The organism is Sorangium sp. So ce124 (assembly GCF_051525235.1).
Lineage (GTDB): Bacteria > Myxococcota_A > Polyangia > Polyangiales > Polyangiaceae > Sorangium > Sorangium atrum.
The window spans coordinates 8,162,234-8,219,904 of the sequence record NZ_CP150312.1 but is presented as its reverse complement, the minus strand read 5'-3'; the positions used below and the strand labels follow the sequence as shown (position 1 = coordinate 8,219,904).

Annotated in this window: 40 protein-coding genes (2 of these 40 running past the window's edge); 21 read left to right on the top strand and 19 right to left on the bottom strand. The window is 70.7% G+C overall.

Going from position 1 to position 57,671, the window contains the following annotated elements:
- Nucleotides 1-939, bottom strand: the 5' portion of a protein-coding gene (locus tag WMF19_RS30700) for a xylulokinase (RefSeq protein ID WP_437893630.1). It extends 579 nt beyond the left edge of the window; 939 of the gene's 1,518 nt are visible here — the first part of the coding sequence; it begins with the start codon at nt 937-939; its stop codon lies off the left edge, out of view.
- A 136-nt stretch (nt 940-1,075) separates the two neighbouring features.
- Here WMF19_RS30700 and WMF19_RS30695 point away from each other — a divergent pair, with 136 nt between their 5' ends.
- Both WMF19_RS30695 and WMF19_RS30690 read left to right on the top strand, forming a co-directional pair.
- Complete coding sequence (locus tag WMF19_RS30695; protein ID WP_437893629.1) at nt 1,076-2,110, top strand: zinc-dependent alcohol dehydrogenase; 1,035 nt, start codon at nt 1,076-1,078, stop codon at nt 2,108-2,110.
- 159 nt (nt 2,111-2,269) lie between these two features.
- Nucleotides 2,270-3,028 carry an SDR family oxidoreductase gene (locus WMF19_RS30690; protein ID WP_437893628.1) on the top strand — a complete coding sequence of 253 codons (759 nt, stop codon included), beginning with the start codon at nt 2,270-2,272 and terminating at the stop codon, nt 3,026-3,028.
- A gap of 23 nt (nt 3,029-3,051) precedes the next feature.
- On the opposite strand, the gene WMF19_RS30685 is transcribed toward WMF19_RS30690, so the two are convergent.
- Complete coding sequence (locus WMF19_RS30685) at nt 3,052-3,213, bottom strand: hypothetical protein (RefSeq protein WP_437893627.1); 162 nt, start codon at nt 3,211-3,213, stop codon at nt 3,052-3,054.
- A 613-nt stretch (nt 3,214-3,826) separates the two neighbouring features.
- Between WMF19_RS30685 and WMF19_RS30680 the strand changes: the two genes are divergently transcribed.
- Nucleotides 3,827-4,381, top strand: coding sequence for an RBBP9/YdeN family alpha/beta hydrolase (locus tag WMF19_RS30680; protein WP_437893626.1), 555 nt, complete (start codon nt 3,827-3,829; stop codon nt 4,379-4,381).
- 16 nt (nt 4,382-4,397) lie between these two features.
- On the opposite strand, the gene WMF19_RS30675 is transcribed toward WMF19_RS30680, so the two are convergent.
- The 3 genes from WMF19_RS30675 to WMF19_RS30665 form a co-directional block, all read right to left on the bottom strand.
- The gene (locus tag WMF19_RS30675; RefSeq protein WP_437893625.1) at nt 4,398-5,255 is read right to left on the bottom strand and encodes a hypothetical protein; all 858 of its coding nucleotides are present in this window, start codon (nt 5,253-5,255) and stop codon (nt 4,398-4,400) included.
- A 58-nt stretch (nt 5,256-5,313) separates the two neighbouring features.
- On the bottom strand, nt 5,314-5,685 hold the full coding sequence (locus tag WMF19_RS30670) for a hypothetical protein (RefSeq protein ID WP_437893624.1): 372 nt from the start codon (nt 5,683-5,685) through the stop codon (nt 5,314-5,316).
- A 111-nt stretch (nt 5,686-5,796) separates the two neighbouring features.
- Entirely contained in the window at nt 5,797-10,098 is a 4,302-nt protein-coding gene (locus WMF19_RS30665) for a CARDB domain-containing protein (RefSeq protein WP_437893623.1), read from the bottom strand.
- 256 nt (nt 10,099-10,354) lie between these two features.
- On the opposite strand from WMF19_RS30665, the gene WMF19_RS30660 reads away from it, so the two are divergent.
- Nucleotides 10,355-11,182, top strand: a complete 828-nt coding sequence (locus WMF19_RS30660) for an SDR family oxidoreductase (RefSeq protein WP_437893622.1) — start codon at nt 10,355-10,357, stop codon at nt 11,180-11,182.
- 56 nt (nt 11,183-11,238) lie between these two features.
- Nucleotides 11,239-12,459 (top strand): lanthionine synthetase C family protein, encoded by a 1,221-nt coding sequence (locus tag WMF19_RS30655; RefSeq protein ID WP_437893621.1) that lies wholly within the window; start codon nt 11,239-11,241, stop codon nt 12,457-12,459.
- Nucleotides 12,460-12,503: 44 nt separating this feature from the next.
- On the opposite strand, the gene WMF19_RS30650 is transcribed toward WMF19_RS30655, so the two are convergent.
- Entirely contained in the window at nt 12,504-13,466 is a 963-nt protein-coding gene (locus tag WMF19_RS30650; protein WP_437893620.1) for a hypothetical protein, read from the bottom strand.
- A gap of 350 nt (nt 13,467-13,816) precedes the next feature.
- On the opposite strand from WMF19_RS30650, the gene WMF19_RS30645 reads away from it, so the two are divergent.
- Nucleotides 13,817-16,822 carry a PEP/pyruvate-binding domain-containing protein gene (locus tag WMF19_RS30645; RefSeq protein WP_437893619.1) on the top strand — a complete coding sequence of 1,002 codons (3,006 nt, stop codon included), beginning with the start codon at nt 13,817-13,819 and terminating at the stop codon, nt 16,820-16,822.
- 16 nt (nt 16,823-16,838) lie between these two features.
- Here WMF19_RS30645 and WMF19_RS30640 read toward each other — a convergent pair whose 3' ends face one another.
- The gene (locus WMF19_RS30640; protein WP_437893618.1) at nt 16,839-17,915 is read right to left on the bottom strand and encodes a hypothetical protein; all 1,077 of its coding nucleotides are present in this window, start codon (nt 17,913-17,915) and stop codon (nt 16,839-16,841) included.
- 85 nt (nt 17,916-18,000) lie between these two features.
- Complete coding sequence (locus WMF19_RS30635; RefSeq protein ID WP_437893617.1) at nt 18,001-18,189, bottom strand: hypothetical protein; 189 nt, start codon at nt 18,187-18,189, stop codon at nt 18,001-18,003.
- On the opposite strand from WMF19_RS30635, the gene WMF19_RS30630 reads away from it, so the two are divergent.
- Nucleotides 18,188-19,228, top strand: a complete 1,041-nt coding sequence (locus tag WMF19_RS30630; RefSeq protein WP_437893616.1) for a Gfo/Idh/MocA family protein — start codon at nt 18,188-18,190, stop codon at nt 19,226-19,228. The genes WMF19_RS30635 and WMF19_RS30630 overlap by 2 nt on opposite strands.
- A 666-nt stretch (nt 19,229-19,894) precedes the next feature.
- Nucleotides 19,895-22,345, top strand: a complete 2,451-nt coding sequence (locus WMF19_RS30625; protein ID WP_437893615.1) for a right-handed parallel beta-helix repeat-containing protein — start codon at nt 19,895-19,897, stop codon at nt 22,343-22,345.
- Between the two features lie 145 nt (nt 22,346-22,490).
- On the opposite strand, the gene WMF19_RS30620 is transcribed toward WMF19_RS30625, so the two are convergent.
- The 3 genes from WMF19_RS30620 to WMF19_RS30610 all read right to left on the bottom strand — a co-directional run bounded on the left by WMF19_RS30620 (nt 22,491) and on the right by WMF19_RS30610 (nt 28,463).
- Complete coding sequence (locus tag WMF19_RS30620; RefSeq protein WP_437893614.1) at nt 22,491-26,015, bottom strand: AgmX/PglI C-terminal domain-containing protein; 3,525 nt, start codon at nt 26,013-26,015, stop codon at nt 22,491-22,493.
- 110 nt (nt 26,016-26,125) lie between these two features.
- Complete coding sequence (locus tag WMF19_RS30615) at nt 26,126-27,709, bottom strand: carboxypeptidase regulatory-like domain-containing protein (RefSeq protein ID WP_437893613.1); 1,584 nt, start codon at nt 27,707-27,709, stop codon at nt 26,126-26,128.
- A 226-nt stretch (nt 27,710-27,935) separates the two neighbouring features.
- Nucleotides 27,936-28,463, bottom strand: coding sequence for a hypothetical protein (locus WMF19_RS30610; RefSeq protein WP_437893612.1), 528 nt, complete (start codon nt 28,461-28,463; stop codon nt 27,936-27,938).
- Nucleotides 28,464-29,720: 1,257 nt separating this feature from the next.
- Between WMF19_RS30610 and WMF19_RS30605 the strand changes: the two genes are divergently transcribed.
- The 3 genes from WMF19_RS30605 (at nt 29,721) to WMF19_RS30595 (ending at nt 31,965) form a co-directional block, all read left to right on the top strand.
- Nucleotides 29,721-30,008 carry a hypothetical protein gene (locus tag WMF19_RS30605; RefSeq protein WP_437893611.1) on the top strand — a complete coding sequence of 96 codons (288 nt, stop codon included), beginning with the start codon at nt 29,721-29,723 and terminating at the stop codon, nt 30,006-30,008.
- Between the two features lie 145 nt (nt 30,009-30,153).
- Complete coding sequence (locus WMF19_RS30600) at nt 30,154-30,831, top strand: hypothetical protein (protein WP_437893610.1); 678 nt, start codon at nt 30,154-30,156, stop codon at nt 30,829-30,831.
- Nucleotides 30,832-30,876: 45 nt separating this feature from the next.
- Nucleotides 30,877-31,965 (top strand): Kelch repeat-containing protein, encoded by a 1,089-nt coding sequence (locus WMF19_RS30595; RefSeq protein ID WP_437893609.1) that lies wholly within the window; start codon nt 30,877-30,879, stop codon nt 31,963-31,965.
- Nucleotides 31,966-32,061: 96 nt separating this feature from the next.
- Here WMF19_RS30595 and WMF19_RS30590 read toward each other — a convergent pair whose 3' ends face one another.
- Nucleotides 32,062-34,104, bottom strand: coding sequence for an ATP-binding protein (locus WMF19_RS30590; RefSeq protein WP_437893608.1), 2,043 nt, complete (start codon nt 34,102-34,104; stop codon nt 32,062-32,064).
- Nucleotides 34,105-34,267: 163 nt separating this feature from the next.
- Here WMF19_RS30590 and WMF19_RS30585 point away from each other — a divergent pair, with 163 nt between their 5' ends.
- Complete coding sequence (locus WMF19_RS30585) at nt 34,268-35,494, top strand: GAF domain-containing protein (RefSeq protein WP_437893607.1); 1,227 nt, start codon at nt 34,268-34,270, stop codon at nt 35,492-35,494.
- A 9-nt stretch (nt 35,495-35,503) separates the two neighbouring features.
- On the opposite strand, the gene WMF19_RS30580 is transcribed toward WMF19_RS30585, so the two are convergent.
- Nucleotides 35,504-37,414 carry a DUF4215 domain-containing protein gene (locus WMF19_RS30580; RefSeq protein ID WP_437893606.1) on the bottom strand — a complete coding sequence of 637 codons (1,911 nt, stop codon included), beginning with the start codon at nt 37,412-37,414 and terminating at the stop codon, nt 35,504-35,506.
- A 268-nt stretch (nt 37,415-37,682) separates the two neighbouring features.
- On the opposite strand from WMF19_RS30580, the gene WMF19_RS30575 reads away from it, so the two are divergent.
- The 4 genes from WMF19_RS30575 (at nt 37,683) to WMF19_RS30560 (ending at nt 44,410) form a co-directional block, all read left to right on the top strand.
- Nucleotides 37,683-38,429 carry a TVP38/TMEM64 family protein gene (locus WMF19_RS30575; protein WP_437893605.1) on the top strand — a complete coding sequence of 249 codons (747 nt, stop codon included), beginning with the start codon at nt 37,683-37,685 and terminating at the stop codon, nt 38,427-38,429.
- 653 nt (nt 38,430-39,082) lie between these two features.
- A complete protein-coding gene (locus tag WMF19_RS30570) occupies nt 39,083-40,813 on the top strand; it encodes a glycoside hydrolase family 5 protein (RefSeq protein WP_437893604.1) in 1,731 nt (576 codons plus the stop codon).
- 777 nt (nt 40,814-41,590) lie between these two features.
- A complete protein-coding gene (locus WMF19_RS30565) occupies nt 41,591-43,234 on the top strand; it encodes a cache domain-containing protein (protein ID WP_437893603.1) in 1,644 nt (547 codons plus the stop codon).
- Between the two features lie 168 nt (nt 43,235-43,402).
- The gene (locus WMF19_RS30560) at nt 43,403-44,410 is read left to right on the top strand and encodes a hypothetical protein (protein WP_437893602.1); all 1,008 of its coding nucleotides are present in this window, start codon (nt 43,403-43,405) and stop codon (nt 44,408-44,410) included.
- A gap of 62 nt (nt 44,411-44,472) precedes the next feature.
- Here the strand turns inward: WMF19_RS30560 and WMF19_RS30555 are convergent, their stop codons facing one another.
- The 5 genes from WMF19_RS30555 to WMF19_RS30535 all read right to left on the bottom strand — a co-directional run bounded on the left by WMF19_RS30555 (nt 44,473) and on the right by WMF19_RS30535 (nt 50,125).
- The gene (locus tag WMF19_RS30555) at nt 44,473-44,847 is read right to left on the bottom strand and encodes a DUF4406 domain-containing protein (RefSeq protein WP_437323371.1); all 375 of its coding nucleotides are present in this window, start codon (nt 44,845-44,847) and stop codon (nt 44,473-44,475) included.
- A 9-nt stretch (nt 44,848-44,856) separates the two neighbouring features.
- Nucleotides 44,857-45,891: an aspartate-semialdehyde dehydrogenase gene (locus tag WMF19_RS30550; protein ID WP_437893601.1), complete on the bottom strand. Its 1,035-nt coding sequence runs from the start codon at nt 45,889-45,891 to the stop codon at nt 44,857-44,859.
- Nucleotides 45,892-46,073: 182 nt separating this feature from the next.
- Complete coding sequence (locus WMF19_RS30545) at nt 46,074-47,336, bottom strand: glucose-1-phosphate adenylyltransferase (RefSeq protein WP_272094280.1); 1,263 nt, start codon at nt 47,334-47,336, stop codon at nt 46,074-46,076.
- A 96-nt stretch (nt 47,337-47,432) separates the two neighbouring features.
- Nucleotides 47,433-49,094 (bottom strand): serine hydrolase domain-containing protein, encoded by a 1,662-nt coding sequence (locus WMF19_RS30540; protein ID WP_437893600.1) that lies wholly within the window; start codon nt 49,092-49,094, stop codon nt 47,433-47,435.
- Between the two features lie 203 nt (nt 49,095-49,297).
- Nucleotides 49,298-50,125 (bottom strand): TIGR02452 family protein, encoded by an 828-nt coding sequence (locus WMF19_RS30535; protein ID WP_437893599.1) that lies wholly within the window; start codon nt 50,123-50,125, stop codon nt 49,298-49,300.
- Between the two features lie 482 nt (nt 50,126-50,607).
- Here WMF19_RS30535 and WMF19_RS30530 point away from each other — a divergent pair, with 482 nt between their 5' ends.
- The 3 genes from WMF19_RS30530 (at nt 50,608) to yddG (ending at nt 53,513) form a co-directional block, all read left to right on the top strand.
- Nucleotides 50,608-51,459: a matrixin family metalloprotease gene (locus tag WMF19_RS30530; RefSeq protein ID WP_437893598.1), complete on the top strand. Its 852-nt coding sequence runs from the start codon at nt 50,608-50,610 to the stop codon at nt 51,457-51,459.
- A gap of 127 nt (nt 51,460-51,586) precedes the next feature.
- Nucleotides 51,587-52,378, top strand: coding sequence for an AraC family transcriptional regulator (locus WMF19_RS30525; protein WP_437893597.1), 792 nt, complete (start codon nt 51,587-51,589; stop codon nt 52,376-52,378).
- Between the two features lie 139 nt (nt 52,379-52,517).
- Nucleotides 52,518-53,513, top strand: coding sequence for an aromatic amino acid exporter YddG (yddG, locus tag WMF19_RS30520; RefSeq protein ID WP_437893596.1), 996 nt, complete (start codon nt 52,518-52,520; stop codon nt 53,511-53,513).
- A 43-nt stretch (nt 53,514-53,556) separates the two neighbouring features.
- Here yddG and WMF19_RS30515 read toward each other — a convergent pair whose 3' ends face one another.
- Entirely contained in the window at nt 53,557-54,963 is a 1,407-nt protein-coding gene (locus tag WMF19_RS30515) for a serine/threonine protein kinase (protein WP_437893595.1), read from the bottom strand.
- A 176-nt stretch (nt 54,964-55,139) separates the two neighbouring features.
- On the opposite strand from WMF19_RS30515, the gene WMF19_RS30510 reads away from it, so the two are divergent.
- Both WMF19_RS30510 and WMF19_RS30505 read left to right on the top strand, forming a co-directional pair.
- Entirely contained in the window at nt 55,140-56,060 is a 921-nt protein-coding gene (locus WMF19_RS30510; protein ID WP_437893594.1) for a hypothetical protein, read from the top strand.
- A gap of 8 nt (nt 56,061-56,068) precedes the next feature.
- Nucleotides 56,069-57,671, top strand: partial view of a serine/threonine-protein kinase gene (locus WMF19_RS30505; protein ID WP_437893593.1) — the start only. 2,429 nt of this gene lie beyond the right edge of the window; 1,603 of the gene's 4,032 nt are visible here — the first part of the coding sequence; the start codon lies at nt 56,069-56,071; its stop codon lies off the right edge, out of view.

Sequence of the window (57,671 nt, the reverse complement as noted above, 5' to 3'; positions counted from 1 at the left end):
GACGCCCAGCTGGCGGCGCAGGTACCAGTCCGAGAGCAGCGCCCCGCTGCGCAGGCTGCTCTCCAGCACGTAGCCGCGGCCGGAGGCGCTGGTCATGGTCCGCCACGCCGGGTCCTGCCGCGGCTCCTGGGAAAAGACGCCGAAGACCACCGCCGTGCCGAGGTTCAGGTAGGCGCGCCGCGGGTCCAGGGCGTCGACGCCGAGCCCGGCCATCTGGCCATCGCCGCCGCCGGCCAGCACCGGCGTGCCCTCGCGCAGGCCGGTGGCCGCCGCTGCGGCCGCGGACACCGCGCCGAGCGGCGCGCCGGGAGGGAGCGCCTCCGGCAGCCGGTCGGGCGTGATGCCGGCGGCGGCGCAGAGCTCCTCGGACCAGCGGTGCGCGCCGATGTCGAAGAGCGCGAGCGGGTCGGCGCTCGCCCAGCTGGTGCGGGCGCGCCCGGTCAGCGCCTGCGCGAGGTAGGCCTGCACGTCGCAGAAGAGGGCGGTGCGGCGGTGGGTCTCCAGCTCCTCGCTGGCCAGCCAGGCGATCTTGGGCAGCGCCGGGCCGAAGTCCGCGGCCTTGCCGGACAGCGCCCTCAAGCGGTCTTGCCCGATGCGGTCGATCACGGCGCCGAGGTGCCCGCGCGCGCGGCCGTCCAGCCAGAGCATGGCGGGGCGGAGCGGCTCGCCGTCGGGACCGAGGCAGGCGAAGGTCTCGCGCTGGTGCGCGATGGAGAGGCCCGCGATGCGGCCCGGGTCCACCGCGGCGGTGACGCCGGAGACCGCCTGGCACAGGGCGGCCCACCAGTCCCGGGGATCCTGCTCGAACCGGTCGGGGGCGGGCCGGGCCAGCGAGAGCGGCGCCCGGCCGGCGGCGTGCAAGCGCCCCTGGACGTCGAAGGCCGCCGCCTTGGCCGCGGTGGTGCTCAGGTCGATGCCGAGGACGAGGTCGGCCCGCATGGCGCCGTCAGCGCCCCGGAACGCAGGATTGACAAGCGATCACGGGCGCAGACTACAGTAGGGAATCGCGCCGGCACAATCGTCCAGCGCGGCCCTGCCGGGGAGCCGGCGGCGTCTTGAAAGGGAGCCTGGAACGGTGCGCGCAACCTTCATTCACGGGATCCGCGATGTGCGGCTGGGCGAGGTCGAACCTCCGCGGCCGCGCGAGGGCATGGTGACGATCCAGGTCGCGGGCTGCGGGATCTGCGGCAGCGATCTGCACTACTACCTGGAGGGCGGGATCGGCGCGGCGCAGGTCCGGGACCCCTTCGTGCCAGGGCACGAGTTTGCCGGCTGGGTCGTCGACGACCACCCGGAGCTGGGCCTCTCGAGGGGGCAGCTCGTCGCCGTCGACCCCGCGCACGCCTGCGGCCGCTGCGAGTGGTGCCACCGCGGCCACGTGAACCTGTGCCCGCACGTGGAGTTCCTGGGCGCGCCGCCGCTCCACGGCGGCATGGCGGAGCGGCTGGCGGTGCGCCCCGACCAGGTCGTTCCGGTCCCCCGCGGCTTCTCGGTGCGGAAGGCCGTGATGCTGGAGCCGCTGGGCGTCGCCGTCCACGCGATCGACCTGGCGCGGCCCCACCTGCAGGAGACGGTGCTGGTCCTGGGGTGCGGGCCGATCGGCCTGTGCCTTGTCCAGCTCGCGCGCCTGGCCGGCGTCGCGCGCGTCTTCGCGGTCGACCCCGTCGCGTACAGGGCCGAGGCCGCGCGCCGGCTGGGCGCGCACGACGCGGCGCCGAGCTTCGCGGCCGTCGCGGAGTGGACGGGCGGCCGCGGCGTCGACCTCGTGCTCGAGGCGACGAACTCGCCCGAGGGCTTCCACCACGCGGCCGAGGCCGCGCGCATCGGCGGGCGGATCCTGCTGGCGGGCATCCCCGACGGCGACCGCTACGCGCTGCCGGCGGCGCTGTGCCGCCGCAAGGGGCTGAAGATCAAGTTTTCCCGCCGCATGGGGCACGTGTACCCGCGGGCGATCCGCCTGGTCGCCGAGGGGGCGGTGGACGTCGAGTCCATCGTCACCCACCGGTTCGACCTGTCCGAGGCCGAAAAGGGCTTCCGCCTGCAGGCGGATTGCCAGGACGGCGCGCTGAAGTCGATCATCGTTCCGGACGAAGGCGACACGCCGTTCTGATCCGGGTCGTCGCGCTGGATCTCCGGACGGAGGGAGCGCGGCTGTCATTCTTCCTTCGCCCCCTGTCACACGAGCTAGACCCGCTTCGTCATCGACGGTGAGCGCGGGGTCACAGGAGCAAGGCGCCGGTCGCTCGCGTGACGGACAAGGGAGAAAGACATGAAGATCGTGGTTATCGGTGGAACCGGTCTGATCGGGAAGAAGCTCGTACGCAGGCTCCGCCAGCAGGGCCATGAGGTCGTCGCGGCGTCGCCCTCCACGGGCGTCAACTGCCTCACGGGCGAAGGGCTCGCCGGAGCGCTCGCAGGAGGCGAGGTCGTTGTCGATGTGGCGAACTCGCCGTCGTTCGAGGACAAGGCGGTCCTCGACTTCTTCGAGACCTCAGGCCGCAACCTGCTCGCCGCCGAGGCCGCCGCGGGCGTCAGACATCATGTGGCGCTCTCGGTGGTCGGCACCGATCGAATGCTCGTCAGCGGCTATTTTCGGGCGAAGATGGCGCAGGAGGCGCTGATCATGGCCTCCGGGATCCCCTACACCCTCCTGCGGGCCACGCAGTTCTTCGAGTTCATGGACGGGATCGCGCGCTCCAGCGCCGACGCGGAGCGGGTCCGCCTCTCGTCGGCGCACCTGCAGCCGATCGCGTCCGAGGACGTCGCCGAGGCCCTGGCCGACGTCACGCTCGGGGCGCCCGTGAACGGCATCGTCGAGGTGGCCGGCCCGGAGAAACGCCCGCTCGCCGAGTTCGTCGGCAAGTACCTGAGCGCGAAGAAGGACCGCCGCGAGGTGATCGCCGACGCGGAGGCGACCTATTTCGGCGTCCGGATCGACGATCGGTCGCTCACCCCAGACGACGGCGCGCGCGTCATGCCGACGCGCTTCGACGACTGGCTCGCCCTGTCGCCGGCCGGCGCGGCGTGAGGCATCGAGTCTGTGAGGTGTAGTCAGCGCCGTTCGAGCGGCTTCACGACGAGCGCCCCGGTCTTGACATAGCGCTCGTAGACGACACGCAGCTCCGCGTCGTTGAGCCCCTGCTCGTCGTCGACGATGTAGACCCCGCGCTGCGGGTCGCGGTAGACGTTCGCCTTGAACTCCTCCCAGCTCATGATTTCGTCTCCGTTCGGCGTGGACTCGCCAGCTTCGGACGAGGAGGAGGGATCCGTGGCGCCGCAACCGGCGAGCGCGAGCGCCACCACGGGCACGCAGAGAAACACAGAGAGCGAGCTCCCGATGCGGCTCCTGGGCAGACGCCCCGAAGACGATCCTTGATTCATTGAAACCCCTTTCGCGGTCAGGTCACACGTTGTTTCAACCAAGAGAATCCTGCCAGCGGCGATTCGACATCCAGCGCCGCCAGCATCTGGTATATTTACACAGGAATCGAGGGACATGGAAGTCCCATGCGGGAGCTGCAGGGGCAGCTTGATCGCCGCCGGCGGGGGATGGCGTCCCGGCGGCGACTGCGCCTTGCGAGCCAGGAGGAGAACGTCGAAGGCGTCTGGCATGCGACATGAGCCGCGACGCCCCGGGGCGACCCGCGCACGGCCGAACGCAACTTTTTCTACGCGTCCCGCCTCCTTGCTGGAAAAGCGAGCCATATCAAGGGCTTGTCCATGCGTCGAAGGGGTCGACTCCGCTCCGGGGTCTGCGGGGTGGCGACGAGGTGATTTTCACCCGCTTCCTCTGTACCCTCCTCGTTCGCGGGGAGGTCTTCTCACGATGCTTTCGCTGCTCATCGTCCCTGGCTACAGCGGCTCCGGCCCCCGCCACTGGCAGACGCTCTGGGAGCAGAAGCTCTCCTTCGCGCGCCGCGTGGAGATGCCCGACTGGGATCACCCTGACCGGCGCGCGTGGGTCGAGGCGCTCGACCGGGCGGTCACCGCCAGCGCTGAGCCCCCGGTGCTCGTCGCGCACAGCTGCGGCGTCAGCACGGCGGTCCACTGGGCGGCGCTGGGCGCGCGACCCGTGCGCGCCGCGCTGCTCGTCGCGCCGGCCGACACCGAATCGCCGAGCTACCCGCGCGAGGCGTCGACGTTCCACCCGTTGCCCAGCGGCAGACTCCCGTTCCCGTCGATGGTCGTCGCGAGCTCGAACGACCCGTACTGCACCCCGGAGCGAGCCGAAGCCTTCGCGCGCGCCTGGGGGAGCCGCTTCATCCATGCGGGGCCGTGCGGGCACATCAACGTCGACGCCGGCTTCGGGCCCTGGCCCGAGGGCGAGCGGCTCCTCGCTGCGCTGATAGGCGAGCCCGTCTCTCGGGTGTTTCGCGCTTGAGGCGGCGAGCGCCGTCTCAGCGGTTCTCGGCCTGGGCCGGGACCTCGAGGCGCAACGCCCATGCCTCGTACGCCGGCACGCCGAGCGCGGCGAGCGAGGGGAGGATCACGCGGTCGATCCGCTCGTAGAAGGCGCGCGCCGCGGCCGGGCGCGAGGGGATCCCGAGGTTCGGGCCGGAGGGCGGCGGCGCGTCGGGCAAAGGGTCGCCGTCGGCCCGCGAGGCGCCGGCGTGGATGCGGTCGTAGTGCGCGAGCGAGAACGCCAGATCGGCGGCGAGCCAGTCGCGCTCGTCGTCGGTGAGGCGCGGAAATACGAGGCGCGCGAGCGCCCAGCCGAAGCGGTCGTGAAGGATCTCGTCCCGGAGGAGGGTGCCCACGACCACCTGCAGGCAAGGATCGGTGGTGTGCTGCTGGAGGACGTCGAGGATGCCGACGGACGCGGATTCGCCCACGCAGAACATCGATGCTGTCCACCGGGCGACGAAGAGATGGGCCGGGAGGCCGCTCCGCGGGAGCTGGAGATCCGAGGGGACGAGGGTCGCTCCGTGGTTGCCGCCGAGCGCCTCGGCCGCGCGCGCACACAGCTCGGTGTGGCGAGCCTCGTCCTGGAGGAGGCGCGAGGCCGCGGTCGTGACCTCCAGGGGCAAGCGCAGCTCGGCGAAGCGGGCGATGAGCTCGCCGAAGACGATCATGGAGCGGTATTCGGCGACCGCGCGCGCGGCCCACGCCTGACGGGCGATCTCGACGTCGGCCGGCGGGAGCGACGCCGGGTCGAGGTGGTCCCACGGGGGCGCGGGGTAATGGCGATCGAGGAAGCGGCGGTGGAGCGTCGCGAAGAGCCGCTCGGTCGTGCCGAGAGGGAACGCGGTGTTCATGAGGGGATGCGGCGCGGCCGTCGGCGAGCGAGGGGGGCGGCGGGGGATGCCGCTCGCGTCACGGCTTCGTGCGCGAGGGCGTGTTGATGTGCACCGGCGACGTGGGCGGCGGTTGGCCGGGCGGAGGATGACCCACGGTCGCGGAGGACGACGCAGGGGGCACCGTCGGCGGCCCAGGCGGGGGCGTGTTCACGTCCACCGGCGGCTTGGGGGTGGCGTCGCTCGGATTGGCCTGCGGTGCTTCCGGCGGGGTCGCGGAGGGCGAGGATTCAGTGGGCGCCGCGGTCGGTGTCGGCGGGACGTGGTCGATGGGAGCCCGTTCGTTGATCGTGTGATCGGGCGCGGAGCTCCCGCCGCACCCGGTGACGAGCGCGGCAGCCGCCAGGAAATGGGCGCGAACACGGGCGAGGCGCTGCGGGTCGAGGGGCATCCGGCGAGCCTAGCGGGGCATGGGGGGGGTTGGGAAGCGTGGAGACGGCCTTGGCTCTCCGCCTCGATCCGGGGGAGCGCCGTCACGTCCGCGAGCTGCGGAAGCGGGAGATCAGAAGCTGACGACGAGCTCGCCGCCGGCTGTGGCGTTGTTGCCCTCGAGGAGCTCGGGGACTTCGCGGTAGGCGTCCACGATGGCCCCGAGCGTGTAGGTATCCACGGGAACGTAGGTATCCGCGGGGACGAGGAGGCTCTCGCACTGGCCGACGCCGAGGCTCGGCACCCAGGCGCCTCCGGCGAGGAAGTCGGCCGTCGTGATCGTCGCGTCGGCCGACAGCCGGACCTCCACCATGGTGCCGTAGCTCGGGGCCGTCCCCTCGTTGCACACGGTGATCGAGGCGTTGAAGAGGCTGCCCTGCGTGGCGCTCGCCGGGCCGCTCACCGCCGAGACGACGAGATCGGGGCCATGGCCGATGGCCATCAGCTCGTCGGCGGCGACGTTGTTGGTCTCGATGAGCTCCTGGACCGGGCCGTTCAGGTCCACGATCGCGCCGAGGTGGTAGGCGCCGTCAGGAGCGTAGGCGCCGGCGGCCACGGTGATGTTCTCGCACTGGCCAGGGCTCAGCCCGGGGACCCAGCTGTTGCCGATATGGATATCGGACGGCGTGACCGTCCCGTCCGACGACAGCAGCACATCGACGCTCGTACCTCCGCTCGGGGTGGTGCCCTGGTTGCACACGGTGACGACGGCGTTGAAGCCGGTGCCCGGCGCGGCGGCCGATGGGCCGCTCACGGACGCAATGAGATCCGGCCGGTAGCCGACGCCGAACACGCTGCTTGCGTTCGTGTTGTTGGTCTCGATGAGCTCCTGCATCCAGCCGTTGGGGTCCACCGCGGCGGCGAGGCGATAGGCGCCGTCGGGCGCCGCAAGGTAGGCGGGGATCGTCACGACCGCGCACTGGCCGCGATCCAGGTACGGCACCGGCGCGCTTCCGGCGTAGAACCCGGTGCTCACCTCCTGGTCGCCGGCCGCCAGGCGCAGCTCCACGTCGGCGCCGTAGCTCGGCTGCGTGCCCTGGTTGCAGACGGTGACCGCGGCGTTGAAGCTGCTGCCCGGGAGGGCGCTGGGCGGGCCCGCCACCGCCGAGACGATGAGGTCCGGTCGATGGCCGACGCCGATCACGCTGCCCGCCGCGGCGTTGTTGGTCTCGATGAGCTCGGGAGTCCAGCCGTGCGGATCGACGATCGCGCCCAGGTGGTAGGCGCCTTCAGGCACGTAAGCGTTCGCCGGGAAGGTCACGGTGGCGCACTGGCCCGGCGCCAGGTAAGGCGCCGGCCCGTTGCCGGCCAGGAGGTCGGCCGTCGTGATGGTCGCATCCGACGAGAGGCGGAGCTCCACGTCGCCGCCGTAGCCCGGCTGCGTGCCCTGATTGCAGACGGTGACGGAGGCGTCGAATCCGCTGCCCGGCATGGCGCTGGGCGGGCCGCTGATAGCCGAGACGACGAGGTCCGGCTGGAAGCCCACGCCGATGAGGTCGCCCGAGGCGGCGTTGTTGGACTCGATCAGCTCTTCTTGCCAGTCGTACGCGTCGACGATCGCTCCGAGGTGGTAGGCGCCATCGGGAACATAGGCGCTCGCGAAGACGAGCACGGAGGTGCACTGCCCGGGCGCCAGGAAGGGGACCATACCGTGTCCTGCCGGTATGTCGTCGTGCGTGATCGTGGCGTCGGAGGACAGGTAGAGATCCACGTCGGCGCCGTAGCTCGGCTGCGTGCCCTGGTTGCAGACGGTGACGGAAGCGTCGAATCCGCTGCCCGGCATGGCGCTGGGCGGGCCGTCGACCGCGGAGACGATGAGGTCGGGCAAGTAGCCGACGCCGATCACGGCGCTCACCGCGGCGTTGTTCGTCTCGATGAGCTCGGGAATCCAGTTGTTCCGGTCGACGATCGCGCCCAGGTGGTAGGCGCCGTCGGACACGTACGCGCTCGCCGGGAAGGTCACGCTGGCGCACTGGCCCGGATCCAGGTACGGCACCGGACCGCTGCCAGCAGGGGAGTCGGCCATCGTGAGGGTCGCGTCGGCCGAGAGGAGCAGCTCCACCTGGGTGCCGTAGCTCGTCTGTGTGCCCTGGTTGCAGACCGTGACCGACGCGTCGAAGCTTCCGCCAGGGATCATGCTCGGCGGTCCGCTCACGGCGGAGACGACGAGATCCGGCGCGTAGCCGACGCCGATCACGCTGCCCGTCGCGGCGTTGTTCGTCTCGATGAGCTCGGCGATCGCGCCGTTCGGGTCCACGATCGCGCCGAGGTGATGCGCGCCGTCGGGCGCATAGGCGCTCGCGGGCACGGCGACGGAGGCGCACTGCCCGGGGCTCAGCCCGGGGACATAGCCGCTCCCGGCGTGGATGTCCGAGGGCGTGATCGCCCCATCGCCCGACAGGAGCAGCTCGACGTCGACGCCGTAGCTCTGGGTCGTGCCCTGATTGCAGACGGTGACGGCGGCGTTGAAGCTGCTGCCGGGCGTGATGCTCGACGGCCCGCTCACGGACGAGACGACGAGGTCGGGCCAATAGCCGACGCCGATCAGGTCGCCCGGCGTCGCGTTGTTGGTCTCGATCAGCTCGGGCTGCCAGCCGTGCGGATCGACGATCGCGCCGAGGTGATAGGCGCCGTCGGCCACGTAAACGCTGGCAGGGATCGTCACGGCCGCGCACTGGCCGGGATCCAGGTAAGGCGTCGGCGCGCTGCCCGCAGGCGCATCGGCCTGCGTGATCGCGGCGTCGGCGGACAGGCGCAGCTCCACCATGCTGGAGCCCGGGGTCGTGCCCTGGTTGCAGACGGTGACGGTGGCGCTGAAGCCGCTGCCCGGAAGGGCGCTGGGCGGGCCGCTCACGGAAGCGACGATGAAGTCAGGCCAGTAGCCGACGCCGATCAGATCGCCCGGCGCCGCGTTGTTGGTCTCGATGAGCTCGGGGACCCAGCCCTGCGGGTCGACGATCGCGCCGAGGTGGTAGGCACCCTCGGGCACATAAGCGTTCGCCGGAAAGGTCACGGTGGCGCACTGGCCGGGATCCAGGTACGGCACAGGACCGCTGCCGCCGGCGAGGAAGTCGGCCGTCGTGAGCGTCGCATCCGCGGAGAGGCGCAGCTCCACCTGGGCGCCGTAGCTCGTTTGCGTGCCCTGATTGCAGACGGTGACCGACGCGTCGAAGCCGCCGCCGGGGAAGACGCTCGGCGGCCCGCTCACGGCGGAGACGATGAGGTCCGGGCCATGGCCGACGCCGATCAGGCTGCCCGACGCGGCGTTGTTGGCCTCGTTCAGCTCCTCTTGCCAGTTGTACGGATCGACGATCGCGCCGAGGTGATAGGCGCCGTCTGGCACGTACGCGCTCGCAGGGATGGTCACCGCCGCGCATTGCCCGGGATCCAGGTACGGCGCCGGGGCGCCGCCGGCGGGCGGGTCGGTCCCCGTGATGTTGTCGTCGGCTGACAGGCGCAGCTCCACGGCGGCGCTGTAGCTCGGGGTCGTGCCCTGGTTGCAGACAGTGACGGTGGCACCGAAGGCGCTGCCCGGAAGGGCGCTCGGCGGGGCGCTCACCGAGGAGACGATGAGATCCGGCCGATGGCCGATGCCGATCACGTCGCCAGCTGCGGCGTTGTTGCTCTCGATGAGCTCGGGAACCCCGCCGTACCGATCGACGATCGCGCCCAGGTGGTAGGCGCCGTCAGGCGCGTAAGCGCCGACGTGGACCGTCCGCGTGGTGCACTGCCCCGGATCGAGGTACGGCACCAGCTCGCCGCCGATGGGCACGTCGTTCGCCGTGATGATCGCGTCCGAGGAGAGGTACAGTTCCACGTTGCTGCCATAGCTCGTCTGCGTGCCCTGGTTGCAGACGGTGACCGAGGCGTCGAACCAGGCGCCGGGCACCTGGCTCGGCGGCCCGCTCACGGCCGAGACGATGAGATCTGGGCCGTAGCCGACGCCGATCTCGCCCGCCAGCGCCGTGTTGTTGGTCTCCGAGAGCTCGATCACCTGGTCGAGCTGGTCCACCACGACGCCGAGCGTGTATGCGCCGTCGGGCACGGCGGCCGCGGTCTGGGCGCCGACCTCCACGCATTGCCCCGGGCCGAGGTACCCCAGCGGCGCATAGCCAACGGCGGGATCCGATGGTGTGATGATGTCGTCGTCCGACAGCCGCACCTCGACATGGGTGCCGTAGCTCGCCGAGTTGCCCTGGTTGCACACAGCGACAGACGTCGTGAAATAGCTGCCCGGCACGGCGCTCCCGGGCGCGCTCACGCTCGAGATGACGAGGTCGGGCTCGTCGCCTTTGAGCGCCCCGATCGCGGCCCCGATCGGCTCGGGATCGTCTGGGGGTCCGCTGGTCCCGCACCCCGCGGTCATCGCCAGCATGCCGAACACAAAGCACGCCCGTCGCACAAGAGATACTCTTAGGCTGAGCATAGAGAATCAGGAGAAGCTGGGGGCGCGTCCACGTCAAGGGGGTCGCAGGTTCTTGCCGGAGTTTCGCGGGATAAGGACGTTACGCCGTCACGAGGTGGGGGCGCCTCGCTTCCCCGGCGTCTTCCGTGACGTCTTCCGTTTCCGTGGCGCGCGCGCTGTGACCTTGCGCCTTGCGCCCACCGCCGGAACCTGAGAGAGGAGCATCATGAACGGGAAGGTCTGCATCGTTACCGGGGGCAACACGGGCATTGGCAAGGAGACGGCCCGCGGCCTCGCTCAGCGCGGCGCGAAGGTGGTGCTGGCGTGCCGCGACACCGCCAGAGGGGAGGCGGCGCGCGACGACATCGCCCGCTCCACCGGCCGCAAGGACGTGGAGGTGATCGCGCTGGATCTCGGGAGCAAGGCGAGCATCCGCGCCTTCGGGGAGCGCTTCCGCGCGGCGCACGAGCGCCTGGACGTCCTGGTGAACAACGCCGGGGTGTGGCGGAACTCGCGCGGCACGACCGAGGAGGGGCTCGAGGCGACGTTCGGGGTGAACCACGTGGGGACGTGGCTGCTCACGCAGGACCTCCTGCCGCTCCTGAAGAAGAGCGCGCCGTCGCGGGTCGTCGTCCTGTCCTCGAAGCTGCATTACCGCGGCCGGATGGACTGGGAGGACCTGCAGTTCGAGCGGCGGAAGTACGGCACGACCGCGGCGTACGCGCAGTCGAAGCTCGCGAACGTGCTCTTCACCAAGGCGCTGGCCCGACGGCTCGAGGGCACCGGCGTCACGGTCAACGCCGTCCATCCGGGCGTGGTCAGGACGGAGCTGATGCGCGATTATCCAAAGCTCCTTGTGAAGCTCTTCACCCTGTTCCTGCTCACGCCCGAGCAAGGGGCCGAGTGCTCGCTGCACGTGGCCACGGCGCCGGAGCTGGCCGGGGTGACGGGCGAATACTTCGAGAAGAGCCGTATCAAGCCGGCGGCGGCGGAGGCGCTCGACGAGGCCGCGCAGGAGCGGCTCTGGGCGCTGACCGAGGCGCTGGCGGCGTAGCGCCGCGCGGCGGCCCGCGTCGAGCGCGACGCTCGCAGAGCAGGCAAAGGCACCGTATGCTGCACGAACCCGAGCGCCACGAGGCATTGACGTCCGTCGCATGGGACGAGGGCGTCGCCCGCGATGCCATCGAGGACATCGTTCGCGACACCGAGGGGCGCTTCTCGGACGACGCATACTGGCCGCTGCACCCGAAGGACGTCGAGCCCGGCGACGACCCGAGCCAGCCGGCGCTGCCGCTCTACCACGGCGCTGCAGGCGTCATCTGGGCGCTGCGCTACCTGCATCAGGTGGGGGCGGCGCCGGGCGCGAGGCGCACCACCGAGCAGCTCGACGCGCTCTTGCTTCGCAACCGCGCATGGCTTGCCTCGATGCCGGGTGATGAGAGCGCCGCGTTCATGATGGGGGACACGCCCATCCTCCTGATGGCGCAGGGCGAGCGGCCCACCGACGAGCGAGCCGACCGGCTCGCGGCGCTCATCGAGGGCAACCTCGACCACCCGGCGCGCGAGCTGATGTGGGGGGCGCCCGGCACCATGCTGGCGGCGTCGTTCCTGCACGAGCGCTTCGGCGACGCGCGCTGGGCCGATCTCTTCCGCCGCACCGCCGCGCGCCTCTGGTCGCAGCTCCAGTGGTCCGACGAGCACGGCTGCCATTACTGGTCGCAGGACCTCTATGGCCGCCGGAGCGCCTATCTCGACGCCGTCCACGGGTTCGTCGCGACCGCGCGCGCGCTCCTCCACGGCCAGCGCCTGCTGGACGCGGGCGACTGGGCAGCCTGGGAGCAGGTCATCGCCACCACGATCGGGCGGACAGCCACGCGAGAAGGCAGAATGGCCAGCTGGCCGGCGCAGCTGGCTTTACAAGGCGATGCCCCGTACCCCCGGCTCATGCAGTTCTGCCATGGCGCGCCCGGCTTCGTCATCTGTCTTGCCGAACTCCGCGGCCCCACGCTCGACGAGCTCCTCTGGGCCGCCGGCGAGGCGACCTGGGCGGCCGGGCCGCTTTGCAAAGGCTCGAACCTTTGCCATGGCACGGGCGGAAACGGCTACGCCTTCCTCAAGCTCCACGCGCGCACGGGCGACGCGCTCTGGCTTCATCGCGCGCGCGCCTTCGCGATGCACGGCATCCTTCAGATGAAGGAGGACGCGCGCCGGTACGGACAGCTGCGCTACTCGCTCTGGACGGGCGATCTGGGGTTCGCGATCTACCTCTGGGACTGCATCCGGGCCAAACCAGCTTTCCCGACGCTCGATGTCTTCTATCCGCCCGCGTAGCGGAGCCCTGGAGGCGCTGGGGCCCTCGCCCGGCTCACGAGGCCTCAGGGGCAGCTCGGCCGCCACGCGTCGTCGGCGAAGTACCTGGCGATGAGATCGTGGAGCGGGCGATCGTAGTCACGCAGCTCGGCCCGGGTGTCGATCTCGTTGTGGATCCCGTTCGTGGGGATCGCCTCGGTGTTGGCGTCGAACCAGGACTGGACCCCCTCGGCCCAGTATTCGTCCTTGTTCGTCGCCGCGTAGGTGTTCTCCCATTTCCCGGCCTGGAGCGCGGCATCGAAGACGTCCTCGAGCTCCCTGTCGAACGTCGGCTCGACGAAGGCGATGCCCATGATCGCGACGGCGTGCGAGAACTCGTGCACCAGGATGTCCTCGCCGAGGTACGGATCGCTCGGATAACACAGGACGTTCTCCTCCGCGCAGGAGCTCGCGGGCCGGGCGGGGGTCGCGCCGAGGCCGCGGGCCCGCGTGTCCCAGTCCGTCCCCGGGAACGCCTCGTACAGGTCGCTGTGCTCGGGGATGTCGGTTGTCACCTCCGTCTCCGCCATCACGGCGACGCGCGTGTGGTTCTCGATCATCGCCTGACGCACGTCGTCCCGGTGGCCGAGCATGCGGACGACCACCGAGCACGCGCGCAGCAGCGCCGCGTCAGGCACCTTCTCGGAGCTGATGACGGGAATCCCGGCGGCGTCGATGTACTTCTTGTAAAAAGGGTCGAATCCCAGCTCGGGCGGCACCTCCGAGACGCTCCCGCACCCGCCCTCCGGCTCTCCTCCTCCGTCGCCGCCGCCGCCGCCGCCGGCCCCGGCGCCCGTCGCGGCGCTGGAGGTCGCGCCCTCGGCCGCGCTCGAGCTGGCCTCCGCGGCGCCGCCGGAGCCGCCGCTGCCGGCTGGACCCGCGCCGCCGCCGCCCGCGCCGCCCTCGTCGGCCGGCGACTCCGAACAGGCGGCCAGGGCGCAGGTGAGGAGAGCGATCCATGCATATCGACCATGCACGCTTTCACGCATGCGCGCGATGCTACAGGAGCTCAGGCCAGCATCCAAGTCACGCGCCGGCTGAATGGGCAGTTGACCGTGCGCGCCGGCACAACCCCCTGGCGGTGACGGCGCAGGGGCTGGCACAGCCCGGCGCACGGCGGGCCAGGCGGTGTGGCCGGGCGGCTTCGTTCCATGCGTTTTCTGCGATGGGCCAGGCGCCGGTGCGTGCGGCACGCTGCGTGCTGACGCTGACGCTGACGCAGCGGGCATGATGGGGCGGGCATGACGGAGCAGGCACGACGGGAGCACACATGACGGAGCGCTCACCCAGCAATCACCACGTTCATCCTTTGTCCCAGCCGCGCGTGGGTGCGGCCCTCTTGTCGCTCGCCCTTGGCGTCGGCTGCTCGGGCGAGACCCAGCTCCCGACGGAGGAGCACCCACCGAAGCCGGAGGTGTGCGACTTCGAGCTTCCTGTGGCCGCCGCGCCCGCGCTGAGCGGCGATCTCCGCATCAACGAGGTGATGACGGGCAACGACGGCGCCTGGGTCGATGAGGTCGGCGAGACGGACGACTTCATCGAGCTGATAAACATCGGCCAGCGCGCGCTCGACCTCGGGGAGTTCTCGCTGAGCGACAAGTCCGGCAAGGCGGCGCCGCTGCCCCGGATGACGATCGAGCCGGGGCGAGGGGTGCTGCTCTGGGCCGACGACACGCCGGAGCAGGGCCCGCTGCACCTGCCGTTCAAGCTCTCGAACTCGGGCGCGCGCGTGGCGCTGTGGTCGGCGTCGTGCCAGCTCGCCGACCTGGTGAATGTGCCGGAGCTGCCGCGGTCCGAGAGCTACGCGCGCTTGCCCGACGGCACGGGCGAGCTGTCGATCTGCCGCTATGCCACGCCCGACCGGGAGAACGGCGAGACCTGCGGCCCGCCGGATCCACCGAACCTCGACGACAGCATCCGCTTCGCGCCTTTCGAGTGGCCCGAGCCGTTCCCGGCCATCGCCGGGCCGCTGGTCATCTCCGAGCTCTCGCTGCGGCCCGCGGGGTTCGTCGAGGTGCTGAACGCGAGCGGCGCGCCCGTCGCGCTCGACGGCTTCGCGCTGCGCCTCGCGGCGCTCTCTCCGGGGCAAGCGCTCCCCGGCGCCGATGCGGGCGTGCTGCTCGCGTGGCCCGAGCCGTCCGCCACGCTCGCGCCCGGGGAGCGGGTGAGCGTCCCGGTGAGCGCGAGCGAGACGGCCGACCTCGAGGCCTCGCCCGAGTTCGAGGGCGTGGCGACGCTGTGGCGCGAGGACACGCCGGAGCCGAGCGATCGCGTCGATTTCATGGCCTGGCCCGAAGGCGCGTCGCTGGCCCGCGTGCCCGACGCCACCGGGGCGCCGCGCTTCTGCGGGGCTGCGAGCCCCGGCGCCGCGAACGAGGGCTGCGCCGAGCTCCCTGGGCGCGAGCTCGCGAGCGGGCGCGCGCACCGGCTGGAGACGGCCGCGGACTTCGCCGAGCTGGCCGAGGGCGGCACCGCGGTCGGCGAGCTCGGCGTCAAGTTCGTGGTCGACATGGCAGCGAACGACACGGTGCACCTCCTGAGCACGCGCCAGTGGGCGCTCCACTACACCTGGGTCCGCGAGCAGATCCGGAAGGAGCCGCACCTCGATCGCTGCGACCCCGAGCAAGCCGCGGAGTTCAACGTCGGCTGGGGGTTGTTCAGCCAGACCGAGTACTTCCGGTCCGAGGGCCGCCGCTACCTCCTCGGCACCCTTGTCGAGCACACCAACGGCGCCAGGACCGTCGAGTTCTCGCCCGGCGACCAGATCGTCGGCGAGCAGATGCGGCGCGCGTTCTTCGCGGCCATGAAGGCGGTGCCCGACCCGGAGGCGTGGGCGATACGGCCCACCGAAGGGCGCCAGATCATCGAGCTGCGGAAGATCGAAGGGACCGCGCCCATCGTGGGGCCGAACGCGCCGTACAAGGGGCTCACGTACCAGTCGCTCAACCCGGCCGAGGGCTTTGGCACGCTGACGTTCGTCCCGGCGCGCGATCTGGAGTCGGCCGAGCTCGGACCGAACGTGATCGTGGTGACCGACGACGTGCCGAACGAGACCGCGTTCATGGGCGGCCTCATCACAGAAGCGTTCCAGACGCCGCTGGCGCACGTGAACGTGCTGGCGCGCGGCCGGGGCACGCCGAACATGGCCCTGCGCGGCGCGCGCGACGACGAGCGCCTCAAGGCCCTGTTTGGCAAGCTGGTGCGGCTCGAGGTGCGCGCGTCGGACTTCGACATCCGCGAGGCCACCGCGCAGGAGGCGGACGCTTACTGGGAGAAGCGCAAGCCGACCGGCGAGCGGCTGTCGCCGGCGCTCGACCTCTCCGTGCGCGGGATCGTGCCGCTCGACGCCGCGGGCTACGCCATGGGCGACAGCATCGGCTCCAAGGCGGCAGGCATGGCCGAGCTGTACCGCGTGAGCGGCGTGGGGCAGTATTGCCCGCTCGACCTGCTGCCGCTGTACGTGCCGCCCGCCGCGTTCGCGATCCCGTTCTCGCACTACATGGACCATTTCGAGGCGAGCGGCGCGGCGGAGCTCCTGGCCGAGCTCGAGCAGGATCCCGAGTTCCGCGCCGATCCGCACGCGCACGCCGAGGGCCTGGCCGAGGTGCGGGCGCGGATGCTTGCGCACCCGGTGGACCCCGCGATCCTGCGCGAGGTCACGGGCGCGATCAAACAGCGCTTCGGCGGCGACCGCGTGCGCCTGCGCAGCAGCAGCAACACCGAGGATCTCGCGACCTTCAACGGCGCGGGCCTGCACACGTCGACGAGCGGCGACCTGGACGCCGAGTCGAGCTCCATCGAGGACGCGCTGCGCACGGTCTGGTCGAGCCTGTGGAACACGCGCGCTTACGACGAGCGCGAGTTCGGCCACGTCGACCAGGCGCGCGCGGCCATGGCCGTGCTGGTGCACCAGGCCTGGCAATCGGAGCGCGCGCAGGGCGTGGCCATCAGCCGCAACGCGCTCGACGCCACCCGCGACAGCCAGTACTACATCAACGCGCAGATCGGGGAAGCCTCGGTCACCAACCCCGCGCCCGGCGTGACCAGCGACGAGATCGTGTACACGCCGCCGCCTCGCACGATCAAGGCGGAGTACCACACGCGCTCGAGCCTGTCGCGCGGGCGCGACGTGCTGTCGTTCCCGGAGATCCAGCGGCTCGGGTGCGTGCTCGAGTCCGTCCACGCTCATTACCGGCCGCTGGTGGACCCGAAGGGGGAAAACCACCTCTACGCGATGCAGATCGAATGGAAGCTGATCGGCCCGGAGCGCCGGCTGCTGGTCAAGCAGGCGCGGCCCTACAGCTTCGGCACGCTGGACGCGCCCGGCGACTGCCGCGAATACTAGACGCGACGCCTCCCTCTCATTGGAGGAAAACCGTGATCGGCTGGAGGCTCATGGTGGCCCAGCGGTTCGCCGGATCCGTGAAACAGGAACGGTGATAGATGCCGTTCTTGGGGGCGATGGGTTCGCAATAGGTGTCACACGGGCCGAGAAGCTGGATCGCGCCGCACGGCTGGATGGATCCGGTCGTCGCGTCGATGTGGCCGGCGGCGCAGTCACGGAGGGCCGCGCGTGAGCCCGCATCGTTCTCTGGAACATGGCAGGCATAGAGCGCCGGCGAGCTCCCGTAGATGTTGCCCCAGAATGCACCCTCCTCCCTCGTGAACGCGAACAGCTCCGGGGTGTTTTGTTTGTTGATCGCCTTGGTGGGTCCACGCGAGGAGAGCATGACGGGGACCCTGTAGTAGTTGGTACGCGCCGCGAGGCACGCCGAGACCCAGTGCTGATCTTCACCACCCAGCGGGGACCACGCCCAGCTCCTGGCGAGCCCGAGCACGCCTGTGTAGATTTCGTCGTGATAGACACCAGAGGCGTCGAACCAGCCGAAGCGGAATGACTGCGAGCTATCGAGAGCGCATTCGACGGCGTACCTCAGGTGCTCGCGTGAGAGGGCGCCGTTCGGCCCGGGGTCCAGGATCGCGGTCAGCGCCTGCGAGCCAAGGGCGACGAAGCTCAAGGCGCCGACAGCCAGCCCGTTGGGGTTCAGGGCGTTGGGATTGAGCGCGTTGGGGTTCAGCGCATTGCCGGCCTCCAGCGCGCTCGGCGCCTCGCCCAAGGGTGCTTCCAGCCACTCTCCGCCCTCGCCGCATCCGGTTCCGGCCAGAACGATGAGCGGTATGAGACCTACCATGGAATTTCGAGCCATATCAGTCCCCGCTGAAAGGCTGCAATTCTGGTAATAGTGGCAGAATTTGCCGGTGCTGTCGAGCGAGCCGACGAAGTATTGACGTGACGTCCGACGGACAGACGTCTGGATCGTGAGGGGGACTTCGATGGCAGGCGCTGTTCCGCCCCTGGCCGATGTCGGATATGTCATTGGCGGCGAGGAGATCGAGTGGCCCTCGGTGCGGCGGCGCCTCAGCGCTTCCGCAGGCACGTGCGGAGTTCGACGGAGACGGCCGCGAGGAGGATGCCTTTGATGAGCTGCTGTCGGCGGGGGACATCTCGAGGACGCCAGGGCCCTAGTCGAGGACCTCGAAGAGGAGCGCTCCGGTCAGGCGGCCGCCGGCGGTCCCGAGGCCGCCTGACGTCGGGGCGCCTCCGATCACGCACGCCGCGAAGGCGTCGAGCCCGTACGTCGGGCCATCGTCGAGTCGAGCGTTTACAGGCGCGCCGCCGACCGTTAGCTTCGCGAGCAGCGAGGTGCCCATGTCCACATCTGTCCAAGGTCAATACTCCAACCAATCCCTCACCCCCGTGCGCTGGGGCGTCCTCGGGGCGAGCACCTTCGCGTTGACGGTCAGCCTACCCGGCATGAAGCGGGGGCCCCTGACCCAGCTCACCGCGCTGGCGTCGCGTGACTCCGGCAAGGCGCGCGACGCCGCGCGGTCGCTCGGGATCCCGAAGGCGTACGGCAGCTACGATGAGCTGCTCGAGGATCCGGAGATCGATGCCGTCTACAACCCGCTGCCCAACCACCTGCACGTGAAGTGGACGGCGCGCGCGGCCCGCGCCGGCAAGCACGTCCTGTGCGAGAAGCCGATCGCGCTCAGCGCCAAGGACGCCGAGGCGCTGGTCGACGTCCAGCGCGAGACGGGCAAGCTGATCGCCGAGGCGTTCATGATCCGCAACCACCCGCAGTGGCAGCAGGCCAGGGACTGGGTGAGAGGCGGCCAGATAGGCGACCTTGTCAGCGTCCAGACGGCGTTCTCGTACTTCAACCGCGACGCCGCCAACATCCGCAACAAGAAGGAAGTCGGGGGCGGCGCGCTCTACGACATCGGCTGCTACGCGCTGAACACGTCGCGCTTCCTGTTCGGACGGGAGCCCGTGCGGGCCATCGCGCTCGTCGAGCGCGATCCCGAGTTCGGCACCGATCGCTTGACCTCGGGCCTGCTCGACTACGGCGGCGCGCACCTGACGTTCACGTGCAGCACGCAGGCGGCGGCCTACCAGCGCGTGAACGCGCTCGGTACCAGGGGCCGCATCGAGATCGAGATCCCGTTCAACGCCCCCGCCGACCAGCCGTGCAAGGTCTTCCTCGATGACGGCTCGACGCTGAACGGCAGCTCGGCCAGGGTCACCTCGTTCCCCGCCGTCGACCAGTACCACCTGCAGAGCGAGGCGTTCTCGCGCGCCATCCGCACGGGCGGCCCGGTCGAGAACTCAATTGAGGTCGCTGTGGGCAACATGCGGGTCATCGACGCGCTCTTCCGTTCCGTCGAGAGCGGGCACTGGGAGAGGGTCTAGCGGCGTGCTGCGCCCGGCGTCGCCGAGCCAGGCGGTCACCAACGTTTGCTGCGCCCACGGCGGCGACAGCGGCGAGGGGGGCGAAGGCGGCAGCGGCGGCGACCCCGGCGACGGCGAAGGCGGGTCCAGGCCCGACGGCCGAACAGCGCCTTGACGGCTGCGCCGCCGTCGAGGCCGAGCTGGTCCTGCGCACGAGCACCGCCCAGATCTCCCCGGAAACCCACGAGCTCGCACGAGCCGGGCTCGTAGGACGGCTCATGCGGGCGCCTCGGCCGGCCGCCGCTACGCACCCCTCCGGATCGACGACATCCGCGCGCCGTCCATTTCGATTGACACCAGCCATGTGAACGTTCACATTTGGCCCCGTCATTCTTTCGCGTCGTCTCGGATAGGTGCGTCATGCGCACCAGGCCTTTCTCTTCATGCGCGTTCACCCTGCCGGTCGGGCTGCTGGCTCCAGGTGAGGCGCATGCAGGGGGAGGAGCGTGCCGGCTCACCCGCTCGGTTGGCATCGCTGCTTCGCAACATACCGCTGCTTCGCGAGGCCCCAGCAGCGCTTCCGGCAGCATCGCTGCGGGTCGGTTCCTTCCTGAGTTGATGTGATCTGGAAGCGGCGCTGTGTTCCGCGTCGGCGGCCGGCTCACCTTGCGTTCGAGGCAAAAAATCATGCGTGAGAGTCACGATCCCACCGTTCGTCACGTCAAGCTGCTGGTCGCCGCATCACTCACGGCGTTCGCTGGGTTGGCTGCTTGTTCGTCGGACGGAGCGAGCCCCAACCTGGCTGGTGGCAGCAGCTCGGCCGGCGGCGGCGCAACCGGCGGAGCCGACGCAACCGGCGGAGCCGACGCCACTGAAGGAGCCGGAGGGGCGGTAGCCGACGGGGGCGGCGGCAGCTCGGGCGCGATGGCCGGCGGCGGAGCGGCCGGCGACGGCGAGGTTCCGGACGAGACCGGGACGCGGCAAGCGGCGTACTACGTGTCGCCTTCCGGTAGCGACGACAATCCAGGCACGGCCAGCGCGCCGTTCAAGACGGTCGCCAAGGCGCGCGACGTCGTCCGCACCGTCAACGCCGACATGACCGGTGACATCTACGTTTACCTCCGAGCTGGCACGTACAGCCTCACCGAAGCCATCGCCTTCACGCCATCGGACTCGGGCACGAACGGCCATCGCATCCACTATCAGGCTTACCCCGGGGAAAAGCCCGTTTTGAACGGCGCGACGAAGGTGACCGGATGGACGCCGGACGCAGGCAATATCTACAAGGCGAAGCTGGACCGAACGACGAAGCTGCGCAACCTGTACGTGAACGATGCGCGTGCCCTGATGACGAGCAAGCGGGTCACGTCGCGCGGAGGGGTCGGGACGTACAGCGTGACGGCCGGGCAACACAGCTGGGCCTGGGCGAGCGGCAGCGCGAGTGACGGCGCCAAGTACGATATCGACGCGGTGCCCGCCATCGCCAGCAACAAAGACGACCTCGAGATCGTGAACGGCACCACTTGGAACGAGAATATCGTTTGCGTTCGCGATGTCACCACCACACCGGACAACCGCCGCGCGCTGCTCTTTCAACAGCCCTACGGCGCCATCGCGCAAACCCCCGGCTGGAATTCGGGCTTCAGCGTCTCCGGTACCCACACAATTTACAACGCGCGCGAGTTCTTCAGCTCGCCCGGTCAGTTCTATTTCGATAAGACGACCGGCACCCTCTACTACTACCCGCGGCAGGGCGAGGACATGGCTCAAGCCGACGTGCAGGCGCCGATCGCAGAAAAGCTGATCGACATCGCCGGCGCCTCCACCGCCAGCCGCGTCAAAAATCTCACCTTCCAGGGCATCACCTTCGCCAACACCGACTACAACCTGTACAGCGTGGACGAGTCTCGCGGCAAAGCGACGGTACAGGGCGCCACCGTCTACGTCGCCTACGGCGACGGCAACTGGCACAACAGCAAGTACGAGATCATCGACACGCTGCCCGGGATGATCACGGTCAACAACGCCGACTCGATCGACTTCATCGGCAACGTGGTGAAGCACAGCGGTAATGAGGGCATTTCCTTCATCAACGACGTCGTGAATTCCAGCATCCTCGGCAACTACATCACCGACATGGCCGGCAGCGGCATCACGGTCGGCCACCCGCAGCACGTGTACGTGGGCGACACCGGCCCGCACAACAGGTTCGGCTCGGGTGTCGAAGGCATCTGTAAAAACGACACCATCAGCAACAACCTGCTGTACGACGTGAGCTCACTGCCGGGCTTCGGTGGCCATTCGGGCATCACCGCGTTCTTCGTCGATGGCCTGAAGATCACCTACAACCAGATCCAGAAGACGGCCTACAACGGCATCAACCTGGGCTGGGGCTGGCGGAACTTCCCCGACTCGACCACCTGCAAAGACAACGCGATCAACAACAATCGCTTCATCGATACCTTGAGCAGGCTGCACGACAGCGGCGCGATCTATACGCTAGGTCAGATGCCTGGCACGACCATCAACGAGAACTACGTCAAGGGCATTCCGCCCGCGACGAGCGGCCCCACGTACGGCCTGCACAACGACGAGGGCAGCGCGTACATCACGCAGAACGACAACGTGCTCGACATCGACCCCGGCGTAAAATACACGATCAATTGCGAGGATTTCGGGGCCAAGCACCATCTCACCATCCTGAGGACGTACGCCACCGTGAACAAGATGGGCGTCAACCCGCCCGATAGCAGGATCGACCCGCCGGTCGCGGTGCCGGACAACATGTGGCCGGCGTCGCAATACGATATCTGCTTGAGCTCCGGCGTCCAGGAAGAGCACCGGGGCATCGTTCCCAGCAGCCTGCTCGCGGTCCAAGACTACGTGTTCCCGGCGAGCGCCTCGGTGGCATCCGGCACCAAGACAATCAAGATCAGGAGCACCGGCGCGGCGACCAACGCTGTCTGGCTCGCGCCGGCCGGCACCGGCTCGTTCACGGAGGGCGTGACGATGACGAAGGCGGCGGGAGACGCTACGTCCATCGCCGTGCCGGCCAGCGCCGGAACGTACAAGCTGTATGTCGTCGATGCGCAGGGCGAAAAGCTCGGAGAATCGGCGGCGCAGCTGCGGGTGCGCTGACGCGCCGCGGTGTGGGCGGCGCGGGCGGCAACAGGGCTGACGCCAGCGTCTGGAGTTCTAGGAGGCCGGAGAGCGCGGTGGCCAGGTTGTGCGTGTGCACGTGGTCGTTGGGTTGGATGTCCACGGTCGCCCGTCCCATCGCGCGTCAGCGCGTGACGGCGCCGAGCTCCACGAACGCTCCGTCGGTCATGACCACGAAGGGGCGCTCGTCGAAGGTCAGGCCGCCCTTGCCGTCGTGGTCGACGATCTGCAGCTTGCCCATGCCGTAGCCCATCGGTCCGCGCGCGTAGTAGTGCGCCTGCAGGGTGTACCGGCTGGCCCGCTGCTCCCGGGGCGCGCGGATGGTGAAGCACTCGGGTCCGTAGCCGGTGGTCACGTCGGCGTAGAGGTGCCCGCCGCCTGGCAGCGTCGGGTCGCCGTAATAGGCGTGGCCGCCGCGGTCGTCCCGGATGTGGAAGTCGACGTCGTTGGCGTCGGTCTCCCAGTTCAGCACGAAGCGGAGCGAGGGCGCGTCTTCGAGCGCGGCGCCGGCCTTCGCGAGCCGGGCCAGGACGGCCGCCCGGCGCGCGGGCTCCGCCTTGAGCCACGCCGCGGCGACCAGGCCGAGATCCTCGCGCAGGATGCCCTCCACGCCCGAGAAGCGCCCCGGCGGGTAGCGGCGCGCGATGCCCGCCGCGAGCGCGTCGAAGGCGGCGGCGTGCTCGCCCCGCTTGAGGCGGGCGAACGCGAGCAAGCGGTGGCTCGCGGGGTGATCGGGGCGCTGCTCGCGCGCCTTCTCGTACGTGTCGACCGCCAGCTCCAGGCTGGCGCCGCCCGCGAGCCGCTCGAGGCGCGCGCCGGCGAAGCGGCGGAGGTCCGCGCGCGCCGGGAACAGATCGATGAGCGAGCCGTACGCGCGGGCAGCGCCCGGCGTGTCGCCCGCCGCCTCGAGCGCCTCGCCGAGCGCGACGAGCGCGAGCACGTCGCCGGGAGCCTCGGCGTGCCAGGCCCGGGCGTCGCGCACCGCGGCCGGCGCGTCGCCTCGGTCGAGGGTGTCGTGGATCTGCTTGAAGCGGCCGGTATACGGCTCCGACCGAGGGGGCGCGGCGCCGTCGGGCGCGTCGGGCGCGGCCGGCGCGGGCGCGGCGTCCGGGGGCGGCGTGAACAGGATCGGGTACACCACGTCGACGCTGCCGCCCTCGGGCGCGGGGAAGGTGAGGTCGCGGAAGGCGCGGACCACGCAGGAGACCGTGGCGCTGTCGGGCAGATCGGAGCCGCCGTCGCGCGCGTTGGCGAGCGCGCCGCTCGGGTCGATGGTGAAGCGCACGGTGACGCGGCCTTGCAAGCCCTCGTCGCGCTGGAGCCCGCGCTCGTAGCAGAGGCGGAAGCGGCCGAAGTTCTGGCGGACGATGCGCTGGATCACCTCCGGCGGGAGGCGGCCGCTCACCTGGGTGGCGCCCATGCGGACCTGCGGCGCCGTGGTCCGGTGGCTGCCAGCGAGGCGACCGTGCCCGCTGCCGAAGCCCTGGCCGGTGCCCGTGGCCGACGCGGCGCTCGGCGCAGGCGCCGCGGCCCCGCTGCCGTGGCCGATGGAGCCGATCGCGCCGAGGCCGATGCCCTCGCCGCGGCCGCCGCCGCCCTCGCCGACGCCCGATAGCCCGAGCCCGCCGGCGCTCCCGCCGGCGCCTGACGGCGCGGGCCCCTCCTTGAGGAAGGCGTATCGGCTGTCCGCGCCGGCAGGAGGCGCCGGCGGCGCGGGGGGAGGGCGCAGGGCAGCGCTCCCGCCAGGGGAAACGTCGGCGCTCTGCTCAGTGGCAACCTCGGCGCGCTCGCCAGGCGAAGCGCCGGCGAGCGGGCTGGTGGCCGGCGCGGGGGCCGACGGCTTCCCGGCCTGCGACCGCGAGCGCCTCTGCACGGCGACGCGGCCGCCCTCCACGGTCAGGATGTCGGAGAGCCCTCGCCGGGCGATGTCGAAGCGCGCGTAGTCGTGCTCGGTCTCCAGCACGAGCAGCGCGGTGTACGGGCTGAGCACCCGGTGCGCGATCGAGAGATCGATGATCTGCTTGCGGATCGCGTCCTGGTCGCCCCCGGCGTCCTCTCGGGCGAGGAGGCCGTCGATCTTCGCCCGGGCCCACGAGCGCTCGAGCAGCGGGCGCTCCACGCCGCGGAGGTCGGGCGTCGTGGTGCGGCCGTCGACCGTGAGCCGGACGGGCAGCGCGGCCGGCACCTCGGCGTAGACGAGCGCCTCGTCGCCGGGCTGCACGCCGTTCAGGGTGCGGGGCCAGACCCAGCGCGCGCCCTCGATGTTCACAGCGATCCCCGAGCGCGTGGCCGAGCCGAGGCGCCGCTCGATCTCGGCGGCGCCGCGCGCGCCGTCGACCACGGCGCCGTCGCGGGGCAGGCCAGCCGCGACGAGCTGCCGCAGCGCGGCCTCGTCGCGGAGGCCGCCCAGCGCGACCGCGTCGAGCCGCTCGACCCCCGCGCCCCGCAGCGCCGCCGCGGCGCCGCGCAGCGCGCCCGGCGCGACCTCACCCGCCGTCGCGATGCCGTCGGAGAGCAGCACGACGCGCCGCTGGCCGCGGGTGCGCGCGCGTTCGCCGGCCCAGCGGAGCGCGCGCCCGAGATCCGAGGCGCCGAGCGCTTGCCGCTCGCGGATGCGCGCGATCTCGACCTCGCCGAACGCCGACGCCGCGCCGTCGAAGATGGGGGTGACGGCCTGGTCGTAGCAGGCGACGGTGAGCGGCGCGCCCGGGCCGCCTGCCTGGGCGACCGCCCGCGCGAGGGCCGCGAGCGCGCCGAGCTGCTCCTCGAGCCCGAGCGCGCGCGAGGCGCTCGTGTCCACGAGGATCACCGCGGAGGCGAGCGGATCGGGCCGCGCGTCCACCGGAGCGTTCACGCGGGCGAGCACGAGCTCGCCGCTGCGCAGGCCGCCGCGCGCCTCGATCGACGTGAGCCGCGCGGGATCCACAACGAAATCGGCCTCGGGCGCGGCGTCGTTCCGGCGCAGCGCGTGGACGGGCGCGGCGGCGCCGGCGACGGCGGCCTCGATGTCGAGGCGGCTCACCGCGGGCAGGCCGCGCAAGGGGACGGTGAAGGGCGCGCCCGGGCGGAGCTCCTGGGAGTACGACAGGACGATGTGCTTCACGCCGCGCGCCGGGATGGGGAAGACCCGCGCGCTCACCTCGTTGCCCGCCGCCTGCTCGAGCAGCGCAGGGTCCTGCTTGCGGTGGAGGAAGTCCTCGTACGCCTCGCGCGCGCGCTGGAGCTCGACGACCTCGCCCTCCTGCCACCGATCGTCGATCTTCATGGCGAGGCGCCCGACGCTCGCGCCGGGCGGCAGCGTCACGCTGAAGGTGCCCTCGAGCACGCGATCCTCGGGGTTCTCGAAGGTGAGGTGCAGCTCGGCGAGCGCGAGCGGCGCCTCGATCACCGCGCGGCCGGTGAGCGCGACGAGGCGCAGCCCGGTGCCGTCCGCGGCGGTGAGCCGGAACGGCGCGGCCTCGGCGCGGCGCGCCGCGACGGCGAAGGCCGGCGCGGCGGGCAGGGCGCGCGGCGCGGCCGGTGCGGGCCCGCGCGAGAGCGAGGCGGCGGTGGTGGGCGGCGAGGGGCTGTCGGCGCAGCTGAAGAGGGCAGGGACGAGGGCGGCGATCGCGGCGAGCGCAGCGCGGCTGCGGAGGAGGGCTCTAGGCACGGGGGATCTCCGGTCGTTGCGCGGCGGGCCGAGCCTGAGCGCGGGCCCGCCGGCGGTGGGGCAGGGCGATCGACAGCCCGGGCGAGCCGGAGGTTCCCGCCTCGCGCCGCTCAGTCCTTGGAGAACCGCGTCGGAGTAACCGCGGCATCGGCCGGCTTGGATTGTTCGGCCACATCTAGATTCGCTTCCGCGACGCCGCCGCCACGCACGTTGGTCGACGTGGCCCGGCCTGCTGAGTTGACCAGGACCATGTAGGCGCCGTCCGGCAGATCCGTCACCCGGTAAGTCCCGTCGGGCCCTGTCGTCGGATAGCGCATGTCGAGCCCGCCCTCTCCCTGGTTGCAGGCCACCTGGACCTGGATCCCCCGGAGTGGCTTCTCGCCGGCCGTGACGCGCCCGCGGATCTCGCCCGAGCCCTTCGCGAAGAGCGCCAGGTTCCGCTCGACCTCGCGCCCTTCCGTCACGCTGACGTGCGTCACGTTGCGCTGCACAGGGTCGACCAGCTCCAAGCGCACCACGACCGGCGGGAGCTGCTCGAAGCGATACCGACCCTCGGCGTCGGTCACCGTGTTCACGAAGCCGATGCTCCGGTGAGACGCCACGAGCCTCGCGCCGGCGAGCGGCTTGCCGTCGCTCCCGCGCACCATGCCGACGACGCTGCCGCCCGTGGACATGGTGAGATCGACTGGCGCCAGATCGCCGCACGCGGAGACCTGGACGCCTGTCGTCGTCGTGGCGTAGTCGCTGGCGTACCCGCGGACCAGGATGTCGCCAGCGGGGACGTGCTCCAGCCGGAAGCGGCCTTCGAGGTCGCTCTGCGCCTGGCTCGCGGCATCCATCGACCACTGGCTCGCTGTGCCCGCGGCCTGGCGCGACTCAGCGTCGAGGAACACCCCTGCGAGCGGCGCGCCTTTCTCGTCGTGAACCGTCCCCGTAAGCGTGCACCCGCCCGAGAGTGTCAGATCGACGTTGCGGCTCTCGCCGGCCCTGGCGTAGACGAGCGAGGAGAACGTCGGCGCATAGTCGGACGCCGTGACCCTGAGGAGCACCGGCCAGCCAGGGAGCTGGTCTACGCGGAAGGCGCCGTCCGGCCCCTCGAAGCGCTTCGATAAGAGGGGCGCAGGCGCCGCCGTGCTGTCGGGGGCCATCGTGATGACATCGACGGTGAACCGTGTGATCGGCTCCTTGCGCTCGTTGTAGACATGTCCCTCGACGATCCCGCTCCTCGGGAGCATGAGGGAGACGTCTTCACCGCTGTGCGCGATGACAAGCGACGGGCCGTATCCCTCTTTGTTGCCAACGAGATTGTACGTGCCGTTCGGGACACGGAGCTCGAAGCGTCCATCTTCGTCGCTCTGGACGGAGGCCGCAGTGGTCGGGAAGTTGCCGGCGACCTCGTACGTGGCCGCGGCGACCGCGACCCCGGCGAGCGGGACGCCGGTCAGGTCGTAAACCGTCCCGGAGATCGACGCCTGCTCGAGGGCTTGCTCGGCAGGGCGCGCGGCGGGGAGCTTCCATTGCGCCCGGTTGATGTAGCCCGATCGCTTCTGCGCAGGCGCCGGCTCGCGTTGCGTGGTGAGGGGCGCTTCGTGCTTCGGCCGGAAGAACAGCACGGCGACGAGGGCGAGCGCCGCGAGCAGGCACCAGAGCGGCCATCGTCGGGGAGTATCGTGACGCAAGGCAGGGGGTTGCATGAGAAGTTCTCCATCGAGTCATGGTGTGGGGAGCTGTGGCGCTCGCAGCGATGTCACCGCCGCGAGGAGCGGGGATATCCACTGCGGCTCCCGCTCGCTCTCGGGGCGAGGCAACGGCGGACACAGGGAGCGAGCACCGGCGCATCGAGGAGGCCTCCGGGACCGGTCGCGCCCGGCCCCGGAGGCTCCCATCATCGGACGTCGACGCGGCGGGGTGCGCTCGGCGTCACGCAAACGTGATGCCTTGGGCACCAAGGAATGGGAAAACTGGAATCTGAATGATGCCGACCAGGGACGGCGTCAGCGCCACAGTGTTCGCAACCTCGCCGAGGATCATGATGGCGCTGGGTGAGAAGGGGGGACCGAATGGCATACCCATCTGAGTAAACCCCATACAGGTGGGCGTGAAGCCATCGCCGGCGTACGCGGTGCTGTTGATGTCAGTCATCATGTTCTGTATGCAGCTCGGGTTGGTCGCCGTCGTCGCCTCCAGGACGTTGCAGACCGCGTCGCCGAACAGGGGGTTGTTCCTCCAGAGCAGGTTGTACCCGCATGTTCCGTTCGGAGCGGCGACGCTGTTGGGAATCGGGCCGCCTGAGAACAGGAAGACGAACCGCCCTGTGCCGGCCGACAGCCCTTCGATCGTGATGGCGCGCGGCGGCTCGGGCGGCGTGACCTGGATGGTCCTGATGGCCATGGCGCTGCCCGAGAACGACATGGTGGCGAGCGCGGTGAGGATGACGAGCTTCTTCATAAGCACAACTCCTTGTGTTTCGTGACCTGTGGAACGTGCGTCTTGAGATGAACGCGGGACGACAACCCCTACGGAGAGCGCCAGATGCGCTCGCTCTCCTGGGGCCATGCGCTGCCCGAAGACCGCCGCGCCGGATGTCTGGCGAGGGAACGCCACCGCAGGCGTCGCTCCCTGCCATCGACTTCATGGCGCGTGGCGCCAGCGGAGAGGGCACGCCACAGCGGGCCCCTCCGACGTACGCCCCGATGGAACCGGAACTCCTGTCGGCTTGGACAGGAACTCCTCGAATCGGACGGGGCTGACGATACCCCTCATTTCCCAACGAGCAAGTCCTGGAGAAAGAAAGAATACACTAAACAAGCGAGAAACGCGTGGACGGCGCGCCACAGCTCGGGCGATCACCGTGGTTGCACCCGAACTGCACAATCTTGGAACATCCCAAAGCGCGCCACGGGTCGTCCAGCCGAGAATGCGCCTGTTTGTCAGGAGCATTGCCAGACATGTCCAACGTGGTTCATCGAGCGACGCTGAGCGCACAAAGGCCCCGTCCAGCGTGGCCAGTTCCAGGTGCGCTTATGTCCTTCATCGTGCGCCGCGCCAGGGTCGCCGCGGTGCCGGGGCGCCCTTGGGCCTCGTAGACGTCGCGCCGGTGCTTGCCTGACGAGGGACGCATCACAAGGAGAGGAGGGAATCTGTCCGATACGGACCGGACGGCTCACGAGGAATGAGCTCGGCCCGCGAGGGGCCGGCAAGCGCGCTCGCAGAGAGCTTTGAGGCGGAGCGACGGCGAAAGCCGTCCAGCGGCAGCGGCCGAAGCACCGCGGTGCGGCCGCGCCCTGCTCCGCGCGATCCGGCCTCAGTGCATCTTGACGAGCTCAGTCGGCGATTGGGACGTCAGAACTCGGGGAACCTCTCGTGGGCCGTCCGCATGCGCACCTGGGGCGGTCATCTCGTGTCCATCGGTCGATGACGCGACCAGGCCGAAGGCATGATGGGGCCCGTGGGCCAGAGAGCCCCGCTGCTCGGCAGTCTGCGTGCGGCGCACACGTTCCGGGCCTGCCCTCGCCCGAAAGCGCTGCCGTATGGCTGTATTGGGGTGGGGACAGAACGAATGAGCCGTCGACTTGCGGTCGTCGTGCCATGCTAGATTCGGCGGCGTCCGGCTCGCCAGGATGGCTGCGGACCCGTCGCTTTGGCGCCTGCGGCGGCCAGCGCGCATGCGCTGCGGAGAGAGGAGACGCCAGGAAGTACAGAATCGTGTCAAGCAACACCGATCTTGGCTTTCTGGAGGGTGCATTCGCGAAGCTGGAAGGTGCGCTCATCGGCGTGGGGGCGAATGCGTGCGATTCGTGGACCGTCAGCACCCCATTGACCAGGCGCGAGCCGCGCAAGCTCATCAAGGCGACGTGCCGCAGCTTGTTGGTCTTCACGCTAGAGGAGGCGGACAGCGAGTCCTCGTCCGATTCCGATGGCGAGCTGGAGGGTGACGACGATGACGAGGGGACCACCAAGCAAAAGCAGCAAAAGAAGATGTTCGGTTACTGACCGCCTGGCGCCCGCGCCCGCCCTCTCCGATCTCGACGCGAGGCGGGGCCGAGCGCCGGCGCAGCGGCGGGCTCGGCGCCACGCCCGCAGATGCGCGCTGCTATAGTGCGCAGCGGTGCGCTTGAACTAGATTGCGGCGCTACTTATGCAGCTCCCGAACCTCCCACCCGCCGAGCGCAGCTCGCTGCGCACGCCGGGCGCGCCGTCGAGGCGCTGCCGGCTCATCCCCGTCTTCCTGCTGGCGCTCGCGGCCGCCGCGTGCGGCGGCGGCTCGCGCGGGGACCCCGATCGTACGCGTGATGACGGCGCCGGTGGCAACGGCGCTGCTGGCGGCAACGGCGGCGCCGGCGATCAGGGCGGAGGCGCCGGGAGCGCCGGCCAGGGCGACGCGCGTTGCCACGACTACACGCGCTTTGACGCCGGGCGCCCCGTGGAGTTCCGGACGGAGGTGCTGCCGCTCCTGCAACGCTCCTGCGCGACCGGCGCCGCCTGTCATGCCGACTCGCGCGGCGACCCGACGCGGCCCTACCTGGGACCGACCGCGAGCACGCCGCCGGCGCAGGTCGGCGCGGACGAGCTCGCTGCCATCCGCGAGCAGAACGTGGACGTCGACTCCGCAGAGGCCTCCGGGATGAAGCGCGTGGCGCCGGGGGACCCGGAGCACAGTTACGTCATGCACAAGATCGATGGAACGCTCGAATGCGGGCTCGTTTCGTGCGACGAGGGCTGTGGCCTCGCGATGCCGCCGACGCTGAAGCCGCTCTCGGCCGACGAGAAAGACACCGTCCGCCGCTGGATCGCTCATGGCGCGGCGATCGATTGAGGCCGCCAGCGGTCGATGGTTTCACGGACAAGGAGATCCGTCACGATGTCTCACAGGAACGGTTCGCTGTGGTTCACTCGGTGCATGCTCGCCGCGGCGAGCGCTCTGACAGTCCTGGGTTGCGGCGACGACGAGGAGGTGCGGCCGGCCCCGACGCCCGCAGCCTTCCGCGCGTTCCCCGCCGTCCCCACGGGGGAGGCCCGGGAGCTCGAGCTGCCGCGGGCTCAGCCCCCGCGCCGCTATCCCGACCTGCCCGAGGCCGTCAGCTCCTTCGGCGCCGCCCTCGCCGACGACACGATCTATACGTACGGGGGGAACCTCGGAGGAGGCTTTGCGGCCGAACACCAGTCGACCGGGTTCCGCCGGCTCTCCCTTGCGCAAGGCGGCGCCTGGGAGGACCTCGGGGCCGTGGAGCACCTCGAGAGCATCGCGCTCGTGGCGCACGGCGGCTTCATCTATCGTATCGGCGGCCTCCGCGTGGACAGCGCCATCGACGAGCCGGAGGTCCTCACCTCGGTGGCGACGGTCGAGCGCTACGATCCGCGCGAAGGGACATGGCACGCCATGCCGGACTTGCCGGAGGGGCGCTCCGGGCACGGGGCCGTCGTGGTGGGGGACCGGCTATATGTTATCGGGGGCTGGACGCTCGCGGGCCCTGGCGAGCTGCTGACCCGGGGAGCCGTGCTCGACCTCTCGACGCCCGACGCGGCGTGGGTCCCCCTGCCCGAGGCGCCGTTCGCGCTCCGCTCGCTGGGCGTCGCGAGGCGCGGTGACACGATCTATGCGCTCGGCGGCGTCGGCGAGGGGATGGCGTTCTCGGGCGAGGTCTACCGGTTCGACACGAAGACCGAGGCCTGGTCGCCGGGCCCGGCCCTCCCCTCGGAGATCCCGATTGCCGGCTTCGGCGCGACGGCGTGCAACGACGAACAGGACCTCTACGTCAACTTCGCCGACGGCCTCTTCCGGCTCGACGAGGCGGGCGACGGCTGGGAGCCCGCGGGAGCCCTGGAGTTCACGCGGTATTTCAGCCCCCTGATCTGTCCTGGCGGCGGCGAGGTGATCGTCCTCGGCGGGCGATCCGCGGCGGACAACGAGCTGACCGCATCCGTCGAGTCCGTCGACGTGGCGCAGTGACCGCGACGCGGAGCGCAGGAGCAACCGCTCATAGAGTGGAGCTGGCTCCAGTCTTCTGGAGTCGTGCTCACCGTCGGACATGCGGTGAGGAGCGCGCTAGCCTCCTCGGGCTCGGTGCGCGACCGGGATCGTGCAGGAGAACGTCGTCCCCGCGCCGAGCTCGCTATCGACCGAGATCTGCCCCCCGTGCGCCTCGACGATGCCCTTGACGATGTACAGCCCAAGCCCCGCGCCAGCGCAGCGCGCCGCCCGCCCTTGCCAGTAGCGATCGAACAGGCGCGGGATGTCTTCGGGCCGGATCCCCGTGCCCGTGTCGCTGACGGACAGGCGGACATCGGGCCCCTGGCGCTCCGCGACGATCGTGATCTCTCGTCCTTCGGCGGTGAACTTCAGGGCGTTGCCCACGAGGTTCGACAGCACCTGGAGCATGCGGCCACGGTCGCAGCGGAGCTCAAGGCCGCTCCCCGGAAGGAGGGTGTGGAGCCGGATCCGCTTCGCTTCGGCGAGCGGCGCGAGCATCTCGGTGACCTCGCGCACGAGCGAGCCCGCCTCGCACGGCTGGACGTCCAGCTTCAGGCCCTTCGCCTCGATGATGGCGGCGTCGAGGAGCTCGCCGAGCATCTCGACGGTGCGCTCCGCGGCGCGCTTGATCTGCCGCGCCCGATTGCGGATCGGCTGCCCCGCCGCGTCCGCCGGGGCCGATCGCTCGAGCAGGGACGCGGCCAGGATGATCGACGACAGCGGGTTTCGGAGGTCGTGCGCCGCGATGGCCAGCGCCTCCTCGCGGAGCCGCCGCGCCCGCTGCTCGGCCTCGTAGAGGCGCGCGCGGTCCAGGGCCTGCGCGCACTGCAGGGCGAGCGTCGTCATGAAGCGCCGATCCTCCTCGCTGATCCGACAGGCGTCGCGGTACGTGACCCCGAGCACCCCGATGGTCACGTCACCCAGCGTCATGGGGACGCAGATCATGGTCTTGGCCCAGTCGCCTACCGGCGCGTCGGGATAGGCAGCCTTATACGCCTCGAGCGACTCGAAGATCAGCAGCTGACCCGTGCGGATGCAGTCGACGGCAGCCAGGCGCGCGGACATGGGAATGCGGCGTAGGCGCTCGACCACGTCCTCGGGGTAGCCGGGCGCGCGGAGGACCTCGATCACGCCGTCCTCCGCGAGGAGCGCGACGTACCCCGCGTCGGCGTAGAGCGCGGCGAGCCCGAGCGAGAGGACCACCTCGGCCACCTGCGCGGGCGTCGCCGCGCGCGAGAGCTCGGACGTGAACGTCTGGAGGCGCGCGACGCGCGCCTCCGCCAGCTCGACCCGGATGCGCGCGACGCGCTCGCTGGCGAGCGCCCGCTCCCGCGCCTCCTCGGCCCGCTTGCGGCGCTCGATCTCTCTCACGACCTCGACGACGTACAGCGGCGCCCCCGCGCGATCGCGAGCGAGCGAGCGCGTGACCGCGACCCAGAGCGTCGACCCGTCCCGCCGCACGCAGCGCTCTTCGGTGGTGGAAGAGGGGATCTCCCCGTCGCACAGCGCATGGACATGCCGGAGCGCTCTCTCCGCGTGGTCCGGATGCCGGAGATGCTGGGCGCGGAGCGCCATCATCTCCTCGACGGTGTATCCGAGCAGCTCACAGAGCTTCGGGTTCACGCGGAGCAAGCGGTCATCCAGGGAGACGTGGGCCATCCCCACCGCCGCCTGGTCGAAGGCCGCGCGGAACCGCTCGTCGCTCTCGGCGCGCGCGACGTTCGCTGCGCGCGCGTCGAGCAGAGCGCGGACGGCCGTCATCAGGAGCCGGCTCTCGATCGGCCATGCGCGCGAGCCGGCACGACAGCAATCATACGTGGAACCGCACGAATTCAAGGTCGACGGCTGACCGACGGCCGCGCGGGCCCGGCCGGCGTGCAGCACCGGGATGGCCGCCGCGCCCAGCGCCGCCTGGAGGCGCTGGCAGAGCTCGCACCGCTCGCTGTCCGGCAGATCGACGCTGATGAGCACCAGGTCCGGCGGTCGATGGGCTCTTCGCAGGCTCTCTGCGATCGTCGCTGCGAGCTCGACCCGCAGCCCAGCGGCCTCGAGCGTGCGGCGGATCTCCTCTCGTTGGGCCTCGTCATGATCGACGATCAGGACGGTAGGTGCCTGCATACGGTCCGCGCTCTTCCTTGGGAGAATGGAGAGTTGAAGTAGCTCACTTTCTCGCGGCTCGCCTCTCGCGGAGGCGTGTCGAGGGTACGAACTGTGCAAGATCCCGGAGCAGAATCGCGGACGACGGCGCACGCGACCGCGCGCTCGAACGAGGGGTTGGCTCATGGCAGCGTGGCTGGAATCAGCGCTCGAGGCAGGACGCCTCTACCGCTCGATCGGCGCCCTGGAGGCGGAGCAGCTGCGTCCTCACGTGCACCGCGCCTGGGTGCGCTCTCATGGGGGAGGGGCCGATCCGCGCCGTCCCAAGGCCGAGTTCCTGAGCGCGCTCGACACCGAGCGCCTGCGCGAGCGGCACCAGGAGCTCATCCTCGCTTCCGAACCGTACCTTCGCGCGCTCAGCCAGGCCTCGGGCAACGAGCGCCATGCGGTCATGGTGGGGGACGAGCGGGCGATTCTCCTGGATGTCCACGGTGACGAGCACACCATTCACGGTCCCGAGCGGTTGCCCGGTCCCGGCGCGTTGCTCGAGGAGAGCGTCTGTGGCGCGAACGGCGTCGGTACGGCGCTCGCCGAAGATGGCTATACGGAGCTCGTGGGGCCGGAGCATTTCATTCAGGGATTCCACGCCTTCACCTGCCATGGGCTCCCGCTCCGAGACGGCGATGGGACAGCCATCGGCGTGCTCAGCCTCTCTGTCAGGAGACCCGAGATTGGCAGGCGTCTGCGCGAAATTCTGCTCTGCGCCGCGCGCGCCATCGAGATGGAGCTCCTCGCCATGCGCCTCGAGCGGGACATGGATCGTGTGCTCACTGCGCGGGACGTGCCCATGGAGGATCTGACGCGGTTCCTCCAGGACATCCTCCAGGCGCGGGCAGCCGCGCGACTCAGGATCGATCTCGCCGCGGATCAGCTCGCCGGGAGCGTCCTCGCCCAGACGCGCGATCTGCTCCACCTCGCCGCCAACGTGCTGCGCCGCTTCCGGCGCTCCGCTGCGCTGTGGCGAGCGCTCGCGCTGGACGGGGCGACGTCGCCGCGCCCGGTGGCGCTCGACGCGCTGATCCGCGATCTCGCGGAGCTGCTGGAGGTCGAGTCGGCTGTCTGCGACGTCACGACCAGCATCCAGGAGCTCGAGCCCGTGGTGGTCCAGGCGGACCACAACACCCTGGCGCGCGCGCTCTTTCGCGTGCTGCTGAGCGCCGTCCGGGCTGCGCGCCGCGGCGTCGTGCACCTCGCGCTCCGGGCGACGCCGACGGGCGGAGAGCTGTGCCTCACGCTCTCACCCGGCGCGGGGGTCGCCGCGCGCGCGCCGTCCCCCGTGCGGGTGCTGGTGCCGACACACCCGGGAGCCCCGGAGCGCGCGGCGAGCGATCTCAGGGTGTGGATGGCCTGAGCCGCCGGGTCAGCGCGGAATGAGGTTGCGGCAGCCGCTGCCGCAGGCGTCCCCGTCGCGGTTGTTGCCGTCGTCGCACTCCTCCACGGCCTGGACGACGCCATCGCCGCAGTACTCGCCGAGCTTGCAGTCCTGCGCGCACTCGCCGTAGCCGCCGTCGTTCACCCCGTCGTCGCACTCCTCGCCCAGGCTGACGACGCCGTCGCCGCAGACGGGCTTGCACTCGCTCCGCGCCGTCGCGAAGCCCTGCAGCGTGAGCTTGAACGTCGACGCCGCGGTCTGGCGCTCGGCGTGGAACACGGCGATCTGGTAAACGCCCCCGTCCATCAGGCCGAGATCGACGTTCCGCGGCTGGATGACGTCGTCTTCCTCCGTCGCGTAGGTCACCCTGCCTCCCCCGTTGGCGTTGATGACGAGGCGCCCGTTGACGGCGCTGTGGATGCCGCCGACGTCGACCGCGAGGCGATCGTTGATGAACACCCACACGTCGTCGTCGCCGGTGAAGTCGAGCTCGTACTGCTCGCCCGCGTTGTACTGGAACCAGTAGCGGATCTCGCTCGTGAAGTGGAAGTTGTGCTTCGGGCTGCCTGCCTCCTTCAGCCAGTCGCCGCCGCCGTAACTCGGGAAGATGTCGGCCGCGACGCGCTCGGCCGCCGGGGTGAACGGATCGTCGTCGACCGGGAAGAACAGCGGGTTCCCGTCGTAGGTCTCCTCGATATACCTCGCCCAGTAGACCCCGTCGCGCACGTTGCAGCTGTGGAACTGCTCGCTGTGGATGTCGCCGCACTGCGGGGTGGCCTGGGCCGACGAGGTGCACTCCTCGTCGTTGATCTCGTTGCCCACGTTGCCGCAATAGTGCTCGCTCTCCTGGGACAGCAGGGTCCACTGCTGGCCGTCCTCGCCCCAGCGGTTCACGAAGCGGCCGTCGCCGGTGTCCCAGAGCGTGAGGGTGGTGGCCGTGGTGCTGTTGGTGCCGGGCACGTCGTGGTACCACTGGGCGAAGCTGTCCGCGCTCGTGACCAGGCTGTTGGCGGCGGCCATGTACGTCGGCTTCTTCTGGGCGTCGAGCCGCTGCCCGACCATGTTGAAGATCGGCTTGCTGTTGGCGGGACCCTTCGGCTCGAAGTCGGGGTGGGCCGCCTTGAAGTCGCGGAAGACGACCGGCACGGCCATCGATCCCGAGGGCTGGGGGACGGCGCAGGTGTAGCCCGGCTCCTGCTTGCACGTCGCGGAGCAGCCGTCGCCGTCGATGTTGTTGCCGTCGTCGCACTCCTCGCCGAGCACGAGGCCGTCGCCGCAGCGCGACGCGCACGAGCCCGCGGAGCAGTCGGGCTCGGCCTGGCAGCTCGCGGAGCAGCCGTCGAAGGGCATCGTGTTGCCGTCTTCGCAGCTCTCCGCGCCCTCCTGGGTGCTGTCGCCGCAGGTCGTCGGCGTGCAGGCGCTCGGGTTGCCGCTGCACTTGAAGCCGACCTCCACCTTGCAGGTCGGCGAGCAGCCGTCGGCCGCCTCGGTGTTGCCGTCGTCGCAGAGCTCCGGGAACACCACAACGCCGTCACCGCAGCGGGCGATGCGCGTGCAGGCGACTCCGGGCAGCGGGCACGACCAGCCGAGCTCTACCGAGCGGCAATCCGCGGCACAGCCGTCATCGCCCACCGCGTTCCCGTCGTCGCACGCCTCGTCCTTGGTCAGGCCCCCGTCGCCGCAACGGAACGCGCTGTCGCCGTCGCCGATGTCCGATCCGCTCCCCGTGGTGTCGCCGTCGCCGATATCGCCGCCGGTCGTGGTGGTTGGGTTGTCCCCGCCGCCGCCGGTGCCACCGCCTCCGGCCGGACGCTCGCGGCTCGCAGAGCAGCTCGCCGTCAGGGCGGCGCAGCTCATGATGAAAATGGTCGAACCAAACCACGAAGATCGAGGACGCATGACCTGCTCCTTCCGGTTGCCCGGGACCTCTCGGGATGCGTGAATTGGCGGCAGTCTCCCACGCGAGTGCCCTGAATTCGAGCCCTTCCTGCGCGAGCCGTCACCTCCAGGGCTGTTGAATAAAGGGGCTCCCCCTGTGCGTGGATAAATCCTCAACCAGCGTCTCTTTCCCCCGAGGGCGGACCGCGTGAGGGACGTATACTCGCGCGCCGGCCGGCTCGCTCCTCCTCGCGGGGCGGCCGGCCCGTCACCGGACCTGGAGCGCTGCATGTTGCGATCGTCTGACTCGACCCCTCCTCCGGGGAGCGCCCGCCTCCCCGGCGCGACCGCGCGCCCCCGGCGCTTCTGGGCCGGGTGGGCCGGCTTCTCTGGCCTGCTCCTTCTGATCATCCTCGTGCCGTTCTTCCTCTTCGCCGACAGCCTCGAGGCTGCGGCCCGAAGGCTGCTCGCGGCGCCGCCTTCGCCCATTGCGACGGCGCTCGTCCTCGGCGGATTGCTCGCCGGCGATATCGTCCTGCCGGTGCCATCGAGCCTGGTGAGCACGGCGGCGGGCGGGCTGCTCGGCTTCTGGCGCGGGACGGCGGTCTCGTGGGCAGGCATGATGGTGGGCTCGGGGCTGGGTTATCTGGTCGGCGCGCGCGCGGGCGCGCCGGCGTTGCAGCGGATGGTGGGCGAGGCGGAGCTCGCGCGCCTGACGCGGGCCGCCGAGCGTCACGGCCGCTGGTTCCTGCTCCTTTTCCGCGGCGTGCCCGTGCTCGCGGAGGCATCTCTCGTCTTCGCGGGCGCGGGCCGCATGCCCTGGCGCGCGTTCGTCGCGGTGACGGCCCTGGCCAACCTGGGCATCTCGGCGACCTATGCCGCAGTCGGCGCCTCGGCCGCGCGGCTCACCTCCTCCCTGCTGCTGCTCGCGGGGATGGTGCTTCTACCGGGGCTCGCGCTGCTCCTCGCCCGCCTGCCGGAGCGCTGGCGTAGACCCGTAGGAGAGGGCGAGGGCCGTGGGAGAGGAGGGGAGTAGCGCTGGCAGCTCGGCTGCCGGCACACCCGCCGCCGTGAGGATCGATGAAGGTCGGAGCAGCGCGTCGACGCGTCGACGCACCGCGTGCCCCTGTGACTGGCACTGTGGCGAGTCGCAGCCTTCCAACATGCCTCTCCCATTGACGAGATCTGACCAAGGCCCCTTTCACGGCGTTTGACGCTGCGCGTATGTGGAATGACGCTGCGCACCTATCCAATGACGCTGTGCGCCTGGCAAATGACGCCGCGCGTGCGATGGGAGCGCGGGGCTGCGGAGCGGCTCGGCCATTCAAGCGCAATTTGAAAGTCAAGTGTCTCGTGATGGCGGTCCCCTCGTCCAGCGTTCCTGCAGGATCCCGTTGGAGGAGAGCGCCTCCTGCGATCCACCGTCGTGGGAAAAGCACCGCCATATCGATATTGGTTCCGGCATCGGGGGGTGCGTCTCGTCTTGACCCTCTGTTTGGTGGCGGGTAACATGCGAGCCCGGTTGGCAACCCGTCGGTGTTGCTTGATTGCGAATTCTGCGCAGGGTCGACTGTCGAGCGCGACCAACCGTTGATCTGGCTGGGATTACCTTACGGACGAGCCTTTGGGGGTTGTCGCTCGAAGCAGTGCGCCGTGCTCTGAATTTGTGCTTAACGAAAGAACGAACCTATGAGAATCCGAAGAAGCCATATCTTCTTGTGTTCCTTCGCCGCCCTCGGTCTGGTGGGCATCGCCTGCGGCGGTGACGGCTCGACCGCGGCGACCGGGGGTGGGCTGACGGGCTCCGGCGGCGCCAGCAGCGGCAACGGCTCGGGTGCGGGCAGCAGCGTCAGCAACGGCGCGGGCGCCGGCAGCAGCGGCAACGGCTCGGGTGCGGGCAGCAGCGTCAGCAACGGCGCGGGCGCGGGCAGCACCACCAGCAACGGCGCAGGCGCTGGAATCCCGAGCGGCAGCGGCAGCGGCAACCCGGACGCGAAGCCCACGCCGGACACCGATGGCTCGCCCGACGGCATCTTCCGCGTCAACCTCGACAATGGCCGCCTGATGCAGAACGGCCAGGAGATCCAGGTTCGCGGCGGCAACTGGTTCGGGCTCGAGGGACAGGACGATCTCGAGCGTCCCGGCGCCATGGAGCTCTTCATCGGGTCGATGTGGTGGGCCGAGAACGATGCCCCGCGCACCATCGAGGCCACGATGAAGGAGCTCACGAGCTCCAACCTCAAGTTCAACACGATCCGGCTCCCCATCGCGCCGCAGACCCTGGTCGCCAACCACGAGGACGGCGACTACAGCCGCACCTCGCCCCGGATCAGGAACAACAACGAGAAGGTCTACCCGTACGCCAACGCGCGCGCGGCGCTCGAGGACTTCCTCAAGCAGGCCGACAAGAACAACCTGAACGTCATCCTGGGCATCCACTCCTGCTCGAACCACCTCGGGTGGCGCGCGGGCAGGCTCGACGACGACAAGCCCTACGTGGACAGCGATCGCGAGAACTACGATTACAAGGCGGACGCCTACAGCTGCAAGACGGGTGAGGACGCCTACGATTACGACAAGTGGCTCGCGACCATCCGTGAGATGGCGCAGCTGCCCAAGAAGCTCGGGATCGACAACATCATCGGCATCGACTGCTTCAACGAGCCGTGGAAGTACAGCTGGCCCGAGTGGGCGGACATGGCCAAGGCGTGTTACGACGTCATCGCCGAGGAGAACGACGACATGGTCGCCGTGGTCCAGGGCGTGTCCGGCAGCCACCAGCCCGCGGGCGCCAGCGGCCTGACGCTGGAGCCGGAGCCCCACGGCGATCCCGACCTCAATCCGAACTGGGGTGAGAACTTCTACGGACAGACGGCCTACCCGATCCAGATCCCCAGGAATCGGCTCTGCTTCTCGCCCCACACCTACGGGCCTGCAGTGTTCGTTCAGAAGCAGCACGTCGATCAGTCCAAGCCCGAGTGCGTCGGGCTCGAGGACGAGGAGGCCGCCAAGGCCAAGTGCGGGCTGATCCTGGAACGGAGCAACGCAGACGCCGTCGCGAAGCTGACAAAGCAGTGGGACGAGCACTTCGGGTTCCTGCACGACCAGAACTTCTGCGTGATCACCGGCGAGTTCGGCGGCGTGAAGGACTGGCCGAAGAACGAGATGGACCCGGGGCTGGCCCAGACGTGGGCGCACCTGCCTGCCGGCAAGCGCTACGACTGGGAGTGGCAGAACATGTACGTGGATTACCTCATCAAGAAGAAGATGACGGACTTCACGTACTGGTCCATCAACCCCGAGTCGGGTGATACGGGTGGCATCTACCTGCACGCGTACACCAATGCCGACAAGACGGGCTGGGGCAAGTGGACGGGCCTGGACACCGAGAAGGTCGAGATGCTGGCGCGTCTCAAGTAGGCCGAGTCGCTGATGAAGAAGGCCGCCCGCAGAGCCAGGCTCTGCGGGCGGTTCTCTTTTGTGATTTCATCTTTGTGACTCCAGCTTGCCACGGCGGAGTCGGCCCGGGTCGTCGGCTAATCGCAGCTGTTGTCGCGCGCGTTCACCAGCGCCTCTCGTCTTTCCGGTGGGCCGCCGCGCGAAGCGTGGTCGGCATCAGCGGCCTGTTGCCTGGGAGACAGACAGAGCAAGAGAGAATACACAGGGAGACGGGGAGGCGGGGAGGAGAGAGAACTCGAGAACAAGGTGGATTGGTGAGGGGGCCATCGTTCGAGCCTGCTCGCCTGGGGGCGACTGCTTTCAGGTAGCTCGATGGTTCGAGCGATTTTATCTCTCGCCTCCCCGTGAATCTTCTCTTCTTCCCCTCCGCCCTACGCCGCGTTTCGTCTCGGTCGATGTCGCGAGCTCCACGCCCGGCGCCATGGCGGTGCTGGGCAGGATTCCTCTGTCCGGGTCGATCGCGCCGCGTCGCCGCCGTCTCTGCTGCTTGCTGGGCGCAACTTCGCGTATTCCCGTGGTCTGCGACGATGTGGCGAGAGCTGCCCCACGTGAACTGGATGGACTGGCGTCCGAGGAACTCGTAGCCTCGTCCTGCCAACTGGATCGTCGTCGCGTCCGGAGGTGAAGAGCTGTTCCACGCGACGGGCGCATGTGAACCATCGGTCGGGGGGGGCCCGGGCGGCTGCGTATCGGTGCGATTGCCGGTTTCGGCGGAGCCCGTGGCACGGGAGGAGGCTCATGGAGGATCGCAGGACGGCCCGCGCGAGCGCGGACCAGAACGTACGTTTCAGGGTGCTCGCCCCGCTGGTGCTCGCCCTGGCGCTGCTGCTCTCGCTCTATCTGGTGACGACCTACAGAGCGTTCACCTCGCAGCGCGAAGCGAGCCTCCAGCAGGCGACCGAGACCACAACGGAGCTCCTGCGGCGGGCGAGCGAGGACAACATCGCGACCCTGGGCTCCCTCATGAGCGCCATCAGGCGCGATCCCCTCCTCGAGGACGCGATGCGCCGCCAGGACCGCGAGGCGCTCCTCGCGCGGGGGGCGCCGCTCCTCCAGGAGCTCCAGGCGCGCGCGGGGATCACGCACCTCTACTTTCATGCTCCCGACCGCGTGAACTTCCTGCGGGTTCACCAGCCTCACCGTTTCGGCGACACGATCTCTCGCGTCACGCTCATGGAAGCGGAGCGGACGGGACAGCCGAGCGTCGGCAACGAGCAGGGGCCCCTCGGCACGTATACCCTCCGGTACGTCATGCCGTGGCGCTCCGGGGATCGCCTCCTCGGCTATATCGAGCTCGGCAAGGAGTTCCAGCTCGTCGCCTCCTCGCTGCGCGAGGCCCACGGAATGGATGTCGCCATCCTCGTCGACAAGAAGTACGTGGATCGAGCGCTCTGGGAGCCGACCGCCGCGGAGCAGCGCCTGCCTCCGTGGGACGCGCTCCCCTCGATCGTCGCCGTCTTCAGCACGGCGCAGGCGCTGCCCGACGAGCTCTCGGCGAGGCTGGCGCGGCAGGGCCTGGATCTCGACGAGCCGACCGTGACCGTACAGGCGGACGGGCGCGTCCTGGAGTGCACGCTGCTCCCGATCGACGACGTCCGGTCGCTCGAGACAGCGAAGCTGCTCGTGATGCGCGACGTGACGGGCGTCGCCGCCGCCGCGCGCGCGCAGCTCGTGGCCGGCTGCGCCGCGTTCGCCGGCGTGAGCGGCGGGCTGCTCGCGATGTTTCACGTCCTCCTCGGCCGCATCCAGCGGGATCTCCGGGAGCGATCGAGGCTGCTGACCAGCGCGAAGGAGCGTCTGGAGCAGGAGATCGAGGTGCGGATCGTCGCGCAGCGCGAGCTCGAGGGGGCGCTCGGCGCGTCGGCGGCCGCGTCCCAGGCGAAGACCGAGTCGCTCGCCCAGCGCGAGGAGGCGCTCTGCGAGCTGCAGGCCACCAAGCGCGCCCTCGAGCAGCAGCTCCAGACGATCGAGCGCCAGCGCGTCACCATCCGGGAGCTGTCGTTGCCGATCGTGGACGTGTGGGACGAGATCCTCGCGCTCTCGATCGTCGGGCCCGTGGACTCCGAGCGGGCGGCCGACATGATGGATGGCCTGCTCCGCCGGATCGTCGACGCGCAGGCCCGCTGGATCATCCTCGATGTGACGGGGCTGCCGGCCATCGACGACGAGGTCGCGGCGCGCCTCGCCCGGGTGGCCAAGGCCGTGCGGCTGCTCGGGTGCGACTGCATCGTGACGGGCATCAGCCCCCATATCGCGCGCGCGTTCGTCGCGCTCGGCGTCGAGCTCGGCGATATCCGGCCATTGCGCAGCTTGAAGGACGGCATCAAGCACTGCATGTCCGCCCGCCAGGCGGCCGCGCTCCGATCGACCCTGGCGACCTGAGCGCCGCGCGGTCGGGGCGGATCGGGCAGCGCGCCCGCCGATCGCCGGCGGCGGCGCGCTGCCGTGTTCCGCGGCGGTCCAGGCTTGGATACGCTACCTCACGAGCTCGCCCGTCTCGCGTGTGGATCCGGGGCCGAGCGCGCCGTTCTTCGAAGCCCCGCACCCGCCATGTACCGAACCGCCGCTCCGCTGCCTCCCGAGCCGCCCCGCGAGTGGCAGCTCATCGTCGAGGGCTTCCTGTACGAGCACCTCTCCGTGCCCGAGGCATGGCTCGCGCGCGCCGGGGGCACCGTCGCGCTGCTCGTCGGCGCGCGGATGCTCGCGCCCGAGCACCACGGGGAGAACCGCGCCTGGCTGTTCGGCGATCTGCGGCGGATAGAGGGCCAGCGGCCGCCGCTCCTCGCCCCCACCTCGTTCGGGCTGGAGCGCGTGTGCGCGCCGGGCGAGGCGGAGGCGCTCCCGCGGCACGTCGCCGTGTGCCCCTGGCCCGACGCGGCGGGGATGACGCTGGAGGGCATCGCGCGCCACCTTCCGGGCTCGCGCTTCGAGATCGGCGCGGCGGCGGAGGTCGCGGCGCAGCTCGCGCGCGTGCGGCTCGCGGTGCCGCATGCGCGCTTCACGTACGCGCGCGTCATCGTGTTCGAGAGCGGCGAGGTGCGGGTCGCGCCGCCCCTGCCGGAGACGGAGCGCTCGGCCGCGCTGAGCGATTCGGGGTTCGAGTTCCTCGACGACCTGGGAATCAGGGTCTCCCCGCTCCCGGACCCGAGCGACCTCGAGCCGGCTTTCGGCGTCGCGTCGGCGCTCTTCGAGCTCGTCGCGGGCTTCGGCGAGGCGGGCAGCATGGCGAAGCGCCAGCTCCTCCACGCCGCGGCCACGGCGCAGCCCGCGCACCCGCTGCCGTCGGACTTCGGGGTGCGCAGCCGCGAGGTCGACGCCCTCGTCGCGCGGGGCACCTCGGGCGAGGCGTCGCTCCCCGAGCTCGCGCAGGCGCTCGCCGCGCTCAGCCAGGCGCTCGACGGCCCGGCCGCGCTCGGGCGCGCGGTGCGCGCGAGCGTCGCGGCGGCCACGCCCTCGCCGCCCCACCGGCAGATGGGGGACGGCAAGCGCGTCTACATGCTCTTCCCCGACGTGCAGGCGCTCCCTGTCGGCGCAGTCTGGCCGGGGCCCGAGCCATGACGGGACCGCGCCGCCGAGGCGTCTCGCGCGTCTCTCACGTGCCTCTCGTGTGGCAGCCGCGGCTAACCGCGGCCCGGCACCTCGTCGAAGCTGAAGAAGACCAGCTTGCCCATGGAGCGGGACAGCTCGACCATCTCGTCGGCTCCCTTCGAGGGGCCGCCGATCCGCAGGCAAGCGTCGCAGCGCGCGACGAGCCGGCGGGCGACAGGATGGAAGATCTCGTTGAATACCTCGTCTCCGATCTGCCGCGACCCGGCGTGCTCGATGAGCGGCAGCGCGAACCATTCGCCGAGGACGGGGAGGTGGCCCGCCCGGAACAGGCGCACGGCCATGTCGTTCATCGCGCGAACGTTCGCCGCGATCAGGACCGGATCATCGCCCGTGCCGGAGCGATAGGGCCCGGCGACGAGGATCATGAGGGGCTGGGTAGGTTGCATCGTCTGCCGTCAGGGGGCCTGCAGGTCCCGATCGGCGCTCGGGAACCAGCGCGTCGCGGCGCGGACCGCGTTGGTGGCCGCGCCGAGCCGAAGGTTGTCCCCGACCACGGTGAGGCACACGCTCTTCCGGTCGCGGTCCCGGTGATCGGGGCGGATCCGCCCCACCAGCGCGAGGTCTCGGTCCTGCACGCAGTGGAGCGCGCTCAGGCCCTCGCCGGCGGCGCCGGGGAGGTGCTTCACGAAGGGCGACCGCGCCGGATCGCTCAGGATGCTCGCGACCCGCTCGAGATCCACCGGGCGATCGAACGTGACCCACGCGTTCTCGTAGTGGCCCACCGCGACGCCGACCCGACAGCACTGCGCGGAGATGCCGAGCTCCGGCGTGCTCAGGATCTTGCGGCTCTCGAAGATGAGCTTCCGCTCTTCCGAGGAGAAGCCGCTCTCGTCGGTGCCGCCGTTGTGCGGGACGGTGTTGCCGGCGTAGCCCGACGCCTTGAACGCCAGGCCCAGCCGATCGAGGGCCTGGAAGCCGTCGCGCGCGTCCGCGAGGAACGCGTCCAGGGCGGCGATGCCGGCGCCGCTGACCGCCTGGTACGTGCTCACCGTGACCTCGCTGAGCCCGAACTCCCGGCGCAGGGGCGAGAGCGCGAGCATCAGCGGGATCGTCGTGCAGTTCGGGTTGGCCACGAGCCGGACCGAGTCATCGACGATGCTCGAGTTCACCCCGGCGACGACGAGCGGCACCTTCGGGTCGGCGCGGTATGTGTTGCTCTTGTCGATCACGCGGTACCCGAGCTCCACGAGCCGCGGGACGTACCGCTTGCTGTGATCGTCATCCAGGGCCACGAACGCGAGGTCTCCGCGGGGGGCGTCCTGCGCCTCGAGGCGCGACGCGCCGAGCACCTCGTACGACTTGCCGTCGAGGGTGAGCTCCTGGTCCCGGCTCGCGAACAGGGCGAGCGTCGCGCCGGGCCAGGCCCGCGCGATGAGGGTGATGGTTTCGCGGCCAACAAGGCCCGTGGCGCCGAGGATGCAGATTCGCATAAGGGCGCTCTTTACCAGACCGGGGCCCAGCCGACGAGGGGCGAGTGGCCGGGCGCCGCAGCGACGTAGTGCCTACCCGCGCGGCGCGTCCCCTTCCGCTTTCCGCTTTCCGCTTTCCGCCTTCCGCCTTCCGCCCGCGCGCCCAGCCGCCGTCCCCTCGGCGGCCGGGGCGCGGCCCGCGCTCAGATGACCGTGCCCGGCGGGACGACGGCGTTCTTCGGGACGACCACGATGCCCTCCCGGGCCGCGTAGTACGGGGCGTCGGTGTCCGGCCGATCGGGGATGTTGCGGATCACCACCCCGTCGCCGATGCGCGCGTTCTTGTCGATGATCGCGCCGTCGATCGTGCACCCGCGGCCGATGCCGATGGGCGGGAGGCCCCTCGTGCTCTCGGGGCCGTGGGCCTGGAACAGGGACTCGTAGTCCGCGCCCATCATGACCGTGTTCGACATCGAGACGTGGGGCCCGATGGAGGAGAGCTGCCCGACGACCGACCGGGAGATCTTCGACTCGACGATCCGGCTCCCCTCGGCGAGGAGCACCTGGTCGAGGACCGAGCCCGCGGTGACGTGGGCCGGGGGGAAGAACTGCGGGCGGGTGTAGATCGGCCGCTGCGGGTCGTAGAACGAGAACGGAGGATCGGAGTCCGTGAGCGCGAGGCTGGCCTCGTAGTAGCTGCGGATCGTGCCGATGTCCTCCCAGTACCCGTCGAACGTGTAGGTCATCATCCGATGGGTATCGAGCGCCCGGGGCAGGATGTGGCTGCCGAAGTCGGAGGCGTTGTCGCGCTCGAGCATCTCGTAGAGCGCCTTCGCGCTGAAGATGTAGACGCCCATCGAGGCGAGCCACGGGTTCGCCGGATCGGGCAGCTGCCGCACGCTGTCGAGCAGCTTCATGTCCTTCGGCTTCTCGATGAACTTGACCACCCGCCCGGTGTCGTCGGTGTCCACGATGCCGAGGCGCGACACCTCGGCCGTCGGGACGGGGCGAACGGCCAGCGTGACGTCGGCCCGGGTCTCGCGGTGGTGCTCGAGGAAGGGCTCGTAGTCCATGCGGTAGAGGTGATCGCCCGAGAGGATCATGACGTCCCGCGGGTTCGGCGATTTCACCTCGACGAGCTGCTTGCGGACGGCGTCGGCGGTGCCCTGGTACCAGTCGCTGTGGGTCGGCGTCTGCTCGGCCGCGAGGATCTGCACCGCGCCGGCCGAGAAGACGTCGAATCGATACGTCTGCGTGATGTGGTTGTGGAGCGAGACCGAGTTGAACTGCGTGAGGATGTGGATGCGGTTGAAGCCCGAGTTGAGGCAGTTGCTGATCGGGATGTCGACCAGCCGGTACTTGCCGCCGGTCGGGACGGCTGGCTTCGAGCGCAGCTTGGTGAGCGGGTAGAGGCGGCTTCCTACGCCTCCGCCGAGGATCAAAACCACCACGTCGTTGTGCTTCAAGCGGGTCTCCGCGAGGTGAGGGGGACGGTTCGACGCCCGGGACGATGGGCGCGGTTACACTAGCAGGTGTGGCGATTCAACCGGGCTGCAGATCGCTCAGCGGCAGCGCGCCGGGCGATCGCTCGGGCGGGGGGCTTCCCGGGCGATCGCCCCCGTCTGCTCCTCCACGCTGAGGGACGTGATCCGCGCGTCCGGCGAGGTGTCCACACGCACGGCCAGCGAGAGCGCGCCGCGCTCGCAGCGCAGGCCGAAGCGCGCCGCCGTGGCGCTCTCCACCGCGGCGGAGCCGTCGAGCGCGCACGCTCCCACCCGCGCGCCGGCGTCGCGCAGCGCCTTTCGCAGGGACGCGAGGTGAGCCTCCGGGAACCAGCCGGGCCTGAGCCTGCGATCGAGCGCCTCCGTGCGCGCGCGGCCGATGACGGAGGCGACGGCGTGGGCGGCGCGGCGCACGGGCGGGGAGGGCGGGGCGACGCGCGCTTCCATGGCGCCGGTCGCCGCGAGGCGGCCGAGCACCTCCGCGTTGAGCGACTCGAGATCGGCGCCGGCCACGTTGGCGAGCGCGACGACGCCGACGCCCCGCTGCGGGAGGAACGTCACCGACGCGGAGAATCCGTCGATCAGGCCGTCGTGGAACACCACGTGGCCGAGGTCGCAGTCCTCGCGCACGTGCCAGCCGAGCCCGGGGCCGTCGTCGCCGCCGCCGGCCGGGAACGCCGAGCCGTTGCGCGCCATCATGTGCGACTCGCGCACGGTGCTCCGCCGCAGGGCCCCTGTCTCGGGCGCGTCGCGCGCGGGCCAGGCGGCGAGCTGGAACCCGACGAAGCGACCCATGTCGGCGAGGCTCGCGTAGAGCCCCGCGGTCGCCTCGGAGGCCCCGAGCCGCCAGGGCTGGATCGACGCCACGGCGCCGTCGTCGACGCCGCGCGCGTGGGGCGACGCGAGCGCGCCGGGCGGCACCTGCGACGGCTCCCAGGCGGCGTCGCGCATGCCGAGCGGCCCGAGCACCGCGTCGCTCATGTAGCGCCGGTACGGCACGCCGGAGGCGCGCGCGACGACCAGCCCGAGGAGCGAATAGCCGAGGTTCGAGTAGGACGTCCCGGTGCCCGGCGCGCTCTCGAGCCCGAAGCCGTCGAGCGTCGCCAGGATCTCCCGCTCGGTGACGTCGCGCGACGTCGACGCGGGAGGAAACACGCCGAGCCGCGGCAGGCCGGAGCTGTGCGTGAGCAGGTCGCGGACCGTGATCTGCCGCGCGTCGCGCGTCGGGTAGACGACGCCGGCGAGCGCTGGCAGATAGCGCGCCGCCGGGGCGTCGATCGACAGCCGGCCTTCGTCGCGGAGCCGCAGTATCGCCGCCGCGGTCAGCGGCTTGGTGACGGAGCCGATGCGGAAGCGCGTGTGCTCGTCGACCGCTCCGCCCGCCGCGGCGTCCCGCACGCCGAGCACCGCCTGGATCGCGAGCTCCTCGTCGATGACGACGCCGAGCGCGAGCGCCGGCAGCCGCTCCCTCTCCGCGGCGCGCCGCGCGAGCGCCTGCACGTCGGCCGCCGCCGCGCGGAGCTTCCGCCCGCGCTCGGGATCGGGGAAGCGCGGCGTCGGCGCGGGCTCGCTGGCGAAGCGCTGGGCGAGCGGCGCCGCGGCCACCGGCGCGGCGGCCCGCGGCGCGGGCGCGGTCGATGCGCACCCGCACAGGAGAAGGGGTGACGCGGAGAAGACGGCCGCGGCGAGGAGCGCGGCGAGCCTGTCGTCGATCGTCCTCAAGTCGGAGCCATGACTCTCGCTCTTCGATCGCGACCCGACAATTCGAAACGGACCTGGTGGAGGGGGGCAGTCCTCGATTTTCTCGGTGGAGGTAGGCGGGGAGCGCGGCGTCTACGCAGCTCCGGTGTGGGGATCCCACGGTGTGATCCGCGCGGGGCCGTGGCGGCGCGCGCGGGATCGGCGGCGCTGGCGGCCGTACGCGCCTACGCCTGCGCGAACCGCTCCTGGAACGCCCGGTAGTTCGGCCGATCGTCGCCCCGGTCGTACACCGCGAACACCACGCGCGAGAACGCGCCGCGGAAGCGCGGGCTCCCCAGGCACCGGGCGAAGACGTCGGCGACCTCGCGCGGATCGTTGCGGAAGACGCCGCACCCCCACGCCCCGAGGACCAGGCACCGGTGCCCGTGCGCGCCCGCCGCGGCGAGCACCATGTCCGCGCGGCGCTCCAGGGCGGCGCGGATCTCCTGGTCCGTGGCGTCGTCGCGCTGGAACGCCTCGCCGGCGTTCGGCGCCGGCGCCGTGACGATCGACAGCGCGAACGGCCGGTCCAGGAGGGCGTGCTGCTCGTCGCGGAAGAACGGCACGTCCGGCGAGTAGATGATGTGGTCGGTATAGAGAAAGCTCCCGCACGCGCGGTTCTGGTCGTAATAGTCGCGCTGCTCGACCAGGGACGCGTACAGCCCCGAGCACCTGGCGAGGTCCTCCTCCTGGGCCTTGGCCCCGCGCAGGAACCCGCCCCCGGGGTTCTTGGCGGAAGCGAAGTTGAGGGCCATGACGCGGGCCTCGCCCTCCTGCTCGATGAGCCGTCGCCCCGCCGCCCCCGTGGTCTCGCCGGTGACCTGGATCGCCGTCGGGCGATCGAGGCGCTCCTTCGGCTCCCAGGCGTCGAGTGATCCGGGCCGGTAAAGCACGGTCCCCTTCACCGCGGCGAGCACGCGGTCGCGGATGCGAACCGTCGCGCCCGAGGGCGCGGTGTACTCGCCCCGACTCGCGATCTGCACGGTCTCTGCGGCGATGCTGGTCAGCTTCATGCGCTCAAGGATTGGCGAGCCGCGGCCGCTCGTCCAGCGAAACGCGCAGGCCGCCGCGCCGTACGCCACCCCGGCAGCGCGCGGCGCACGATCACGGCGCTCGACGCTGCTCGCGCGATCCGACCGGCGCGACGGCGGGACGAAGGACCCCTCGATCCACCCCCTCGATGCGGGCCCGGCGGCGCGCGCTGCTTCGATCTCGATACGCAAGTCCTTGCACAGGTGCGCAAGCACCCGCTCCGCAGGTGTGGACTCCATCGCTCCGCGCTCGGCCTGCGGACCGCAAAGTCACGCCATCGCGCGTGCGGCACGTCGCTTGCCAATATCGTACACCGAAACCGGACGCCATCCGCGTCAGTACCAGCCGTCGAGTCGGCCCGACCCGCCGTGGGAGTCCCATGGCGCCGTCTGGCGGAGCTCGCTGCGGCGCTGCGCGCCCTCGCCTCACCCGAGAGGGAGAGGCATGAACGAGAGGAGCTTGTATGATGAGTCACCTGTTTGCGGAGTCTCGTGGTCTCATTCATGGCACCCTTGGTCTCCTTGTCTTATCGCTCGCGTCGGTCGGGTGCGCCGCTGGCGCGCCCGCAGGAGAGGAGATCTCCGAGCGGGTCGGCGATACGGAGGTGAGCTTCGACGAGTTCGAGGCGCGCACCTACCGTGAGCCGGAGAGCGGTATCTACATCGTCGATGGCGACACTCCCATCGAGGGCGTCGACGGGCTCGAGCGGTTCTATGAGCGCCACGTCCAGCGCGGAGCGCTCATCGTCGACCAGAGCCATGGAAGGGACGTGAGGTGGAGCGACAGGGAGAAGCGGAACCTCAGCTACTGCGTGAGCGAGGCGTTCGGTGACGACCATGGCGCGGTGGTCTCCGCGGTGGAGAGCGCCGCGGCGGCGTGGGAGGAGGTGGCGGACGTCCGCTTCGTTCACCGCGCGGACCAGGACGCCGCGTGCGATGCGCGCAACAAGAGGGTCGTCTTCGACGTGAGCCCGGTCGAGGGGCAGCCGTACTACGCGCGCGCGTTCTTCCCCGACAGCTCGCGCCGCGCGCGCAATCTCCTCATCGACTCGGCCGCCCTCGGCCCGCTGGATCTCTGGACGCTCACGGGCGTCCTGCGGCACGAGCTCGGCCACGCGCTCGGCTTCCGGCACGAGCACACGCGGCCCGAGGCGGGCGCCTGCTTCGAGGACGACGGCTGGCGCGCCCTGACGCCGTACGACGCGGGCTCGGTGATGCACTATCCGTGGTGCAACGGCACGAACTGGGGCGACCTCGATCTGACGAAGCACGACGCGCGCGGCGCCGCGGCCCTCTACGGCCGGCCCTGCCGGTGAGCTCCGCCCCGCGGCGCGCGCTGCGGGCCGCGCGCCGACGGGGCGGCGCGCCGGCGAGAGCGCTGGCGAGGTGGGGAGCCCGAGGGATCATGGCGCGCGCGCGCCGCGCGTGAGATCATGGCGCGCCATGGAGGAGGTCGAGCTCGGCGTCCGGCGATACTCGGCCGAGGTGGTCGCGCACCGGCACGCGCACCACCAGCTGGTCTTGCCATTGGAAGGCGCGATAGCGCTCTCGATGGGCGGGCGCGAGCTCACGGCGGCGGGGCTCTCCGGTGTGCTCGTCCCGTGCGACATCCGCCACGCTTTCGCGGCGCCGGACCGGAATCGCTTCCTCGTCATCGATGTGCCGCCCGCCTCCGCGGAGGCTCTCGGCGCCGCGCCGTGGTTCGAGCGGATCGCCGACGGGCCGATCGCCCTCGACGCCGCCGCTGCGCACCTGGTCCGGACCGCGGCGGACGAGCTCGACTGGAGCGGCTCGATCGCGCTGCGTCGGCAGTGGGCGGGGCTGCTCGTGCTCACGCTGGCCGAGCGCGGGGCGCGCGGCGCGCTCGGCCCGATGCGCGCCCCGGAGAAGCTGCGCCGCGCGCTGCGCTTCCTCGAGGACCACGCGCATGAGCCGCTCACCGTCGCGGACGTGGCTGCCCGGGCCGAGCTGAGCCCGGGGCACCTCCACCATCTGTTCCGTACGGTCCTCGGGACGACGGTGCAGGAGCGCATCGCGGATCTGCGCCTCAGGCGCGCGATCGACCTCCTGTCCCGCACCGAGCTCGGGATCGCGGAGATCGCGATCCGCTGCGGCTACGCCGACCAGAGCTGCCTGACCCGCAGCCTGCGGCGCCGCCGCGGCGTGACCCCGGCGGCCCTGCGCCGCGCCGCCCGGGCCGAGGGTCGGGGCGAGCCGCGGCGCAGGCGAGCGTAGCCGGGCTGCAGGCGCGCAGCCCAGGCACGGCGCGCCGGGGCGCGGGTGAATGTCGCTGGGGCGCGAGCCCTGAGTCCAGGCACAGGACAGCGGAGCCTGAGCCAAGACCACGGCCGGGCGGCGCGCCATGCTCGGCGCCATGTCGGACACGACTCACGGCGCCGCCCTATCGGACGCGGCGATGTCAGCGACGCCAGCGGCGCGCCCCTCGCGGCGCGCCGCCACCCTGGCGGGCGTCGCCGCGATCGGCCTGTGGGGCAGCCTGGCCCCGCTCTCGACCTCGGTGCGCAGCCTGCCGCCGCTCCAGGTGCTCGCGTCGACGTTCGCGGTCGCGGCGCTCCTCGGCGCGGCGCGGCTCGCACGGCGTGGCAGGGGCGGCCTCGGCGCGCTGCGCCAGCCGTTCGGCAGCTGGATCCTCAGCGTGGGCGCCCTGTTCGGTTATCACGCCCTCTATTTCTATGCGCTCTCCGCCGCGCCGCCCGTCCAGGTCAGCGTCATCTCGTACCTGTGGCCGCTGCTCATCGTCCTGCTCTCGGCGGCGCTCCCCGGCGGCCGACTGCGCGGCAGGCACCTGGTTGGGGCGCTGCTCGGGCTCGCGGGCGTCTGGACGCTCGTCGCCGACGGGGGCACCGTCCGCTTGAGCGCCGCACACACGCCCGGTTACCTGGCCGCGCTCGGCTGCGCGCTCCTCTGGTCGACGTACTCGGTGCTCCAGCGCCGCTTCGCCGAGGTCCCTGCCGACGCCGTCGCAGGCCCGTGCGCCGCGACGGCCGCCCTGGGCCTGGCCGGGCACCTCGCGCTCGAGCGCACGGTCGTGCCCACGGCCGGAGAGGCGCTCGGCCTGCTCGCGCTCGGGCTCGGCCCCGTGGGCGTCGCGTTCTTCGCGTGGGACCACGCGACGAAGCACGGCGACGTGCCGCAGCTCGGGGCGCTGTCCTACGGCGCGCCGATCCTCTCGACGCTGCTCCTCTGCGTCGCCGGCCACGCCGAGGCGAGCTTTCAGCTGCTCGCCGCCTGCGCGCTCGTGACCGCCGGCGGCCTCGTATCGGCCGCGCCCGCGGTGATCGTCGGCGTCGGCGCCCGCGCGTGGCCGACGATCGCGCGCTGGATCACCCGCCCTCGATCGCGGCGCTGACGCGCCCGCGATCGAGGGCGCTCTCGTTCGTTACGGCTCGTGGCTACGCGCGGCGCGTGGGGGTCGGCTCGTCGTCCAGCAGGCCCGCGTTCGCGCTCAGCGTCGCGAACACCCCGTGCACGTCGTCGGCCGGAGCCCAGTGCCCCGCGCACATGAGCGCGCCCCCGGTGATCTCGGGCTGCGTCGAGAGGCGCGCCTGCACGTCGTCCGCGTGCACGCACACGTTGACGTGCAGGCGCGGGTCCGCCTCCGGTCGCTGGGCCAGCGCGCGGTGCACGGCGGTCGCGAGCTCGATCGCAGCGCGCCGTTCCCGCAGCGCCTCTGCCGCGTTTGCCGGGAGGAGGCGAACGCCGAGCACCTCGTTGCCCGTGATCGACGCCAGGATGAACCCGGCGCGCGAGAGCTGTGACTCGGCGATGTCGAGCACCCGACCGATATCGAAGGTCAGCGTGTCGTCGAGCTCGCCGGCGTCGCCGCGGGTCCGGACCTCCAGGTAGACCGCCACCGCAGGGTGCGTCGGGTCGGGCCCGCTCGGCATGCCCGACGCGGGCCCGCCGATGGCGTCCCTGAGCGCGCGCATCAGCTCCTCGACCGAGCCAAAGCGCCGCTCCCGCCGCTTCTCCATGCACCGCAGCACCACCGCGTCGACCTCGATGGGCAGCGGGACCCGCAGGCTCGGCGGCAGCGGCGGCTCCTCCAGGTGCTTCCGCACCATCTCATCCATGTCGTGCGTGTGGAACGGCAACCGGCCCACCAGCATGCGATGAAGGAGGACGCCAAGCGCATAGACGTCCACCCGCGCATCGATAGGACCGCCGAGGATCTGCTCTGGGGCCATGATGGATGGCGTCCCGGGCATACGTCCGGCCGTGGTGAGCCATGTCGACCCCTCCTCGGGCGCCATCATCTTCGCGATTCCGAAATCGAGCAGCTTCACGGTACGTGGCGAGCCCGAGCAGATGAAGATGTTGCTCGCTTTCACATCCCTGTGAACGATGCCAGCTGTGTGCGCGGCTGCTAGCGCTGCGCACACAGGCTCCATCAACTCCAGGGTCTCGCGCGGCGTGAGCCGCGTCTCGGACCGGATCAACGCGTCGAGCGTCTGGCCCTCGAGGCGCTCCATGACATAGAATGGCTGATAGTTGTTCAGCTCACCAACTCCGTAGATTTCCACGATGTTGGGGTGGGATATCGACCGCAGCACGTCGATCTCGCGTGCGAACCGATCGACCACGCGGCGAGAGTGGGCCACCGCCTCGCTCAGCACCTTGACCGCGGCGGGTCGGCCCGATTGGACGTGCCTCGCCCCGTAGACCACGCCGCAGCCGCCACGCGCGATGAATCCTTCGAGGATGTACTCGCCCGCCAGGGTCCCCGGCGGGAACTCGCCGCGCGCGGCCGACCTCTCGAAATCCGAAAACGGCCTGGTCTCGTCCTCTTCGTCGCTCATCTGCCCCTCCGCGCCGTGCGTCGTGATGCGTCGTGATGCGTCGCGGTGCGTTACAGTGCCGCTGCCAGCGCGCGCTCCGGATCGAACGCATCCTTTACTAAAGCGCTATGCAGAAGCATTTCGAAATGGTAACTTAAACTTTGCGGCTACTCGACCTTAAACGCCAAAACGCGGCGATGAAAAGGGGGACCGTCATGGTTCTTTGCTGTGCACGAAGTGTTGCGGTCTTGGCATTACCTCTGCTTACCGCTGCCTGCATCGGTGCCGAGCTCGACGAGCAGGCGGAGGGGCTCGTCGGCGAAGAAGAGCTCGTCGGGGAAGCCGAGGGCGCGTTCGAGACCGATAACGGCTACCTGGCCAACGCGCTGAACTTCAACGCGCTGAACTTCAACGCGCTGAACTTCAACGCGCTGAACTTCAACGCGCTGAACTTCAACGGGATGGACCCGAACGCGCGCGCATCCATCCTGAATCCGGGAGCGAACGGCGCGCTGGCAAGGGATCTTCTGCGCTACATCGTGAGCTGTTCGCTCGGACCTGCCCAGACGTTCTCGTTCTCGTGGACCGACAGCGGTGGGGTCGTCCACCCGGAGGCGTACCGCGGTTCGCTCGGGATAGCGCCTTGGTGGTCCAGCAGCGGTATCGCAAATGACACCTTCCATCAGCGCTTGATCACGGCCTGCGTCGCCGCGCGGACGAACTGGTACGGCGTCTCGGTGATGGTCTCCTTGCGCGACGATTACAACGGGTTGGGCACGCAGCCGTCGGAGATCTCGACCTACACGGTAAGGGAGGGCGCGTTCTGGGGAAATCTCTTCTCCTCGACGCCGTACGTGCGCGCCTGCTACTCGCCCGGAGGGGTCACCCGCGCGCGCCAGATGATGCGCGACTGCGCGGCCGGCCACGTCACTGTCGACCCCGCGACCGGTGCCACGACGGTTCAGGGGTGTGGTCCTATGGTCATCCTGGGTTCTTGCGATACACTGTGCAGCGGGGTGGACACGACCAGGGGTTTCTACCGCCAGTGTCTTGAGGACCCCTCGATTTGGCCATGGCTGCGCACGGATCTGGTCGTCACGTCGTTCTTGACCCCGTAGGGGAGCGGATGCGCTCGGAAGCCTTGCGAGGCGAGGAGCCAGGAAGCGCGCTCCAGGAAGCCGCGCGCTGCCCCGACTGCGGGCGGCGGAACCTGGGCTCGTGCCCCGACTGTGCGCTGCCTGGTCGGCCGTGGCCTCGCGAGCCGAGCCCCCCGGACATCACCGAGGCGGTCCCCGTCGCGCTGCCGCGGTTCGCCGGCTACTGGACCCGCAGGATGCTGGGGCAGGGCGGCTTTGGCTTCGTGTACGAGGCCGAGCCCGAGGAGGGCGGGGCGTCGGTGGCCATCAAGCTCGCCCGCGCCGACCGCCGCGGCGCGGGCGTCCACCTCCGGCGCGAGATCGAGGCGCTCTCCGCCGTCGGCACCCCGCACGCGCCGGCCGTGTACGCGTCGGGTGCGCTGGACGACGGCTCTCCGTACGCGGTGATCGAGCGGCTCGCGGCGCCCACGCTCGCCGCGCGCCTCGCTTCGCGCCCTGGGCTGCAGGTGGAGGAGGCGGCGCGCCTCGGGCTCGCGACGCTCGCGGCCCTGGAGGCCGTCCATGCCCGCGGTTACGTGCACTGCGACCTGAAGCCCGAGAACCTGTTCGTCGATGGCGCGGGGCGAGCGTCGATCATCGACTTCGGCATCGCCCGGGTGGTGGGGCGGCGCGACGAGGCGGAGGACGACGATCTGGCCCTGGGGACGGCGGAGTACATGGCGCCGGAGCAGTCCGCTGGTCGGACGGATCTGGATGCACGTGCGGACATCTACGCGATGGGCGTCATTCTCTACGAGCTGTTCGCAGGCCGGCCGCCGTTCTGGGGGCCGCGCGCGGCCGTCCTGGAGGATCACAGGAGCCGCAGGCCTCCGCGGCTCTCGGCGCGCGCGGCGGTGCCGCAGGCGATCGAGGAGGTGGTGCACCGCTGCCTGGCCAAGGATCGGAGCGAGCGGTTCGCGAGCGCGACCGAGCTGCGCGTCGCGCTGGAGCGAGCGCTCGGGGACGACACCGCGCCGAGCGAGAGAGGTGGGCCGCTCGCGTCGAGCGGCGTCGAGCGTCGCCCGGCAGGGCTGCTGTTCTTCGAGGGCGCGGCCGATCGAATGGTCGTGCAGCGCCGGATCCGGGCGCTCGGCGGCGAGCTCGCGCACGCATCGGGCTCCCGTTATGTGGCGGTCTTCGGTTACGGGGGCGCGGCGAACCCGGCGCGGCACGCGCAGCGGGCGGCCGAAGAGCTCCTGCGGGGAGGGCTGTGCGCGCGGGTGCTGATCGACCTGGCGCCCGTCTCGGTCCAGACCCGGCCGGACGGGGCGCAGCGCTTCCTCAGCCCGCTCTTCTCGCGCGCCGAGCGGTGGCCAGCCGCCTCCGGTCCGCTGGGCCCCTTCCTCTCGCCCGCGGCGGCGGCCGCGCTCCCCGAGGCGCACCCCGCGCTCGCGGACGAAGCGCCTTCTTCCTCCGTGCAAGGCGATGCGGCGCCCGGCGCGAGAGACAGGCCGCAAGAGCAGACGAGCCCCGACGCGTTCGTCGGCCGTCGTGACGTCCTCGACCAGCTCCTGCGCAGCGCCGAGGAGGCGCTTCGCCTCAAGCAGCCCACGATCGTGTCCGTGGTCGGCGAGCCTGGTTATGGCAAGAGCC

Excerpts from the sequence above, each read along its gene's own strand:
- WMF19_RS30690 (WP_437893628.1), top strand. The coding sequence starts at position 2,270 with ATGAAGATCGTGGTTATCGGTGGAACCGGTCTGATCGGGAAGAAGCTC.
- WMF19_RS30685 (WP_437893627.1), bottom strand. The coding sequence starts at position 3,213 with ATGAGCTGGGAGGAGTTCAAGGCGAACGTCTACCGCGACCCGCAGCGC.
- WMF19_RS30680 (WP_437893626.1), top strand. The coding sequence starts at position 3,827 with ATGCTTTCGCTGCTCATCGTCCCTGGCTACAGCGGCTCCGGCCCCCGC.
- WMF19_RS30675 (WP_437893625.1), bottom strand. The coding sequence starts at position 5,255 with ATGAACACCGCGTTCCCTCTCGGCACGACCGAGCGGCTCTTCGCGACG.
- WMF19_RS30670 (WP_437893624.1), bottom strand. The coding sequence starts at position 5,685 with ATGCCCCTCGACCCGCAGCGCCTCGCCCGTGTTCGCGCCCATTTCCTG.
- WMF19_RS30665 (WP_437893623.1), bottom strand. The coding sequence starts at position 10,098 with ATGCTGGCGATGACCGCGGGGTGCGGGACCAGCGGACCCCCAGACGAT.
- WMF19_RS30660 (WP_437893622.1), top strand. The coding sequence starts at position 10,355 with ATGAACGGGAAGGTCTGCATCGTTACCGGGGGCAACACGGGCATTGGC.
- WMF19_RS30655 (WP_437893621.1), top strand. The coding sequence starts at position 11,239 with ATGCTGCACGAACCCGAGCGCCACGAGGCATTGACGTCCGTCGCATGG.
- WMF19_RS30650 (WP_437893620.1), bottom strand. The coding sequence starts at position 13,466 with ATGCGTGAAAGCGTGCATGGTCGATATGCATGGATCGCTCTCCTCACC.
- WMF19_RS30630 (WP_437893616.1), top strand. The coding sequence starts at position 18,188 with ATGTCCACATCTGTCCAAGGTCAATACTCCAACCAATCCCTCACCCCC.
- WMF19_RS30635 (WP_437893617.1), bottom strand. The coding sequence starts at position 18,189 with ATGGGCACCTCGCTGCTCGCGAAGCTAACGGTCGGCGGCGCGCCTGTA.
- WMF19_RS30625 (WP_437893615.1), top strand. The coding sequence starts at position 19,895 with ATGCGTGAGAGTCACGATCCCACCGTTCGTCACGTCAAGCTGCTGGTC.
- WMF19_RS30615 (WP_437893613.1), bottom strand. The coding sequence starts at position 27,709 with ATGCAACCCCCTGCCTTGCGTCACGATACTCCCCGACGATGGCCGCTC.
- WMF19_RS30610 (WP_437893612.1), bottom strand. The coding sequence starts at position 28,463 with ATGAAGAAGCTCGTCATCCTCACCGCGCTCGCCACCATGTCGTTCTCG.
- WMF19_RS30600 (WP_437893610.1), top strand. The coding sequence starts at position 30,154 with ATGCAGCTCCCGAACCTCCCACCCGCCGAGCGCAGCTCGCTGCGCACG.
- WMF19_RS30595 (WP_437893609.1), top strand. The coding sequence starts at position 30,877 with ATGTCTCACAGGAACGGTTCGCTGTGGTTCACTCGGTGCATGCTCGCC.
- WMF19_RS30590 (WP_437893608.1), bottom strand. The coding sequence starts at position 34,104 with ATGCAGGCACCTACCGTCCTGATCGTCGATCATGACGAGGCCCAACGA.
- WMF19_RS30585 (WP_437893607.1), top strand. The coding sequence starts at position 34,268 with ATGGCAGCGTGGCTGGAATCAGCGCTCGAGGCAGGACGCCTCTACCGC.
- WMF19_RS30580 (WP_437893606.1), bottom strand. The coding sequence starts at position 37,414 with ATGCGTCCTCGATCTTCGTGGTTTGGTTCGACCATTTTCATCATGAGC.
- WMF19_RS30575 (WP_437893605.1), top strand. The coding sequence starts at position 37,683 with ATGTTGCGATCGTCTGACTCGACCCCTCCTCCGGGGAGCGCCCGCCTC.
- WMF19_RS30570 (WP_437893604.1), top strand. The coding sequence starts at position 39,083 with ATGAGAATCCGAAGAAGCCATATCTTCTTGTGTTCCTTCGCCGCCCTC.
- WMF19_RS30565 (WP_437893603.1), top strand. The coding sequence starts at position 41,591 with ATGGAGGATCGCAGGACGGCCCGCGCGAGCGCGGACCAGAACGTACGT.
- WMF19_RS30560 (WP_437893602.1), top strand. The coding sequence starts at position 43,403 with ATGTACCGAACCGCCGCTCCGCTGCCTCCCGAGCCGCCCCGCGAGTGG.
- WMF19_RS30555 (WP_437323371.1), bottom strand. The coding sequence starts at position 44,847 with ATGCAACCTACCCAGCCCCTCATGATCCTCGTCGCCGGGCCCTATCGC.
- WMF19_RS30550 (WP_437893601.1), bottom strand. The coding sequence starts at position 45,891 with ATGCGAATCTGCATCCTCGGCGCCACGGGCCTTGTTGGCCGCGAAACC.
- WMF19_RS30535 (WP_437893599.1), bottom strand. The coding sequence starts at position 50,125 with ATGAAGCTGACCAGCATCGCCGCAGAGACCGTGCAGATCGCGAGTCGG.
- WMF19_RS30530 (WP_437893598.1), top strand. The coding sequence starts at position 50,608 with ATGATGAGTCACCTGTTTGCGGAGTCTCGTGGTCTCATTCATGGCACC.
- WMF19_RS30525 (WP_437893597.1), top strand. The coding sequence starts at position 51,587 with ATGGAGGAGGTCGAGCTCGGCGTCCGGCGATACTCGGCCGAGGTGGTC.
- yddG (WP_437893596.1), top strand. The coding sequence starts at position 52,518 with ATGTCGGACACGACTCACGGCGCCGCCCTATCGGACGCGGCGATGTCA.
- WMF19_RS30515 (WP_437893595.1), bottom strand. The coding sequence starts at position 54,963 with ATGAGCGACGAAGAGGACGAGACCAGGCCGTTTTCGGATTTCGAGAGG.
- WMF19_RS30510 (WP_437893594.1), top strand. The coding sequence starts at position 55,140 with ATGAAAAGGGGGACCGTCATGGTTCTTTGCTGTGCACGAAGTGTTGCG.